The organism is Chthonobacter albigriseus, assembly GCF_013839445.1.
Lineage (GTDB): Bacteria > Pseudomonadota > Alphaproteobacteria > Rhizobiales > Pleomorphomonadaceae > Chthonobacter > Chthonobacter albigriseus.
In genome coordinates this window covers 108,127-165,797 of record NZ_JACDIT010000003.1, presented here as the reverse complement: position 1 = coordinate 165,797, position 57,671 = coordinate 108,127, and the positions used below count along the sequence as shown (strand labels likewise).

At 67.6% G+C, this 57,671-nt stretch carries 46 protein-coding genes and 1 riboswitch (2 of these 47 only partly in view); of the genes, 26 read left to right on the top strand and 20 right to left on the bottom strand.

The annotated features are described in order from the left end of the window. The 7 genes from HZ321_RS11020 to HZ321_RS10990 all read left to right on the top strand — a co-directional run. Positions 1-1,239 carry the 3' portion of an NAD(P)H-dependent oxidoreductase subunit E gene (locus HZ321_RS11020; RefSeq protein ID WP_181702375.1) on the top strand. It extends 465 nt beyond the left edge of the window, so the window shows 1,239 of its 1,704 coding nt (coding positions 466-1,704); its start codon lies off the left edge, out of view; its stop codon occupies positions 1,237-1,239. Beyond that, on the top strand, positions 1,236-4,010 hold the full coding sequence (gene fdhF, locus HZ321_RS11015) for a formate dehydrogenase subunit alpha (RefSeq protein WP_181702373.1): 2,775 nt from the start codon (positions 1,236-1,238) through the stop codon (positions 4,008-4,010). The genes HZ321_RS11020 and fdhF overlap by 4 nt, the downstream gene beginning before the upstream one ends. A 166-nt stretch (positions 4,011-4,176) precedes the next feature. Beyond that, positions 4,177-5,103: a DMT family transporter gene (locus HZ321_RS21925; RefSeq protein ID WP_342343835.1), complete on the top strand. Its 927-nt coding sequence runs from the start codon at positions 4,177-4,179 to the stop codon at positions 5,101-5,103. 44 nt (positions 5,104-5,147) lie between these two features. Next, positions 5,148-5,240: riboswitch (TPP riboswitch) on the top strand. A 51-nt stretch (positions 5,241-5,291) separates the two neighbouring features. Next, complete coding sequence (gene thiO / locus HZ321_RS11005) at positions 5,292-6,320, top strand: glycine oxidase ThiO (protein ID WP_181702371.1); 1,029 nt, start codon at positions 5,292-5,294, stop codon at positions 6,318-6,320. Then, positions 6,298-6,495: a sulfur carrier protein ThiS gene (gene thiS, locus HZ321_RS11000; RefSeq protein ID WP_181702369.1), complete on the top strand. Its 198-nt coding sequence runs from the start codon at positions 6,298-6,300 to the stop codon at positions 6,493-6,495. The genes thiO and thiS overlap by 23 nt, the downstream gene beginning before the upstream one ends. Position 6,496: 1 nt before the next feature. Beyond that, positions 6,497-7,285, top strand: a complete 789-nt coding sequence (locus HZ321_RS10995) for a thiazole synthase (RefSeq protein WP_181702367.1) — start codon at positions 6,497-6,499, stop codon at positions 7,283-7,285. A 1-nt stretch (position 7,286) separates the two neighbouring features. Beyond that, positions 7,287-7,898, top strand: a complete 612-nt coding sequence (locus HZ321_RS10990; protein WP_181702365.1) for a thiamine phosphate synthase — start codon at positions 7,287-7,289, stop codon at positions 7,896-7,898. Here HZ321_RS10990 and HZ321_RS10985 read toward each other — a convergent pair. Continuing rightward, positions 7,885-8,121, bottom strand: a complete 237-nt coding sequence (locus HZ321_RS10985) for an Lrp/AsnC ligand binding domain-containing protein (protein ID WP_181702363.1) — start codon at positions 8,119-8,121, stop codon at positions 7,885-7,887. The genes HZ321_RS10990 and HZ321_RS10985 overlap by 14 nt on opposite strands. A gap of 76 nt (positions 8,122-8,197) precedes the next feature. Here HZ321_RS10985 and thiD point away from each other — a divergent pair, with 76 nt between their 5' ends. Beyond that, positions 8,198-9,010, top strand: a complete 813-nt coding sequence (thiD, locus tag HZ321_RS10980; RefSeq protein WP_181702361.1) for a bifunctional hydroxymethylpyrimidine kinase/phosphomethylpyrimidine kinase — start codon at positions 8,198-8,200, stop codon at positions 9,008-9,010. 313 nt (positions 9,011-9,323) lie between these two features. Beyond that, positions 9,324-10,571, top strand: a complete 1,248-nt coding sequence (locus HZ321_RS10975) for an OmpP1/FadL family transporter (protein WP_181702359.1) — start codon at positions 9,324-9,326, stop codon at positions 10,569-10,571. A gap of 48 nt (positions 10,572-10,619) precedes the next feature. Here the strand turns inward: HZ321_RS10975 and HZ321_RS10970 are convergent, their stop codons facing one another. The 8 genes from HZ321_RS10970 to pgi form a co-directional block, all read right to left on the bottom strand. Further along, on the bottom strand, positions 10,620-11,801 hold the full coding sequence (locus HZ321_RS10970; protein WP_181702357.1) for a DUF1444 domain-containing protein: 1,182 nt from the start codon (positions 11,799-11,801) through the stop codon (positions 10,620-10,622). 72 nt (positions 11,802-11,873) lie between these two features. Then, on the bottom strand, positions 11,874-14,174 hold the full coding sequence (locus tag HZ321_RS10965; RefSeq protein ID WP_181702355.1) for a xanthine dehydrogenase family protein molybdopterin-binding subunit: 2,301 nt from the start codon (positions 14,172-14,174) through the stop codon (positions 11,874-11,876). Positions 14,175-14,373: 199 nt separating this feature from the next. Further along, positions 14,374-16,188, bottom strand: a complete 1,815-nt coding sequence (edd, locus tag HZ321_RS10960; RefSeq protein WP_181702353.1) for a phosphogluconate dehydratase — start codon at positions 16,186-16,188, stop codon at positions 14,374-14,376. A 14-nt stretch (positions 16,189-16,202) separates the two neighbouring features. After that, positions 16,203-16,529 (bottom strand): HigA family addiction module antitoxin, encoded by a 327-nt coding sequence (locus tag HZ321_RS10955; RefSeq protein WP_181702351.1) that lies wholly within the window; start codon positions 16,527-16,529, stop codon positions 16,203-16,205. Positions 16,530-16,793: 264 nt separating this feature from the next. After that, positions 16,794-17,552 carry a hypothetical protein gene (locus HZ321_RS10950; protein ID WP_181702350.1) on the bottom strand — a complete coding sequence of 253 codons (759 nt, stop codon included), beginning with the start codon at positions 17,550-17,552 and terminating at the stop codon, positions 16,794-16,796. A 421-nt stretch (positions 17,553-17,973) separates the two neighbouring features. Continuing rightward, on the bottom strand, positions 17,974-18,663 hold the full coding sequence (gene pgl, locus HZ321_RS10945; protein ID WP_181702348.1) for a 6-phosphogluconolactonase: 690 nt from the start codon (positions 18,661-18,663) through the stop codon (positions 17,974-17,976). A 15-nt stretch (positions 18,664-18,678) separates the two neighbouring features. Continuing rightward, positions 18,679-20,157, bottom strand: a complete 1,479-nt coding sequence (zwf, locus tag HZ321_RS10940; RefSeq protein WP_181702626.1) for a glucose-6-phosphate dehydrogenase — start codon at positions 20,155-20,157, stop codon at positions 18,679-18,681. 167 nt (positions 20,158-20,324) lie between these two features. Further along, a complete protein-coding gene (gene pgi / locus HZ321_RS10935; RefSeq protein ID WP_181702346.1) occupies positions 20,325-21,968 on the bottom strand; it encodes a glucose-6-phosphate isomerase in 1,644 nt (547 codons plus the stop codon). A 202-nt stretch (positions 21,969-22,170) separates the two neighbouring features. Here pgi and HZ321_RS10930 point away from each other — a divergent pair, with 202 nt between their 5' ends. From HZ321_RS10930 to HZ321_RS10920, 3 genes are read left to right on the top strand one after another with little or no spacing between them, the layout of a single operon-like run. Continuing rightward, positions 22,171-22,971, top strand: coding sequence for a metallophosphoesterase (locus HZ321_RS10930; RefSeq protein ID WP_181702344.1), 801 nt, complete (start codon positions 22,171-22,173; stop codon positions 22,969-22,971). Beyond that, positions 22,968-24,008, top strand: a complete 1,041-nt coding sequence (locus tag HZ321_RS10925; protein ID WP_181702342.1) for a glycosyltransferase family 4 protein — start codon at positions 22,968-22,970, stop codon at positions 24,006-24,008. Before HZ321_RS10930 ends, HZ321_RS10925 begins: the two co-directional genes overlap by 4 nt. 41 nt (positions 24,009-24,049) lie before the next feature. After that, positions 24,050-25,027: a threonine ammonia-lyase gene (locus HZ321_RS10920; RefSeq protein ID WP_181702340.1), complete on the top strand. Its 978-nt coding sequence runs from the start codon at positions 24,050-24,052 to the stop codon at positions 25,025-25,027. Here HZ321_RS10920 and HZ321_RS10915 read toward each other — a convergent pair. Then, positions 25,020-26,228, bottom strand: coding sequence for a chemotaxis protein (locus HZ321_RS10915; RefSeq protein ID WP_181702339.1), 1,209 nt, complete (start codon positions 26,226-26,228; stop codon positions 25,020-25,022). The genes HZ321_RS10920 and HZ321_RS10915 overlap by 8 nt on opposite strands. A 145-nt stretch (positions 26,229-26,373) precedes the next feature. On the opposite strand from HZ321_RS10915, the gene HZ321_RS10910 reads away from it, so the two are divergent. Further along, a complete protein-coding gene (locus tag HZ321_RS10910; RefSeq protein WP_181702337.1) occupies positions 26,374-27,558 on the top strand; it encodes an MFS transporter in 1,185 nt (394 codons plus the stop codon). Positions 27,559-27,576: 18 nt separating this feature from the next. Here HZ321_RS10910 and dgcA read toward each other — a convergent pair whose 3' ends face one another. Next, positions 27,577-28,563, bottom strand: a complete 987-nt coding sequence (gene dgcA, locus HZ321_RS10905; protein WP_181702335.1) for an N-acetyl-D-Glu racemase DgcA — start codon at positions 28,561-28,563, stop codon at positions 27,577-27,579. A 175-nt stretch (positions 28,564-28,738) separates the two neighbouring features. On the opposite strand from dgcA, the gene HZ321_RS10900 reads away from it, so the two are divergent. The 4 genes from HZ321_RS10900 to HZ321_RS10885 are packed head-to-tail and all read left to right on the top strand — an operon-like array spanning position 28,739 to position 33,024. Continuing rightward, positions 28,739-29,908: an ABC transporter permease gene (locus HZ321_RS10900; protein ID WP_181702333.1), complete on the top strand. Its 1,170-nt coding sequence runs from the start codon at positions 28,739-28,741 to the stop codon at positions 29,906-29,908. Positions 29,909-29,913: 5 nt separating this feature from the next. Beyond that, on the top strand, positions 29,914-30,717 hold the full coding sequence (locus HZ321_RS10895; protein WP_181702331.1) for an ABC transporter ATP-binding protein: 804 nt from the start codon (positions 29,914-29,916) through the stop codon (positions 30,715-30,717). Between the two features lie 13 nt (positions 30,718-30,730). Beyond that, the gene (locus tag HZ321_RS10890) at positions 30,731-32,389 is read left to right on the top strand and encodes an MlaD family protein (protein WP_181702330.1); all 1,659 of its coding nucleotides are present in this window, start codon (positions 30,731-30,733) and stop codon (positions 32,387-32,389) included. Between the two features lie 11 nt (positions 32,390-32,400). Further along, positions 32,401-33,024 carry an ABC-type transport auxiliary lipoprotein family protein gene (locus HZ321_RS10885; RefSeq protein ID WP_181702328.1) on the top strand — a complete coding sequence of 208 codons (624 nt, stop codon included), beginning with the start codon at positions 32,401-32,403 and terminating at the stop codon, positions 33,022-33,024. A 157-nt stretch (positions 33,025-33,181) separates the two neighbouring features. On the opposite strand, the gene HZ321_RS10880 is transcribed toward HZ321_RS10885, so the two are convergent. Then, positions 33,182-39,397, bottom strand: a complete 6,216-nt coding sequence (locus HZ321_RS10880) for an apolipoprotein A-IV repeat region-like domain-containing protein (protein WP_181702327.1) — start codon at positions 39,395-39,397, stop codon at positions 33,182-33,184. 713 nt (positions 39,398-40,110) lie between these two features. Between HZ321_RS10880 and HZ321_RS10875 the strand changes: the two genes are divergently transcribed. The 3 genes from HZ321_RS10875 to HZ321_RS10865 all read left to right on the top strand — a co-directional run bounded on the left by HZ321_RS10875 (position 40,111) and on the right by HZ321_RS10865 (position 42,187). After that, positions 40,111-40,461, top strand: coding sequence for an Hpt domain-containing protein (locus tag HZ321_RS10875; RefSeq protein WP_181702325.1), 351 nt, complete (start codon positions 40,111-40,113; stop codon positions 40,459-40,461). A 132-nt stretch (positions 40,462-40,593) separates the two neighbouring features. Further along, entirely contained in the window at positions 40,594-40,914 is a 321-nt protein-coding gene (locus HZ321_RS10870) for a 2Fe-2S iron-sulfur cluster-binding protein (RefSeq protein ID WP_181702324.1), read from the top strand. Between the two features lie 244 nt (positions 40,915-41,158). Further along, on the top strand, positions 41,159-42,187 hold the full coding sequence (locus HZ321_RS10865; RefSeq protein WP_181702322.1) for an NAD(P)/FAD-dependent oxidoreductase: 1,029 nt from the start codon (positions 41,159-41,161) through the stop codon (positions 42,185-42,187). Between the two features lie 480 nt (positions 42,188-42,667). Here the strand turns inward: HZ321_RS10865 and HZ321_RS10860 are convergent, their stop codons facing one another. Further along, on the bottom strand, positions 42,668-44,047 hold the full coding sequence (locus HZ321_RS10860; RefSeq protein ID WP_181702321.1) for a glutamine synthetase family protein: 1,380 nt from the start codon (positions 44,045-44,047) through the stop codon (positions 42,668-42,670). Between the two features lie 118 nt (positions 44,048-44,165). Continuing rightward, positions 44,166-45,344, bottom strand: coding sequence for a vWA domain-containing protein (locus HZ321_RS10855; protein ID WP_181702320.1), 1,179 nt, complete (start codon positions 45,342-45,344; stop codon positions 44,166-44,168). 137 nt (positions 45,345-45,481) lie between these two features. Between HZ321_RS10855 and HZ321_RS10850 the strand changes: the two genes are divergently transcribed. The 3 genes from HZ321_RS10850 (at position 45,482) to HZ321_RS10840 (ending at position 48,635) form a co-directional block, all read left to right on the top strand. Then, positions 45,482-46,033, top strand: a complete 552-nt coding sequence (locus tag HZ321_RS10850) for a SixA phosphatase family protein (RefSeq protein WP_181702319.1) — start codon at positions 45,482-45,484, stop codon at positions 46,031-46,033. 80 nt (positions 46,034-46,113) lie between these two features. Beyond that, complete coding sequence (locus HZ321_RS10845; RefSeq protein ID WP_181702318.1) at positions 46,114-47,622, top strand: YcjX family GTP-binding protein; 1,509 nt, start codon at positions 46,114-46,116, stop codon at positions 47,620-47,622. Further along, positions 47,619-48,635, top strand: a complete 1,017-nt coding sequence (locus HZ321_RS10840; RefSeq protein ID WP_181702317.1) for a YcjF family protein — start codon at positions 47,619-47,621, stop codon at positions 48,633-48,635. Before HZ321_RS10845 ends, HZ321_RS10840 begins: the two co-directional genes overlap by 4 nt. Before the next feature lie 18 nt (positions 48,636-48,653). Here HZ321_RS10840 and HZ321_RS10835 read toward each other — a convergent pair whose 3' ends face one another. Both HZ321_RS10835 and HZ321_RS10830 read right to left on the bottom strand, forming a co-directional pair. After that, the gene (locus HZ321_RS10835; protein WP_181702316.1) at positions 48,654-49,100 is read right to left on the bottom strand and encodes a GNAT family N-acetyltransferase; all 447 of its coding nucleotides are present in this window, start codon (positions 49,098-49,100) and stop codon (positions 48,654-48,656) included. Between the two features lie 2 nt (positions 49,101-49,102). Then, positions 49,103-49,948, bottom strand: coding sequence for an AAA family ATPase (locus tag HZ321_RS10830; protein WP_181702315.1), 846 nt, complete (start codon positions 49,946-49,948; stop codon positions 49,103-49,105). A gap of 289 nt (positions 49,949-50,237) precedes the next feature. Here HZ321_RS10830 and HZ321_RS10825 point away from each other — a divergent pair, with 289 nt between their 5' ends. The 3 genes from HZ321_RS10825 to HZ321_RS10815 are packed head-to-tail and all read left to right on the top strand — an operon-like array spanning position 50,238 to position 55,076. Next, positions 50,238-51,596: a flagellar hook-basal body complex protein gene (locus HZ321_RS10825; RefSeq protein ID WP_181702314.1), complete on the top strand. Its 1,359-nt coding sequence runs from the start codon at positions 50,238-50,240 to the stop codon at positions 51,594-51,596. A gap of 58 nt (positions 51,597-51,654) precedes the next feature. Further along, entirely contained in the window at positions 51,655-53,499 is a 1,845-nt protein-coding gene (gene flgK, locus HZ321_RS10820) for a flagellar hook-associated protein FlgK (RefSeq protein ID WP_181702313.1), read from the top strand. A gap of 17 nt (positions 53,500-53,516) precedes the next feature. Beyond that, positions 53,517-55,076 (top strand): hypothetical protein, encoded by a 1,560-nt coding sequence (locus tag HZ321_RS10815; protein WP_181702312.1) that lies wholly within the window; start codon positions 53,517-53,519, stop codon positions 55,074-55,076. 121 nt (positions 55,077-55,197) lie between these two features. On the opposite strand, the gene flaF is transcribed toward HZ321_RS10815, so the two are convergent. The 4 genes from flaF to HZ321_RS10795 form a co-directional block, all read right to left on the bottom strand. Then, a complete protein-coding gene (gene flaF, locus HZ321_RS10810; protein ID WP_181702311.1) occupies positions 55,198-55,569 on the bottom strand; it encodes a flagellar biosynthesis regulator FlaF in 372 nt (123 codons plus the stop codon). Next, on the bottom strand, positions 55,508-55,945 hold the full coding sequence (gene flbT / locus HZ321_RS10805) for a flagellar biosynthesis repressor FlbT (RefSeq protein ID WP_181702310.1): 438 nt from the start codon (positions 55,943-55,945) through the stop codon (positions 55,508-55,510). Before flbT ends, flaF begins: the two co-directional genes overlap by 62 nt. 37 nt (positions 55,946-55,982) lie before the next feature. Next, on the bottom strand, positions 55,983-57,176 hold the full coding sequence (locus tag HZ321_RS10800) for a flagellin N-terminal helical domain-containing protein (RefSeq protein ID WP_181702309.1): 1,194 nt from the start codon (positions 57,174-57,176) through the stop codon (positions 55,983-55,985). Positions 57,177-57,368: 192 nt separating this feature from the next. Further along, positions 57,369-57,671: the final stretch of a flagellin N-terminal helical domain-containing protein gene (locus HZ321_RS10795; protein ID WP_181702308.1), read on the bottom strand. 1,143 nt of this gene lie beyond the right edge of the window; the window shows 303 of its 1,446 coding nt (coding positions 1,144-1,446); its start codon lies off the right edge, out of view; its stop codon occupies positions 57,369-57,371.

The following is a 57,671-nucleotide window of genomic DNA, read 5'->3' as shown; positions in this document are numbered from 1 at the left end:
GCGGTCGGTCCCGTCACTGCGGAAGAGCTCCTGCAACTGGCGGCCACGCAGGCGGTCAAGCCGGTCATACCCGACTACACCGGTTTGGAGGCCTATCGGGCGGCCGGCGGCTACACGCTTCTGGAAAGCTGCCTGAAGGGCGAGCGCACGGCCGAGGAGATCATCGCGCTGCTCTCCGATTCCGGGCTTCGCGGGCTCGGCGGCGCTGGCTTCCCGACCGGGCGCAAGTGGTCGATCGTGAAGGGTTTCGCCGGTCCGCGGCTGATGACCATCAACGGTGACGAGGGCGAACCCGGCACCTTCAAGGACCGCTACCATCTGGAACGCGATCCGCACCGCATGATCGAGGGCGCGCTGATCGCAGCCTGGGCCGTCGGCTGCGAGCGCATCTACATGTACATGCGCGACGAGTATCCGACGGTGCTGGAGATCCTTGCCCGCGAGTTCGCCGCCGTGACCGCCGCCGGATTGGCCGATCACGCGCCGCTGGTGCTCCGCCGCGGGGCGGGGGCCTACATCTGCGGCGAAGAAAGCGCGATGATCGAGTCGATCGAGGGCAAGCGCGGCCTGCCGCGCCACCGCCCGCCCTACATCGCCGAGGTGGGCCTGTTCGACCGGCCGACGCTCAACCACAACGTGGAAACGCTGTTCTGGGTGCGCGACATCGTGGAGAAGGGTGTCTCCTGGTTCGCCGACCAGGGCGCGCGGGGCTCCAAGGGGTTCCGTTCGTGGTCGGTCAGCGGCCGGGTGAAGGATCCGGGCGTCAAGCTGGCGCCGGCCGGCGTCAGCGTGCGGGAGCTGATCGAGCAGTACTGCGGCGGCATGCTCGACGGTCACACCTTCAAGGCCTATCTGCCAGGCGGTGCGTCCGGCGGCATCCTGCCGGCGGCGCTCGGCGACATCCCGCTCGACTTCGGCGGCCAGCTCGCGTCCCACGGGGCGTTCGTCGGCAGCCACGCGGTGGTGATTCTGTCCGACCAGGACTCCATCAAGGACGTCGCGATCAACCTCATCAGCTTCTTCCAGCACGAGAGCTGCGGCCAGTGCACGCCGTGCCGGGCCGGCACCGAGAAGCTTACCCAACTGCTGAAGCTTCCCCATATCAACGAGGGGGCCATGAACGACGTGATGCAGGTGATGCGGGACGCATCGATCTGCGGCCTGGGGCAGGCGGCACCGAACCCGGTCAACCACCTGCTGACGTTCTTCCACGAGGATCTGACGAAGGTTTCGCCATGAGCGACACGATCAAATTCCTGCTGGACGGCCACGAAGTGGAGGCGGCGCCGGGCGAGACCATCTGGCAGGTCGCCCAACGCTGCGGCACCGAGATCCCGCACCTCTGCTATGCGCCCGCGCCCGGCTACCGGCCCGACGGCAATTGCCGGGCCTGCATGGTCGACGTGAAGGGCGAGCGGGTGCTCACCGCCTCGTGCATCCGCACACCGACGGCGGGCATGGACGTCTCCACCACCTCCAACCGGGCCGTGAAGGCGCGGGAAATGGTGTTCGAGCTGCTCGCCACCGACCAGCCGCCCAAGGACGAGGCGCCGGACCCGATGTCCAGCTTCTGGTCGTGGGCCGACGCGATGGAGATCGAGGTCGGTCGCCTGCCGCGGCGCGAGCATGCGCCGCACGACGTCTCGCATCCTGCGATGGCGGTGAACCTCGACGCCTGCATCGCCTGCGGGCTCTGCGTGCGCGCCTGCCGCGAGGTCCAGGTCAACGACGTGATCGGCATGGGATATCGCGGCATGCACGCGATGCCGGTGTTCGACTTCGACGACCCGATGGGCAACTCGTCCTGCGTCGCCTGCGGCGAATGCGTGCAGGCCTGTCCGACGGGGGCTCTGTTCGAGAAGAGCCTGATGGACGAGCAGGCCAAGAAGCGCACGGTGGTGCCCGACACCTTCGTCGACACCGTCTGCCCCTATTGCGGCGTCGGTTGCCAGACCTCCGTCGGCGTCAAGGACGGCAAGATCGTCCAGGTCGACGGTCGCGACGGCCCGGCCAATGAGAACCGGCTCTGCGTCAAGGGCCGCTTCGGCTTCGACTACATCGCCCACCCGCACCGCCTGACCAAGCCGCTGGTGCGCAAGGAGGGCGTCGCCAAGGACGCCCACATCCACATGGACCCGGGCAACCCGTGGGAGGTCTTCCGCGAGGCGACGTGGGAGGAGGCGCTCGACCGCGCCGCTGGCGGGCTCGTCACCATCCGCGATCGGGACGGGGGCGGTGCACTGGCCGGCTTTGGGTCGGCCAAGGGCTCAAACGAAGAGGCCTACCTGTTCCAGAAGCTGGTGCGGCAGGGCTTCGGCACCAACAACGTGGACCACTGCACCCGGCTCTGCCACGCTTCGTCCGTCGCGGCGCTGATCGAGGGCATCGGCTCGGGCGCGGTGACGGCGCCGTTCATGGCGGCCGAAACCTCGGACTGCATCGTGGTGATCGGCGCGCGTCCGGAGCAGAACCACCCTGTGGCGGCCACTTACCTGAAGCAGGCGGCCAAGCGCGGCGCCAAGCTGATCATCATGGACCCGCGCGGGCAGGGCCTGATGCGGCACGCGACCTACGGCCTCGTCTTCAAGCCGGGACGCGACGTGGCGCTCCTCAACGCGATGATCCACACGATCATTGCGGAGGGGCTCACCGACGAGCAGTACATCCAGGCCAACGTGGACGGCTTCGAGGCGCTGAAGGCCAAGGTCAAGGACTTCTCGCCCGAGTCCATGGAGCCGGTCTGCGGCATCCCGGCGGAAACGATCAAGGAAGTGGCGCGCACCTACGCCACCTCGGAACGGTCGATCATCTTCTGGGGCATGGGCGTGTCGCAGCACGTGCACGGCACGGACAACACGCGGTGCCTGATCGCATTGGCGCTGATCACCGGCCATGTCGGGCGTGAGGGCACCGGGCTGCATCCGCTGCGCGGCCAGAACAACGTGCAGGGTGCATCGGACGCGGGCCTGATCCCGATGATGTACCCGGACTACAAGCTGGTGACGGACGTGGACGTCCGGCTCGGCTTCGAGGATCTGTGGGGCCGCCCGCTCGACCAGAACCGTGGCCTGACGGTGGTGGAGATCATGGACGCGATCCATGACGGCGCCATCAAAGGCATGTTCGTGCAGGGCGAGAACCCGGCGATGTCCGATCCCGACCAGCACCATGCGCGGGCGGCGCTCGCCATGCTGGAGCATCTCGTCGTGCAGGACATCTTCCTCACCGAGACGGCCTGGCACGCCGACGTGGTGTTGCCGGCCTCTGCCCATGCGGAAAAGCTCGGCACCTACACCAACACCAACCGTCAGGTGCAGATCGGCCGGCCGGCGGTGCCGATGCCGGGCGATGCGCGGCAGGACCTCGACCTGATCATCGCGATCGCGAAGCGGATGGGCCTCGACTGGACCTACCAGAGCGTCGCCGACGTGTTCACCGAGATGGCGTCCGTGATGCCGTCGCTGGAGAACATCACCTGGGATCGGGTGGAGCGGGAAGGTTCGGTCACCTATCCCGTGGATGCGCCGGACAAGCCGGGCAACGAGATCATCTTCGGTGACGGCTTCCCGACCAAGGACGGCCGGGCTCGGATCGTGCCGACGGACCTCGTTCCGCCCGCCGAGCTGCCTGACGCGGAGTTCCCGCTGGTGCTCACCACGGGCCGCTTGCTGGAGCACTGGCACACAGGGGCCATGACCCGGCGCGCGGGCGTGCTCGACGGCCAGGAAGGCACCGAGATCGTCTGCATGCACCCCCGTGACATCGGCAAGATGGGCTTGACGCCCGGCGAGCGCGTGGCGGTGGAGACCCGCCGCGGCCGCATCGAACCGGTGCTCCGGGCGGACCGCGACGTGACGGAGGGGATGATCTTCATCCCGTTCTGCTTCACCGAAGCCCCGGCCAACTTCCTCACCAACCCGCAGCTCGACCCGTTCGGGAAGATCCCCGAGTTCAAGTTCTGCGCGGCAAAGGTGGAGCGGATCCCGGAGCGCCAGGTCGCGGCGGAGTAAAGCCGCAACCTGGAACATCGCGAGCCGACGGCTCCCGCCGCAGAGGTGGGGGCAGCTGTCCAGTTGCGGCGGATTTGGCCGCGCCGGAGCTTCGCTGCCTCTTTTCCCGGCTTGCCCTTGACGGGGCATCCGTGGTCTCACGGGTGTCTTTCCGGGAGCTCACCGCGTGTCGTCGAACACCGCGGGCGTCGTTCTCAAGATCCTGTCGACGCTCGTCTTTGCCCTCATGGTCACGCTCATCAAGCTGGTGTCGGATCGCATTCCGCCCGGTGAGGTGCTGTTCGCGCGCGCCTTCTTCGGCACCATCCCGGTGGTGGCCTTCCTGGCGTTCCGGGGCGAGATCCCGCGGGCGCTCGTCACACGCCAGCCGCTCGGCCATGCCAAGCGGGCGGTGGTCGGCACGATCTCGATGTTCTGCTGGTTCGCCTCGATCAGCTATCTGCCGCTCGCCGACGCGACAGCCATCAACTATTCCGGCCCGCTGTTCGGCGTCATCTTCGCCGCGCTGCTGCTGCACGAAACCGTCCGGGTCTATCGGTGGTCGGCGGTGGCGGTCGGCTTCGTCGGCGTGCTGATCGTGCTGTCCGAACAGACCTCCGGCTTCAGCGGCTCCGGCGCGACGGGCGGGCTGATCGGCAGCCTGTTCGCGCTCTCCTCCGCCGTGTTCGCCGCGCTCGCAATGGTCACCGTGCGCGAACTCACCGCGACCGAGAGCACCGGGGCGATCGTGTTCTACTTCTCCGCCTCGGCGTCGGCGATGGCGCTGCTCAGCATCCCCTTCGGGTGGGTGGTGCCGACGGGCATGGAAGCCTTCATTCTCATCCTCGCCGGGCTTTGCGGCGGCGTCGGGCAGGTGCTTATGACGGAGGCCTACCGCCATGCGGAGGCTTCCGTGATTGCCCCGTTCGACTACGCCAACATGATCTGGATCGTGATCATCGCCTACCTCGTGTTCGGCGACGTGCCGACCGGCCCGGTCGTGCTCGGCTCGCTGATCGTCATCGGCTCCGGCGTGTTCGTGATCTGGCGGGAGCGGCAACTCGGCCTGCTCAAGCGCAAGGCCGAGGCGCGCAAGGCGAACACGCCGGTCTGATCCTCGCGTCCTTGACACCCCGGCGTGCCGGCCGCATATGTCCGGGCAGTGACGAGGGGCGCCCCGCCTGGGGCTGAGACGAACCCTTAGAACCTGATCCGGGTCATGCCGGCGGAGGGACGTCACCCGGGTGAGTCTCTTCGATCGCCCGCGCCCTCCGCCGCCGTATGGCCGCCATGGGCGAAACGATGGACCTTCCGCACCGACGGCCAGTTCCGCACCGTCCCGACGTCGCCGTGCTCGGTGCCGGCGCGATGGGTCTGGTCGCGGCCGTGACGCTGTGCCGGGCCGGGCTGTCGGTTGCGGTGTACGAACGCGCTCCGGATTTCGCGCAGAGTGCAGCTTGGCGCTCCGGCGGCATGCTTGCACCGGAGTGCGAGGCCGACGGCTCGGAACCTGTGGTGGTAGAGCTCGGACGCCGGTCGATGGCGCTGTGGCCGGAACTCCTCCCGGACGTCAGCCTTCAGGGCACGTTGGTGGTCGCGCCGCCGCGCGATCCGGCGGCTCTCGCCCGCTTCGCCCGCCAGACGACGCATCACCAGGCGCTCGACGCGGCCGGCATCGCCGCGCTGGAGCCGCTGCTTGCCGACCGCTTCCGTCAGGGCCTGTTTTTCGCCAGCGAAGGCCACCTGGACCCACGGCGCGTGATGCCCGCGCTGCTCGCCGAACTTCGTGACGGCGGGGTGCCGGTCACCTTCGACTGGAGCGGCGATCCGGCCGCCCTGACCGCTTCCCGCATTGTCGACGCCCGTGGGCTCGGCGCCCGCGACCGGTTCCCGGATCTCAGGGGCGTCAAGGGCGAGATGGCGCTGGTCCGCAACCCGGAGATCACGCTCGCCCGGCCGGTGCGCCTGCTGCACCACCGCTACCCGCTCTATGTGGTGCCGCGGGCCGACGGCGTATTCATGATCGGCGCGACCACGGTGGAGAGTGACACCGCCGCGACGGTCACGCTGCGGTCGGCGGGCGAACTCCTCACCCAGGCCTACACGCTGCACCCGGCTTTCGGCGAAGCGGAGGTGCTTGAGTTCAACGCCGGGCTTCGGCCCGCCTTTCCCGACAATAATCCGAGGATCGAGGTCGACGGCCGCACGGTTGCGGTGAACGGCCTCTATCGGCACGGCTGGCTGATCGCGCCGGCCCTGGCGGCGGACGTCGCGGCCATGATCCTCGCCGACCGGACGGAGGACGCCCATGCGCATCACGATCAACGGTGAGGAGCGCCACACGGAAGCCGCGACCCTCGCCTCGCTTATCGAGGAGCAGGATTTCGAGCCGACGGTGGTTGCCACCGCGCTCAACGGCGATTTCGTGCCGCGTGCCGAGCGCGCCGCCACGCCGCTCGTCGACGGCGACAGCGTCGAGGTCTTCAGCCCACGGCAGGGAGGTTGAGATGGTCAGCTTCTACGGCCGGTCTTTCGAGAGCCGGTTCCTGCTCGGCACGGCGCGGTACCCCTCGCCGGAGAGCCTGCGCCAGTCCGTGCTGCGCTCCGGCGCGGGCATCGTCACGGTGTCACTCCGGCGCGAGTCGGTCGGCGGCGCCAAGGCCGGGCACGCGTTCTGGGACCTGGTGAAATCGCTTGATGTCGCGGTGCTGCCGAACACGGCGGGTTGCCACACCGCGCGGGAGGCGATCCGCACGGCGGAGATGGCCCGGGAGGTGTTCGGCACGCCCTGGGTCAAGCTGGAGGTGATCGGCAACGACGAGACGCTGCAGCCGGACCCGTTCGGCCTCGTCGACGCGGCGCGCACTCTGTCGGCCGACGGCTTCGAGGTGTTTCCCTACATGACCGACGACCTGGTGCTTGCCGACCGGCTGGTGGAGGCGGGCTGCCGCGTCCTGATGCCGTGGGGCGCGCCGATCGGGACGGGCAGGGGGCTCAACAACCCCTACGCACTCCGGCTGCTCCGCCGTCACTTCCCGGAGATCCCGCTCGTGGTCGACGCCGGTCTCGGTGCACCCAGCCACGCCGCGGCGGCGATGGAGATGGGCTACGACGCGATCCTGCTCAACACCGCCGTTGCAACCGCTGGCGACCCGCCGGCGATGGCCGAGGCCTTCGCGGAGGCGATCCGGGCCGGACGGCGCGCCTTCGAGGCCGGGATCATGGACGAGACCGACCTCGCCGTCGCCTCCACGCCGGTGTTCGGCACGCCGTTCACGCCCTTTGCCGGAGGCTGAGATGCTGCCCCGATTCTATCTCGTGATCGATCGCGCGCGCTGGCTGCCCCGGCTGCTGCCGGTGGGGCTGAAACTGGTTCAGCTCCGCGCCAAGGGGCTGGAGCCGGCCGATCTCGCTACCGAGATTCGGGACGCGCTCGCCGCAACGCGGTCGGCCGGGGCGACGCTGGTCGTCAACGACTTCTGGCGGGAGGCGATCGATATCGGCGCGGAGTGGGTTCACCTCGGCCAGGAGGATCTCTCCATCGCTGACGTGGCCGCGATCCGGCGTGCCGGCATTCGCATCGGCGTCTCCACGCACAGCCACGAGGAGCTCGGCACCGCGCTTTCGATCGATCCCGACTACGTGGCGCTGGGGCCGATCTATCCGACGACGCTGAAAGTGATGCCATGGGCGCCCCAGGGTCTCGCGCGGATCGGCGAATGGAAGCGGCTGATCGGCGAACGTCCGCTGGTCGCGATCGGCGGGATCACGCTGGAGCGGGCGCCCGGGGTCTATGCGGCCGGGGCCGATTCGATCGCGGTCGTCTCCGACGTGCTGTCGCACACGGATCCGGAGGGCCGGCTCGCGGACTGGCTCAATATCGCGGGCGAGGGCGTCAGAACGCCTTGAAGGTGATGATCGTCTTGGTATCCACGATGCCCGGGATCGGGTGGACCTTTTCGTTGACGAAGTGGCCGATGTCGGCCCCCGTCTCGACGTAGAACTTGGTGAGGAGGTCGTAGTCGCCGGCGGTGGAGTAGATCTCCGAGGCGATCTCGGCTTCAGCCAGCTTGGCGGCCACCTCGTAGGCGCGGCCGAGCTGGCATTTGATGAGGACAAAGAACGGCGTCATCGGTTCCTCGCGGCCCGGACATTCGGTCGGGCGCAGTCGACCAGAACAGGACGCCGGAGGCAAGGGAGAGCACGTCATGACCGCGATCGCCGTCACCATCGCAGGCTCCGATTCCGGAGGAGGGGCCGGCATCCAGGCCGACCTGAAGACCTTCTCGGCCCTCGGCGTCTACGGGGCGAGCGTGATCACCGCGCTGACGGCGCAGAACACCCGCGGCGTCACCGGCATCCACGAGACTCCGCCGGATTTCGTGCGGGCACAGATGGACGCCGTGTTCTCCGACCTCGCCGTCAACGCGGTGAAGATTGGCATGCTCGCCAATCCGGAAGTTATTCGCGCCGTCGCGGACGGCCTGGAGGCTTGGCGGCAGACCGTCGTGGTGCTCGATCCCGTGATGATCGCGGCGAGCGGCGACCCGCTGCTGCGCGAGGAGGCAGTCGCGACGCTGCGCGAGGTGCTGATCCCCCGCGCGCTGGTGCTGACGCCCAACTTGCCGGAGGCGGCGCGGCTGCTGGAGACTGGACCGGCCGACGGCAAGGACGCGATGCTCGCGCAAGCCAAGGCGCTGATGGATCTCGGCGCCCATTCGGTGCTCCTTAAGGGCGGCCATGCGGATGGGCCGGAGAGCGTCGATCTGTTCCTGTCGAATGCCGGTCCGTTGTGGCTGACCGCGCGCCGACACCCGACTCAGAACACCCACGGTACCGGCTGTACGCTGTCCTCCGCGATTGCCGCCGGACTCGCCAAGGGGTTGCACCTGGAGGAGGCGGTCGCTGAAGCCAAGCGCTACGTCACCGACGCAATCGTCGCAGCGGACGGGCTGAAGATCGGCCATGGACACGGACCCGTGCACCATTTTCATTCGCTCTGGAAAGGGCTGCACGCCTGAGACCTGTGGCGACGATGCAACAACGCTCGGTCAACTGAAGCGATCACATCGAGATGGCGTCAAGCAGTTGAGTGGCGGGTGCCGGAGCAGGGGCAGTTCAGAACATTTTCTTTTTCAACTACTTAACAAGTATCCGGGGGCGAACTGACGCCACGGCATCTCCTAACGTCATGTTAAGTAACCTTGCCCCTCCTCGTTATTTCTTCCCGGGTTGCCGCAAACGTAAGGCCCGGACACTGTTTGCCCGAACGCCGCAGGCCCTTGCGCCTGGACCGAAGACGGCGGGGTTGCAAATGAGTTCGAGGGAAGAAACATGGCTGGACGGGCTTACCTCTCCGGGGTTGCGGTTTCGACGCTGCTGATGTCGATCACGGCTGCCCAGGCAGGTGGATTTGCGTTGCGCGAGCAGTCGGCTACGTCGCAGGGCGCCTCCTTCGCCGGTGCCGCTGCGCCCGGCGACAGCATCTCCGCGATGTTCTGGAATCCCTCCGCGATCACCACGGCCACGGGCCTCGTGGTGGAAAGCCATGGCACCATCATCAGCCCCTCGTCGGAGCTGAAGGACGCAACCGGCACGCTGAACGGCTTCGGCATCACCGGCAACGGCGGTGACGTGGGCATCGACGGTTTCGTGCCGTCCAGCTACATCGCCTACCAGGTGAACGATCAGCTCTACCTCGGCCTCTCGATCAACGCGCCCTTCGGTCTCGCCACCAAGTCGGACCCGGCCTGGGTCGGCCAGTTCGACCACTACCGCGCCAAGGTGTTCTCGGTGAACGTTCAGCCGACGGTCGCCTACAAGATCAACGACATGCTCAGCGTCGGCGTCGGGGCGCAGATCCAATACTTCGACGTCAATATTCAGACCGCGCTCGATGCCACCAGCGCCCCGGACGTTCAGCGCCTGGTGGGCGACGACGTGGCCTTCGGCTTCACCGCCGGTCTCACGTTCACGCCCCTGGACGGCACCGTGATCGGCCTCGGCTACCGTTCGCAGCTCGCGCACGCCCTGGAGGGAAACCAGACGTTCGAAGGCGGCCTCTTCGCCGGACGCTACGACATCGGCGCGGACGTCGACCTGCCGCAAAGCGTGACGCTCGGCCTGCGCCAGAAGGTCACCGAGGACTTCACGCTGCTCGGCGGCATCGAGTGGACCGACTGGAGCTCGCTCGGCACGATCCCGATCGAAGGCTCGCCGGTGCCGGGCGCCGCGCTCACCTTCGAGTATGAGGACGGCTGGTTCTTCTCGCTCGGCGGCGAATACGCCTGGAACGAGAACCTGACGCTCCGCGCCGGCCTCGGCTACGAGCTGTCGCCCATCGAGGACGAATACCGCTCCATGCGCCTGCCGGACTCCGACCGCCTCTGGGCCTCGATCGGCGCCAGCTACAAGGTCAACGACCGCCTCTCCTTCGACGCCGCCTACACCCACCTCTTCGTCAAGGACGCCAGCATCGACGTCGACACCCCCACCACCGGCCCCACCATCAGCTACTCCGGCACCGCCGAAGGCGACGTCGACATCTTCGCCGTGTCGCTGCGCTACAAGCTGGGCGGGTGAGGGGCGCCGCACCGGCTGAGTTAGCCGACTAGCAACGCAGCCGTATGATTAAGCCTGCACGAAATGCGCATCCTTGCCTTCTGATCTGAGGGTCTCAATGAGATCGTCGTAGTTGCCGTCCAGTTTGTAATAGGGCGGGTCAGTACGGGGGACTTGAACAAGTTCCCCGACCAGCCTGACCACGTCGTCCCAATAAGCTTGGAGGACTATGGCATCTTCTCTGACGAAGATGACAGCATCAGATTTCGGAATATAAGCATTTACACCACAAGTCCATGTTGTAAACGTCGTGTAACTGTCGTCTTTCTTGCTTCTAAAGACGAAAAGATTAGCCACAAAGACATCGCTCCCTTCAGCGTCGCGGATAGCCTCCAAAGCGCGTTTCTGGAGTTCGTGCTGCTCGATTCTCTCAAGCACAATCAACTCGTTCAGCGGCTTGAGTCCGGGGCGCGTGGTGTCTGCAACGTCCCAACCATTGCCGCTCCAGATCAATGGCAGACGCGAGAGAAGATGGTTCTCGGTCGCATAGAGCTCCAAAGAAATCCGAACAAGTTCAGCTGATTCGACGTCAGTGGCCGGCCGCGCTGCGACGACCATAGAACGCGACACAGGTACGATGATTAAACTGCCGTTGCCCGGAATGCTGTCAAATACTTCGGGTATCAAGAGCCATGAAGACGTGAAATCGTCTAACTCGCATGGTATTGCTATCCTACCAGCTTTGAACGTAAATTCTGGGGGTGAAATGGCTCTCAGGTTTGCCATAGCTGTTTCAAGAGCTTCCTCGAAAGTGACGCCCCATTTCTCCAGTGTCGATGAATTTGAGACAATTTGAATAAATCCGTTTCCGTCTATGGCAAGACAAACCTTTAAATCGTTGCGGAACGGCATGCACGGCGCTGTCGGCTCGTCTGTTTCTAAACTATAGGTTAGGAGCCACCTCGATCTGATCACGGGTAAAAGTAGCGGAGCGGCTTCAGCAAAGTCTAAATGGTTCAGTCGTGTAGCTTCTAATGCCATCGCTGCCATTTGGCCGATGCTGAATTGTCTCCTCAACCAGGATTTCTTAAGCCATCGTCGGTAGATGTTATCCAGGAATACACGTTTATTGATACCGACCGTTATCGAAAAGTCATCTGAATCATACACGAGATCTTCGGACGTTGAATGCCGCATCGATGTAACAATTCTTCGCGCAAAACGATTTTTTGCGGCATCAGAACTCGACATCGTTTCCGCACCACCTGAGAGAATGCCCCATGATACTTTTTATGGGGTCGTTCAGCAACTCAAGGTTCACCTTCACCCCCCGTGGATCGCCGCCCAGATGCGGGCGGGGGTGGCGGGCATGTCGATGTGGCGGATGCCGGCGCCGAAGTCGAGGGCGTCGACCACGGCGTTCATGACGGCGGGGGTCGCGCCGATGGTGCCGGCCTCGCCGGCTCCCTTGATGCCGAGCATGTTGGTGGTCGAGGGCACGTTGCGGGTTTCGAAGTGCAGCTCCGGGAAGTTGTCGGCGCGGGGCATGCAGTAGTCGAGGAAGGTGGCGGTCAGCAGCTGGCCGCTGTCGTCGTAGACGGTGTGCTCCATCAGCGCCTGGCCGATCGCCTGCACCACGCCGCCGTGCACCTGGCCTGCCAGCAGTACCGGATTCACCGTCACGCCGAAGTCGTCGACGATGAAGTAGCGGTCGAGGGTGGTGACGCCGGTGTCGGGGTCCACCTCCACTTCGCAGATGTGCGTGCCGTTGGGGTAGGTGCACTCCTCCTGGGTGAACTCGCCCTGCGCCTTCAGCTTCTCCGCATCCGCGGCGCCGGCGATGTCGGCGAGCGTCAGCGACCGGTCGGTGCCGACCACGCGGGCGGTGCCGTCCTTCAGCTCGATGTCGCCGGCAGACGCTTCCAGCTTGTCGGCGGCCAGTTCCTTGATCTGCTCGACAAGCTTCCTGGAGGCGATGTCGACCGAGGCGGCGCCGAGCGGGATGGAGCGCGAGCCGCCGGTGCCCTCGCCGCGGCGGACGCGGTCGGTGTCGCCCTGCACGGTCTCCACCTTCTCCACGTCGATACCAAGGTAGGCGGCGATGATCTGGCCGTAGGCGGTGGCGTGGCCCTGGCCGTTGGTCTGGGTGCCGATGAAGAGCGTCACCGTGCCGTTCGGATTGAGCACCATGTTGGCCTCCTCCGAACCGGGGAAGGCGCAGGCCTCCACATAGGTGGCGATGCCGCGACCGCGCCACTTGCCGGCCGCGCGCGAGGCCTCCCGTCGGGCGGAAAAGCCTGCCCAGTCCGAGACTTCCACGCCGCGGCGCATGTGCGCCTCGAACTCGCCGGTGTCGTAGAGACGGCCGCTGGCGGTGCGGTAGGGCAGCTGCTCCGGGCGGATCAGGTTGCGGGCGCGCAGCTCGATCGGGTCGATGCCGGTCTCGCGGGCGGTGAGATCGACCAGGCGCTCCAGCACGAAGGCGGCCTCGGGCCGGCCGGCGCCGCGGTAGGCGTCCACCGGGGCGGTGTTGGTGAATACGCCGCGCACGCGCACGTCCATGACCGGGATGTCATAGAGGCCGGTCGACATGGAGACGCCGCCCTGGGGGATGTAGGGGCCGAATTGGTGGAGGTAGGCGCCCATGGCGGCGATCAGGTCCACCCGCAGGCCGAGGAAGCGGCCGTCGGCGTCCATCGCCAACCGGGCGGTGGTGACGTTGTCACGGCCGTGGGCGTCGATCAGGAAGTGCTCGGTGCGGTCCGACACCCACTTCACCGGCCGGCCCAACGCCTCGGCAGCCTTCAGCACCAACGGGTACTCGCCGTAGACGAAGCTCTTGGTGCCGAAGCCGCCGCCGACGTCGGGGGTCACCACGCGGATGCGCGCCGGGTCCACCTTCATGATGTCCTTGGCGACGATGTTGCGAATGCCGTGGCCGCCTTGGGTGCCCGCGGTCAGCGTCCAGCGTCCGGTCGACGGATCGTACTCGCCCACCGCGGCGCGGGGTTCCATGTAGTTGGAGACCACGCGGTTGTTGACTACGGTCAGTTCCACGACGCGCGCGGCGGCGGCGAAGGCGGCGTCGGTAGCGGCCTTGTCGCCGGAGGCGAGCTCGAAGGCGACGTTGCTGCCGCGCTCCGGCCAAACCAGCGGGGCGGCTGGGTCGAGGGCCGCGGCGGTATCGGTGACCACGCCCAGCGGGTCGTAGTCCACCATCACCTGCTCGGCGGCGTCGCGGGCGGCGTTGAGGCTGTCGGCGACGATGAAGGCGATGGGATCGCCGACGTGGCGCACCACGCCGTCGGCCAGCAGCGGGTGGGGCGGCGGGCTCACCTTGGTGCCGTCCACCTGGCGCGGCAGCGCCTTGCATGGCAGGCCGCCGAGGCCGGTCACATCGGCCGCCGTCCAGATCAGGTGCACGCCGGGCAGGGCGCGCGCCTCCTCCAGGCCGCTCACGGCGATACGGGCGTGGGCCATCGACGAACGGAGAACGAGCGCATGCACGGTGCCGGCGGGCGTGTAATCGGTCGTGTAGTGGCCGCGGCCGGTGATGAGGTTCGCATCCTCCCGACGCCGGACGGGTGCCCCGATGCCGAACTTGTGCGTGACGATCTCGTTCATGGGCGAGTCCTGCTGCGGAAGTGATTTGGGGAGATATTGGCGACCAGTATACCCGGCCATGCTGCATTGCACAGGGGGCAAGCCCGTCCGCGTGGATCGATTCAGCGTGATCGCGGACGCGCCAGAATAACCACGCGGGCGCAGTCCGGATCCGCATCGGGTCATCAGGCGCGCTGCTGGACCTGTGGCGCGCCTGGTCTCAGAACACGCTCGCACCGTCCTCGGCGCGGCCCACCACGCGGCGGAAAGAGGCGAAGAGGTCGCGGCCGATGCCCCACTCGTTGGCCGAGAGATCCTCGGTGACCGGCGTGCGAGCAGCCCACTCGGTCGCGTCGACGAGCACCTCCAGGGTCCCGGCGACCGCGTCGAGGCGAATCAGGTCGCCATTGCGGACCTTACCGATCGGGCCGCCGTCGCAGGCCTCCGGCGAGACGTGGATTGCCGCCGGGATCTTGCCGGACGCGCCGGACATGCGCCCGTCGGTGACAAGCGCCACCTTGAAGCCGCGGTCCTGCAGCACGCCGAGCGAGGGTGTCAGCTTGTGGAGTTCGGGCATGCCGTTCGCCTTGGGGCCCTGGAAGCGGACCACGGCGACGAAGTCGCGCTCCAGCTCGCCGCGCTTGAAGGCGGCCAGCATGTCGTCCTGGCTGTGGAACACCACCGCGGGCGCTTCCACCACCTGCCGTTCCGGCTTCACGGCGGAGGTCTTGATCACCGACTTGCCGAGGTTGCCCTTCAGCACCTTCAGGCCGCCGGTCGCCTGGAACGGGTTGGACGCGGGGCGCAGCACCTTCTCGTCGGCGCTGGTGGCGGCAGCGGGCTTCCACTCCACCGCGCCCTCGTCGGTCAGCTTCGGCTCCACCGTGTAGCCTTCCAGCGGCGTGCCCCACACGGTCTTGACGTCGTTGTGCAGCAGCTTTTCGTCGAGAAGGGTGCGGATCAGGTATCCCATGCCGCCGGCCGCCTGGAAGTGGTTCACATCGGCCATGCCGTTGGGGTAGACGCGGGCGACCAACGGCGTGACGTCTGACAGGTCGGAGAAGTCGTCCCAGGTCAGGCGGATGCCGGCGGCCTTGGCCATCGCCACCAGGTGCATGGTGTGGTTGGTCGAACCGCCCGTCGCGTGCAGGCCGATGACGCCGTTGACGATCGCCTTCTCGTCGATCACGCGGCCGACGGGCGTATACTCGTTGCCCGAGGCGCTGATCGCGAGAGCCCGCTTGGCGGCCTCCTTGGTGAGCGCGTCGCGCAGCGGCGTGTTCGGGTTGACGAAGGTGGCGCCCGGCAGGTGCAGGCCCATGATCTCCATCAGCATCTGGTTGGAATTGGCCGTGCCGTAAAAGGTGCAGGTGCCGGGGCCGTGGTATGAGGCGCTCTCCGATTCCAGAAGCTCCTTCCGGCCCACCTTGCCCTCGGCGTAGAGCTGGCGGATGCGGGCCTTTTCGTCGTTGGGCAGGCCCGTGGTCATCGGGCCGCCGGGCACGAACACGGCCGGCAGGTGGCCGAAGGAGAGGGCGGCGATCACGAGGCCGGGCACGATCTTGTCGCAGATGCCGAGGTAGACGGCCGCGTCGAACATGTCGTGGCTGAGGCCCACCGCGGCCGACATGGCGATCACGTCGCGCGAGAACAGCGAAAGCTCCATGCCGGTCTGGCCCTGGGTGACGCCGTCGCACATGGCCGGCACGCCGCCCGCCACCTGCGCCACCGCGCCCACCTCGCGCGCGGCGGCGCGGATGATCTCCGGATAGGTCTCGTAGGGCTGGTGCGCCGAAAGCATGTCGTTGTAGGCGGTGATGATCCCGAGGTTCGCCGCGACGTCGCCCTTCAGCGCCTCCTTGTCCGACGTGCCGCAGGCCGCAAATCCATGCGCCAGGTTCCCGCACGCCAGCCGGCTGCGCCGAGGTCCCTTCTCCGACAGCACCGTCAACCGGTCCAGATAGCGGCTCCGGTCGTCGTGGGAGCGCTTGGCGATGCGCTCGGTGATCTCGCCGATACGGGCATGAACGGTCATGGGGGACTCCTGGATCATTCGGTGGCTGAGGGAGCGGCGACCTTGGCTGGAGAAGTCGCGTCCTTCCGTGCCGGCAAAGATAAGTGACGATCGCCGAGTTCGGCCGCGACCAGACGAAGCTCGGATGACGATTGAAAATACAGCCAGAATAGGGCCGAGGTGCCGAACCAACGGCCAAGCCGCAGGCCCCTGTCGTCTGTGATCGCGCGCTTGCCGTTGACGATCTGGCTGATCCGGTTAGCCCGCACGTTGATCTGCCGCGCACACTCGGTGGGCGTCACCTGAACTTCCGCCAATTCCTCTGCCAGGATCTTGCCTGGGCGGATCAGTTGACCCGACATGATCTTAATTCCTCAATGACAGTCGACGATCTTGTCGCTTTCGTTTCGTTCGCCAGATGACAAGAGCGAACAGAGGTATGATTCCAACGCCAACTGTGGGACCCGGCACAGGAACGACTTGCCCATTTTCGGCCCACTGGAAACGACCCAGTTCTACCGCGACCGATAAATTGTTGTGCAACAAGAACGTACTTTTTGTCGTCAGTATCCCAGTCGGATCATTTATGTCCTGATACGTAAACGTCGTACCGCGAAACACTCCAATCAATGCGAAAGGCTCAAAAGAGACGATCTGGCTTCGGAGAAATTCAATCCAAATCGCTCCAACACCAGAGATGTATGCCGCGCCGCCAGAATTGCCGGAGTCAGACCCACCGCCAATCGATCCACCATTAGTCCCTCCAGTCCCACCACCATTGTCTGTCGCTCCGCCTCCGCTACCGCCTGAATCTCCTCCCCAGGAATCAGTAGATCCGCCCCCATCTGATCCGCCGCCGGAGTTCGACCCGCCGCTACCGCCGTCTGATCCTCCGCCCCAACTGCCGCCCGAATCTCCTCCCCCGGAGCCAGGAGATCCGCTCCCGTCTGATCCGCCGCCGTTAGACCCGCCACTGTCCGATCCACCACTACTGCCGCCAGACCCGCCACCGCTATCTGATCCACCGCCCCAACCGCCTGAATCTCCTCCCCCGGAGCCAGGAGATCCGCTCCCGTCTGATCCGCCGCCGTTAGACCCGCCACTGTCCGATCCACCACTACTGCCGCCAGACCCGCCACCGCTATCTGATCCACCGCCCCAACCGCCTGAATCTCCTCCCCCGGAGCCAGAAGACCCGCCACTGTCCGATCCCCCGCCCCAACCGCCCGAATCTCCTCCCCAGGAGTCAGTAGATCCGCCCCCATCTGATCCGCCGCCGCCGGAATCAGACCCACTGCTACCGCCGTCTGATCCACCGCCCCAGCTGCCGCCCAAGTCTCCTCCCCCGGAACCCGAAGATCCGCTGCCGCTATCTGATCCGCCACCGCTGCCGCTAGATCCACTACCTCCACTAGACCCACCGAAGTACTGTGAGTGCTCGGCGAGTTTAAGTTCAACATGAGGTAGTGGGACGGCAAACCACGGCTTGGTATCGAACTTCTGGATAGGTCCGGCTGACTTCTGAAACAATTCAAAGGCCGCTCTTGCGTTGTTTTTGAATTGTGTGGCGCTCCAACCATCTAATTCGAGCATATTGTCGCACTGAATACTGTCCAGTTTGGCGTTGCAAGCGGCCTGAACCTCCATGCCTACCAAACAAGAAAACCCTAGACCTAATATGGCGGTTGCAATTTTAGGGTATCGCATGATGATCGAACTTCCGGTCGAGTTGGCACAGGTTTTTCAACATATGCGAGTTGGGCAGCGACCTTGCTAGTTCTTTCGGTTGTTCCACAACTATCGACATCAACCCGTCCAGAACACCACCGCCGCCTTGGCGGATTTCAGCACGGCGCGGACGGGCATCTCCGTGGCGTCGTCGCCGTCCAGCGCCTTGTCCAGCACTGCCCGTTTGCCTGCGCCCTCGATGTGGAGGGCGAGGTGGTCGGCGGCAAGCAGGACCGGGAGGGTGAGGGTGACGCGGGGTTCGCCGGCGCCGGCGGCGCGCATGGGGAGGACGAGAGCGGAGCCGGCGGGGTCGATGGCCTCGGCGAGGCGGTCGCCTCCGGGGAAGAAGGAGGCGGTGTGGCCGTCGTCGCCCATGCCGAGCACCACGGCGGCGAAGGGCAGGGGCAGGTCGGCGATCGCCTTGGCGACGGAGCCGAGGCCGTCCTCCGGCGTCGAGGTCGGACGCCAGAGCGGCACGAACCCGGCGGCCGCCGCCTTGTTGCGGATCAGGTGGCGGCGGACCAGGGCCGCGTTGGAGCGCTCGGAGGTCTCGTCCACCCAGCGTTCGTCGACCAGCGTCACGATCACGTCGGACCAGGGCAGGCGCTCGGCCGACAGCGCCTCGAAGAAGCGCGTCGGCGTGCGGCCGCCGGATACGGCGAGCGCGGCCTTGCCGTCGCGCCGAATGCGCACCGACAGCGCCTCCGCGACGAAGCGGGCGAGGCCGGCGGCGAGATCCTCAGGCGATGCGAAGCTCCTGAAATCCATGCGCTCGTTCCCTGCTCAGACCGCGTCCTCGTGCCAGTTGCGGCCGTCGCGCTCGATCAGCGCGATGGCGGCCGAGGGGCCCCAGGTGCCGGACGTGTAGGACTTGGGCGCGTCGCGGCTCTCGTCCCAGGCTTCGCGGATCGGGTCGATCCAGGCCCAGGCCGCCTCCACCTCGTCGCGGCGCATGAACAGCGTGGCGTTGCCGCGCACGACGTCGAGCAGCAGGCGCTCGTAGGCGTCGGGGTTGCGCACCTTGAAGGCCGAGGCGAAGCTCATGTCGAGCGGCACGCGGGTGAGCCGCATGCCGCCGGGGCCGGGATCCTTGATCATCAGCTGCAGCTTGACGCCTTCGTCGGGCTGCAGCCGGATGACCAGTTCGTTGGCCGACAGCGCGCCGGCCGTGTCGTCAAAGATGGAGTGCGGCACCGGCTTGAAGCGCACCACGATCTCGGACAGGCGCTGGGCCAGCCGCTTGCCGGTGCGCAGGTAGAAGGGCACGCCCGCCCAGCGCCAGTTGGACACCTCGGCCTTGATCGCGACGAAGGTTTCCGTGCGCGTCTGCTTGTTGGTGACCTCGTCCAGGTAGGCCGGCACGGCGCCGGTGGCGGAGGCGCCGGCGCGGTACTGGCCGCGCACGGTGCATCCCTCGGCGTTCAGCGCCGTGATCGGCTTCAAGGCCTTCAAGACCTTCAGCTTTTCGCCGCGCACGGAGCTCGCGTCCATGTTGGCGGGCGCTTCCATGGCGACGAGGCAGAGAAGCTGCAGCAGGTGGTTCTGCACCATGTCGCGCAGCGCGCCCGAGGTGTCGTAGTAGTCGCCGCGGCCTTCGACACCGACCGTCTCGGCCACGGTGATCTGGACGTGGTCGATGTGGGCGGAGTTCCACTGCGGCTCGAAGAGGGCGTTGGCGAAGCGCAGCGCCATTAGGTTCTGCACCGTCTCCTTACCGAGGTAGTGGTCGATGCGGTAGATCTGCTCCTCCGGAAACACCCGGCCGACGGCGTCGTTGGTGGCGCGCGCCGATTCCAGGTTCTTGCCGAGCGGCTTTTCCACCACCACGCGCGTCTTGTCGGTGATCAGCCCGTGCGCGCCGATCTGCTCGCAGATCGGGCCGAAGAGATCCGGTCCGGTGGCGAGATAGAAGGCGCGGACCCGGTGCTCGCCGGTCTTCAGCAGCGCCGCGAGGTCCGCCCAGCCTTCCGTGGAGGTGGCGTCGGCGGCCACGTAGTGGATGCGCGACAGGAACGCTTCGATCACGGCCGGCTTCAGCTCGTCGAAGGCGACGTGCTTTTCGAGCGCGGCCTTGACGTCGCTGCGGTACTCCGCGTCGGAGCGCGGCCGGCGGGAGACGCCGATGATCCGTGCCTCGGCCGGCAGCTGGCCGTCGAGCTCGCGATGGTAGAGCGCCGGCAGCAGCTTGCGGCGGGCAAGGTCGCCGGTGCCGCCGAACACGACATAATCGAAGGGGTCGACCACGATGATGCGGCTGGTCATGCTGCGTCCAAGCTCCACGTTCATCACCACCTCCGAGAGAGTCGGGTCGAGGGCGCACCTGAGCGCCCGGAACATTCGCCACGATGAGCCGGAGGGGGAAGCCGTCTCGTGGTTTTTCCATACACCACTTATTTCGCGCGTCGAACGAATTTGTTCGGCGGCGGCGCTCAGGATGCCGAAAGCGCTTTGAATGTTGCAGCGAGGCCGCGGGTCGACGCGTCCTGGTCGGGGGAGGGCTCCGCTTCGCCCTTCAGCACGGGAAGCAGGCGGGTCGCCAGTTCCTTGCCGAGCTCTACGCCCCACTGGTCGTAGGAGTTGATGTTCCAGATCGTGCCCTGGACGAAGACCTTGTGCTCGTAGAGCGCGATCAGCCGGCCAAGCGTCCTCGGGTCGAGCGTGCGGTACATCAGGGTGTTGGTGGGCCGGTTTCCGGGGAACACCTTGTGCGGGGCGAGGGCGGCGATGTCGGCGTCCGACTTGCCGGCCTTGCGCAGTTCGCCGATCGCCTCGTCCAGCGTCTTGCCGCGCATCAGCGCCTCGGTCTGGGCGAGGGCGTTGGCGACCAGCTTGGCGTGGTGGTCGGAGAGCTGCTCGTGCGGCACGGCGGCGACCAGGAAGTCGGCCGGGATGACGTCCGTGCCTTGGTGGATCAGCTGATAGAAGGCGTGCTGGCCGTTGGTGCCGGGCTCGCCCCAGACGATCGGCCCGGTGGCGCGCGGCACGGGCTTGCCCTCGACTGTCACGCCCTTGCCGTTCGACTCCATGTCGAGCTGCTGCAGGTAGGCGGCGAAGCGGGCGAGGCGCTGGTCGTAGGGCAGCACCGCGTGGGTGGAGAAGCCCCAGGCGTTGCGGTACCAGACGCCGAGCAGCGCCATGATGACGGGCAGGTTCTGCTCCAGCGGAGCCTCGGCGAAGTGGCGGTCCATCTCGTGGGCGCCGGAAAGGAAGTCCTCGAAGTTCTCGAAGCCGACCGCGATCGCCACCGGCAGGCCGATCGCCGACCAGACGGAGTATCGGCCGCCCACCCAGTCCCAGAAGCCGAAGGCGCGCGACACATCGATGCCGAAGGCGGCGACCTTGTCGAGGGCGGTGGAGACCGCGCAGAAGTGCGCGCCGACCGCCGCCTCGCCGAGGTGCTGCTTCACCCAGGCACGTGCCGTCTCGGCGTTGGTCATCGTCTCCGACGTGGTGAAGGTCTTCGAGGCGATAATGAAGAGCGTCGTCGCGGGGTCCAGCAGCGCCAGCGTATCGGCGATGTGGGCGCCGTCCACGTTGGAGACGTAGTGCAGGCGCGGGCCGCCGCCGGAATAGGGCGAGAGCGCCAGCGTCACCATCGCCGGGCCGAGGTCGGAGCCGCCGATGCCGATGTTGACGACGTCGGTGAAGCGCGCGCCGTTGGCCGCTGCGATGCGGCCGGAGCGGACGCCCTCGGCGAAGTCCTTGATGCGGGCCAGCACGTCGTTGACGTCGGGCATCACGTCTTTGCCGTCGACCAATACCGGCGTGTTGGCGCGGTTGCGCAGCGCCACGTGGAGCACGGAGCGCTTCTCCGTGACGTTGATCACCGCGCCGCCGAACATGGCGTCGCGGCGCTCTTCCACGCCGGCCGCGCGCGCGAGGTCGACGAGGAGGCGCATGGTCTCCTCCGTCACGCGGTTCTTGGAATAGTCGAGCAGGAGGTCGCCGAGGCGGGCCTGGAAGCGGTCGAAGCGCGCCGGGTCCTCCGCGAAGAGCGCCCGCATCGGCCGACCCTCCAGGTCGTGGCGATGCTTGCCGAGCTTCTCGAACAGGGCGTCTACGGCTTGGGTCATGACTTGGCTCCCGGGAGGGGGGTGCGCGGGCGCGCGGATCATATGAGTCGAAAGGCGTAGTGGCTAGGGGAAATGAGGCAAAGTCCGGTGCGATCGGGCCTTAACCGCAATCCGTCACAATCCTGAGACCTGAATCGCCTATTCCACGCCTGATCTTCAGCAGAAGGCGGGTGGTGATCGCAGCCGCTCGACGTTTCCAGCGGTGACCGACACGTCCGATACTCGCCATTTCAGATCGCTGTTCCTGTCCGACGTGCATCTGGGTACGCGCGGATGCCAGGCGGATCTCTTGCTCGACTTCATCCGCGTGCATGACGCGGAGACGATCTACCTTGTGGGCGACATCGTCGATGGGTGGAGACTGAAGAAGTCCTGGTACTGGAGCCAGACGCACAACGACGTGGTGCAGAAGCTGCTGCGCAAGGGTCGCAAGGGCGCCCGGATCGTTTATCTCCCCGGCAACCACGACGAATTCCTGCGCGGCTACCTCGGCACCCACTTCGGCGGCATCGAGGTGACGGACACCGCCATCCACGAGACCGCCGACGGCCGGCGGTTTCTGGTGATCCACGGCGATCAGTTCGACGTGGTGGTGCGCCATGCCAAGTGGCTCGCCCACTTCGGCGACTGGGCCTACGTCTTCGCGCTCAACCTCAACACGGTGCTGAACAAGATCCGCCGATTCCTCGGCTTTCCCTACTGGTCGCTGTCGGCGTGGGCGAAGCTCAGGGTCAAGAACGCGGTGAACTTCATCGGCGCCTTCGAGCAGGCGCTGACCGGTGAGGCCCGGCGGCACGGGGTGGACGGGGTGATCTGCGGCCACATCCACCACGCCGCGATGCACGATCGGTTCGGCCTCACCTACGTCAACACGGGCGATTGGGTTGAAAGCTGCACCGCCGTCGCCGAACACCACGACGGGCGGCTGGAAATCCTGCGCTGGACGCGACTCTCCACCGAGGTGCTGCCGCTGCCGGCGCCGATCGCCCAGGCGGCCGAATGACCCGGATCACCATCGTCACGGATGCCTGGCACCCACAGGTCAACGGCGTCGTACGCTCGATCGAGCGGACCAACCAGGAACTCGTCGCCATGGGCGCGTCGGTCTTCATGGTGACGCCGGAGCTGTTCCGCACCATCCCGTGCCCGACCTATCCGGAGATCCGGCTGGCGCTTGCAAGCTACCGGACGGTGTCGAAGGCGATCGAGAAGAGCCAGCCGTCCTACGTGCACATCGCCACGGAAGGCCCGCTCGGCATCCGGGCCCGGCGCTGGTGCATGGAACGGGGCATGCCGTTCACGACCAGCTATCACACGCGGTTTCCGGAGTATGTCTCCGCGCGCGTGCCAGTGCCGGAAAGCTGGCTCTACGGCCTTGTTCGCACGTTCCACAACGCCGGCGCGGGCTGCATGGTGGCGACCGACACGCTTGCCCGCGAGCTCACCGACCGCGGCTTCCGCAACCTGATGCGCTGGTCGCGCGGCATCGATGCCGACCTCTACCGCCCGCGTCCCTTGTCGCAGTCGGTACTCGACCTGCCGCGACCCATCTTCATGAACGTCGGTCGGGTCTCGGTGGAGAAGAACCTGGAGGCCTTCCTGGCGCTGGACCTGCCTGGCACCAAGGTCATCGTCGGCGACGGGCCGCAGCGGGAAAGCCTGCAGCGGCGGTTTCCCGATGCCGTGTTCACCGGGGCGAAGTTCGGCGAGGATCTCGCTCGCCACTATGCGTCCGCCGACGTCTTCGTGTTTCCGAGCCGCACCGACACCTTCGGCAACGTGATCCTGGAGGCGCTCGCCTCTGGCGTGCCGGTCGCGGCCTATCCGGTGATGGGCCCGCTCGACATCATCGGCGATGCGCCCTGCGGCGCGCTCGACGAGGACCTACGCGCCGCCAGCATGAAGGCGCTGACGCTGTCGCGGGTGGCGGCGCGGGCGCATGCGCTCGACTACACCTGGGCGCGGAGCGCGTCCCAGTTTCTCCGCAACGTGCGGATCGCCAACGGGGAACGGCTGGAGGAAAGCGCGGCGGCGGAGTAGGAAGGGTCTCCGTACTCCGCAGCCCCTTCGAGTCCCCGCCCATGGATTTCACCCAACCGCCGACCAACGCCGACGTTTGCGCCGCCGCCGACCGCATTCGCGGTCAGGCCGTGCACACGCCGCTCGTCGCGATCACCCTGCCCAACGGCGACCGGGCGTTCCTGAAGCCGGAGAACCTGCAGCGAACCGGCTCGTTCAAGTTCCGGGGCGCGTACAACCGGCTGTCGCAGATCCCCGCTGACGAGCGGCGGTTCGGCGTGGTGGCCTGCTCGTCGGGCAACCACGCGCAAGGCGTCGCCGAGGCGGCACGGATTCTCGGCATGTCGGCCACCATCGTGATGCCGGCTGACGCCCCGGCGATGAAGATCGCCCGCACCCGGGCTTTCGGCGCGGAAGTAGTGCTCTACAACCGTGCCACGGAAGACCGCGACGCCATCGCTCTCTCGATCTGCCAGAGGACCGGGGCGACCTTCGTCCACCCCTACAACGACGCGGGTGTGATCGCCGGACAGGGCACCATCGGCCTGGAGATCGTAGGCGACCTCCACCGCATGGGCCTCAAGGCCGACGACGTGCTCGTCTGCGTGTCCGGTGGCGGGTTGATCGCCGGCATCGCGGCGGCGCTAGAGGAAGCCTCGCCGGCAACACGGATCCATGCGGTCGAGCCGGCGGAGTTCGACGACTATGCCCGATCGCTCGCCGCCGGTCATCCCGTGACGAACGAGCGGCTGTCCGGCTCGCTCTGCGACGCGCTGATGGCGAATTCGCCGGGTTCGATCGGCTTTGCGATCGGCAGCCGCCGGGTTGCCGATGGTTTCGCCGTCACCGACGAGGAGGCGCTGCGGGCCGTTGCTTTCGCCGCGCGCGAGGCCAAGCTGGTGGCGGAGCCGGGCGGGGCTGTCGCGCTGGCTGCGCTGCTGGCGGGCCGTGTGGAGACTCGGGGGCGGACCGTGGTCGCGCTGCTCTCCGGCGGCAACGTGGATGACGCGGTGCTCGCCCGCGCCTTGACGCTCAGCTGAACAGGGCCTGCCGTTCGGCGCGCGACATGGTGGCGAGCGGATCGGCCGCATCAGAAGCGGGTGCCGGTTCCGGCCTTACCGCTTCGCTCACCTTCTGCAGCGTCTCGATCGCCTCTTCCATCGCCTCGGTCGCGCGGCTGATCACCTCGGCCTCGGAGGGGTCGGCGGATTCTTCAGCTTCAACAGAGTCAGCGATGTCCGGCTCGTCCATGTCGGTGACGACTTCGGCAGCGTCGAGCGGCGCTTCTTCCAACTCCGCCTCGGTGGCGGCGACTTCCGCGAGCAGGTCGGCATCGGCCTCCTCGAAGGCGGCCGCGTCGTCCGACAGGTCGATCGGGTCGAAGCCGGAGAAGGCGTCCGCATCCGAGACGGACCCGGTGTCCTCTTCGGCTTCGGCCTCCGCATCGTCGATGGAATCGAACATCAGGTGGTCGACTTCGCTCTGGTCGACCCCTTCACCTTCCAGCGCGGGGCCGTTCAGCAGGTGGGCGTCCGGACGGGAGTCCAGGCCGTCGGCCACCCGGCGCGATACCACACCGGCCTCATCGCCCTGCTCGGAGCGGGAGATCTCCATCAGCGGGCCGGCGGCCGGGGCATCGGCCTTTTCAGCCTCCGCGTCGGCGTCCATGCCCCAGATCTCGATCATCGCGTCGATACGCGTCTCCAGGTAGCGCAGCACATGCACGACCTTCTGGGTGCGCTGGCCGGTCAGGTCCTGGAACGAGCAGGACATGTAGATCGTGGTGGTCAGGCCTTCCAGCGCGTCGCAGATCTCCGGCTCGATGCCGCCCTCGCGCATGGTCCAGGCGATCTCCTGGATCTTCTCGGCGGAGGTCAGGATCTCCGAGGTCGCCGCCTCGGTCTGGCTGACGATGGCGTCGAGTTCGTTGGAGGCGCGATCGAAGCGGCTGGAATCGTTCTGGTCGTGCTTGATCTGGGCGATTTCGTTCTTGGTGCGCTCGATCGCGTCCTTCATCTCGCCGATGTCGAGGCGGATGCGGTCGATGTCCGGACGGGCGGTGCGCCGCAGCTTCTTCTCGAGGCCAGCGATGGCATCAAGGACCAACGTCGTGTCGGCAGCGCGATGACGGCGCGCATACTCGGCCAGGAACCAACGGCCCTTGGCCGTCTCCATGACGGCCAGTTCGATCGCCTCGTAGTCCGATTCTAGGCTCACCGGTACTTGATCGGAGTCGCTCATGGTTTCGCCGCAAACCCCATGATATTCAGTTTGGCGCGCCCGCCGAGACCGGATGAGTTATTAACCCGCCCGCGCTTCTATGGACGCAAGAGGCCCCAAACTACCAGTGATTCCTTCTAGATTCAGTTTATAGCGGGTCGCGTCCGTGACAATCGGTTCTGCGCGCCTGTCGCCAGCGCTTTTGATGGCGACCTATTTCGCCGTGAGCTTTTTCGTCAACGGCATCGTCCTTCCCTATTTCCCCGTGTTCCTGCGGGACCGCGGCCTCAGCGGCGAGGAGATCGCGCTGGTGGTCGGGCTGCCGTTCATGCTGCGCGTGTTCTCCATGCCGGTGATCACCGCGTTCGCCGACCGGATGCCGGACCGGCGGGTGCTGATGCTGGTGCTGATGCTGCTGATCACCTCGGCGGTGGTGGCGCTCGGGCCGCTGACCGATCCGACGGCCATCGTCGCCGTTTCGCTCGTCATCCTGATCCTCAGCTATTCGCACGGCCCGCTCACCGACACGATCGCCATGTCGCTGGAGCGCCGGGGGCAGGGCGACTACGGCAAGATGCGGCTCTGGGGCTCGGTGAGCTTCATCGGCGGCAACCTGATCGGCGGCGCTGCGCTCGACCATTTCGGCGTCCCGGCGATCTACACGCTGATGATGATCGGTTTCTCCGCCGCCGCCTTCGCCACCTTTCTGCTGCCGCGGCCGGGCCCGATGCCCACGGTCCAGGATGCCGCCTCACTGACGATCCTGCGCAAGCCGGCGTTCCTGGCGGTTCTGCTCGCGGGCGGCTTCGTCCAGTCGAGCCACGCGGCGCTCTACGGCTTCGCCACCATCACCTGGCAGCTGCGCGGCTATGACGAGTTCCTGATCGGCTGCTTCTGGGCGGTCGGCGTCGTCGCCGAGATCATCCTGTTCGCCTATGCCAGCCGTCTTCCCCAGGCCATCAAGCCGACCACGCTGATCTTCATCGGCGGGCTGATCGGCGTGGTGCGATGGGGGCTCTTCACCGTCGATGCGGGCGCGATCCCGACGCTTCTGATCCAGATCGGCCACGCCGGCTCGTTCGCCATCGGCCATATCGGCATCATGCGCTTCATCAAGGAGACGGTGCCGGAGCAGCGCGCGGCGTCCGCGCAGGGCACCTACGTCATCCTGCTCGGCTTCGCCATGGCTGCGGCCACCGCCGTCAGCGGCCGGCTCTGGGAGCGGATCGGCGACGACGCCTTCGGCGCGATGTCGGTGTTCGCCGCCATCGGCGTGGTGATCCTGGCGATCACCCGCAGCGGCGCCTCGCGGCTTCCGACCCTCGCCGGATCGGAAGCCCGGGCGGCGTGACGTCGACCGCGCCGACACTCACCCCCAGACCTCCGCGCCCGGCGGATAGACCGTGCTGCCCTCGTAGTGCAGCCCCGGCTCGCGGTCGCGGGCCAGCAGAAGCGGGCCGTCGAGGTCCACCCACTTCGCGGTCTGGGCCAGCAGCATGGCCGGCGCCATGGCAAGCGACGTCGCCACCATGCAGCCGACCATGACGGCGAGGCCAGCGTCGTCGGCGGCTTTGGCCATCCGGAGCGCCTCGGTCAGCCCGCCGGTCTTGTCGAGCTTGATGTTGACGGCCTGATAGCGCCGCGCCAGCCGCGGCACATCGGGGGTCAGATGGGCGCTCTCGTCGGCGCAGAGCGGCACAGGAAATCGCTTGCCCTCCAGCCAGCCGTCGTCGCCGGCGGGCAGGGGCTGCTCGATCAGCGTCACGCCGGCCGCGGCGCAGGCCTCCATCGCGGCAGGGAAGGTCTCCACCGTCCAGCCCTCGTTGGCGTCGACGACGATCTCCGCATCCGGCGCCCCGGCGCGCACCGCCTGCAGCCGGGCGATGTCCTCCGGCCCGCCGCCGAGCTTGATCTTCAGGATCGGCCGGTCACTGGCGGCTTCGGCGGCCGCGCGCATGACGTCCGGCGTTCCGAGCGACAGCGTGAAGGCGGTGATGCGCGGTTCGGGCGCTGCGAGGCCGACCAGCGTCGCGGCCGGCATGCCGCTCGCCTTGGCCTCCAGGTCGATCAGCGCGCAGTCGATCGCATTGCGGGCGGCGCCGGCCGGCATCAGCGCCAGCAGTTCCTGGCGGCTCGCGCCGGCCATGATCATCGGCCGCACCTGGTCGATGGCGGCCAGGACGCCGTCGACCGTCTCGCCGTAGCGGGCGTAGGGCACGCACTCGCCGCGGCCGGTGTGGCTGCTGTCGGTGATCGTGGCGACGACCACCACGGCCTCGGTCTTCGATCCGCGCGCGATGGTGAAGGTGCCGGCGATCGGCCAGCGCTCCACGGTTGCGGTCAGCCGTCGTAGCATCGTCGAACTCCCGAGTGCAGCCTTTCCGCCACGTCGGCGGGATAATGCGCCGAGCCGGCGCCGTTCGGCGAGGCGGATGAACGGCTTGTGATCGACACGGACGCGAACCACGCTATACGAAGAGGGCGAGCGGGCGACAAGACGGGGGACTTGAGCGCACGCCGATAGGGACGCCATGGCGGAGACGACCCTCGACCAGACCGCACCGTCCGCGGATGCCCAGACCCCGATCGACGTCCAGTCGGAGCGGGCGGGTCTGCGCGTGCGGCTGTCCGGCGAATGGTCGGTGGAAACCGCGGCGGACCTGGAAGACCGGCTCGATGCGGAGACCGCGCAGGCCCCCTCCGGCCCGGTCGTCATCGACGGTTCCGGCCTCGAGAAATTCGATACCGCGGGCGCTTGGCTGGTGGAGCGCACCCGGCGGCGGCTGACCGAGAGCGGTGCCGCCGTCGAGCTCGCCGGCTTCTCGGAAGGCCAGCGATCGCTGATCGCGGCGGTGGAGAAGACCCAGCGCACCGCCCCGCCGGAGCCCGCGCCGGTCAACCCGGTAATCCAGTTCCTGTCCCTGGTGGGACGCGGCGCGGCGCTCGTGCTCGCGGATCTGCGCGCCGTCACGACCATGCTCGGCGAATTCCTGGTCGCCTTCTCCGGCACGCTGATGTGGAAGCGGCGGATGCGCTGGCCGGCGTTCGTCAACCACATCGACCGCGCCGGCTTCCAGGCGGTGCCGATCATCGCTCTGATGAGCTTCCTGATCGGCATGATCATCGCCCAGCAGGGGGCCTTCTACTTCCGTTCGTTCGGTGCCGAGCTGTTCGTCGTCGACCTCGTCGCCGTGCTGGTCTGCCGCGAGATCGGCGTGCTGCTGACCGCGATCATGGTCGCGGGCCGGTCCGGGTCCGCGTTCACGGCCGAGATCGGCTCGATGAAGATGCGCGAGGAGATCGACGCGCTGACCGTGCTCGGGGTATCGCCGGTGGACGTGCTGGTGGTGCCGCGCATCCTGGCGCTGGTGATCTCGCTGCCCATCCTGGCGCTGGTGGCCGACCTCGCCGCGCTCGCCGGTGCCTGGGTGGTCGTGCTCTTCTACATCGGCATCCCGACCGACACATTCCTCCTGCGCATCAAGGAGGCGCTCGACGTCTCCTATGTGCTGGTCGGCATCGTCAAGGCGCCGTTCATGGCGATGGTGATCGGCTTCATGGCCTGCGTGGAGGGCATGAAGGTCAAGGGATCGGCGGAGAGCCTCGGCGAGCACACCACCGCCTCGGTGGTGAAGGCGATCTTCATGGTGGTCGTCATGGACGGCATGTTCGCCATGTTCTTTGCGGCGCTGGGGATCTGACCGGCATGGAGACGGTGCTCGACAGTCCCGCCGCCGAACGCCGCACCGACCGCGAGGTGGTGATCCGCGGCCGCGGCCTCACGGTGGGTTTCGGCGACAAGCTGATCCTGGAGGACCTCGACATCGACGTCTACCGCGGCGAGATCCTCGGCGTGGTCGGCGGGTCGGGCACCGGCAAGTCGGTGCTGATGCGCACCATCATCGGCCTCAACGCCCGCCGTGCCGGCACGGTGGAGGTGTTCGGGCAGGACCTCGACGCCGCGAGCCCGGCCGAGCGCAACCGGATCGGCCGGCGCTGGGGCGTGCTGTTCCAGCAGGGCGCGCTGTTCTCCTCGCTGACAGTGGCGCAGAACGTCGGCGTTCCGATGCGCGAGCACCTGAAGCTGACGCCCGCCCTCGTCGACGAGTTGTCGCGGCTCAAGATCGAGCTGGTCGGGCTGCCGCCGGACGCTGCAGACAAGTATCCCTCCGAACTCTCGGGCGGCATGATCAAGCGCGCCTCGCTGGCGCGTGCCCTGGCGCTCGACCCGGACATCGTGTTCCTGGACGAGCCCACCGCCGGCCTCGATCCGATCGGCGCCGCCGATTTCGACACCCTGATCGAGAGCCTGCGCGACACGCTCGGGCTCACGGTCTTCATGGTGACGCACGATCTCGACAGCCTCCTGGAGGTGACAGACCGCATCGCCGTGCTCGGCAACAAGCGGGTGCTGGTGGACGGCACCTTCGCGGAGCTGAAGACGGTCGACCACCCCTGGGTGGACGCGTATTTCAACGGGACGCGCGCCGAGCGCCTCAAGATCGAGTAGGTTTTCAGAAGCGATGGAATCACGGGCGAACTACGCGGCGATCGGTCTTTTCGTCCTCGTCATGCTGATGGCGGGGCTCGGATTCCTGTTCTGGCTCACCAACGCCGGCGAGCGTGCGCGCCAGGCCGAGATCCGCGTCGTCTTCAGCGAAGCGGTGACCGGGCTCAACACCGGGTCGGCGGTGCTCTTCAACGGCATCAAGATCGGCGAGGTGGCCGATCTCTCGCTCGACCAGAACGACCCGAACACGGTGATCGCGATCATCCGGGTGGACCGCACCAAGCCGATCCGCACCGACACCCGCGCGACGCTCTCCTACCAGGGCCTCACCGGGGTCGCGAACCTGCAGCTGGCCGGCGGGTCGAAGAACGCGCCGCTGCTGGTCGATTCGGCCGGTCCTGAGGGGATCCCGACCATCGAGGCGGAGGTGTCGCCGTTCCAGGACATCCTGGAAAGCGCGCGCAACGTGCTCACCAAGGCCGACAGCGCAATGACGGCCATCGACGAGTTCGTCACGGAGAACCGTCCGTCGGTGAGCCAGACCGTGCGCAACGTGCAGAGCTTCACCAAGGCGCTCTCGGACAACTCCGACCAGGTTTCCGGCACGCTGGAGAACGTGTCCAAGGCGGCTGCCGCCCTCGGCGACATCTCCGGCGAGATCAAGGGTTCCGCCCAGCGTGTCGAGGAGATCCTCAACGCGGTCGACCCGGCCAAGGTGGCGCAGGTGGTCGACCAGCTGACCCAGTCGGCGGAACGGCTCGACCGCGTCATGGCGCGGGCGGAGACGGTGGCCGACGGCATCGATCCGAACACCATCAATGAGGCCGTCCGCAACGTCTCGGATGCGGCGCGCACCCTCAACGAAACCGTCGCCAAGGCGAACGGCGTGATCGAGGCGCTCGATCCGGAGGAGGTCCGCACGCTGGTCGCCAACCTCCGGCAGACCTCCGCCGACATCGGCTCGGCGTCTCGGCGGGCCGACGAACTTCTCGCCTCGGTCGATCCGAAGCGGGTGGAGGAGATCGTCGCCTCCGTCGACGTCGCAACGCAGAACCTCTCCGACGTGTCGACGACGGTCGGCAACGTGGTCTCCTCCGTGCAGGACACCTTCACCAAGGCCGGCGAGCTGATCGGGGTGGTCGACACCGCCAAGGTCCAGTCCACCGTTGACGACGTGGCGGCCTTCGCCGATCGACTCGACGCCTACGGGCCGCAGGTGGACGCCATCCTCGGCGACGTGAAGTCGGCGTCGGAAAGCCTGCGCCGGCTGGGCGCCACCATCGACGAGCGCAACGGCGACGTGAACCGCACGATCACCGAGGCTCGCGATCTCGTCGCCCAGCTGAACGGCATCGCGGCGCGGGCAGATGGCGTGCTCCAGAAAATCGACGCCTATGTGGAGGGTGACGGCAGCGGCCTGATCGCCGAGGCGACCGAGACGCTGAAGTCGATCCGCTCGGTCGCCGACACGCTCAACGCACAGGTCGGTCCGATCACCAGCAACGTCGCCCGCTTCTCCGACCGCGGCCTCAACGGCATCGTGCAGCTGGCCGAGGACGGCCGTCGCGCGCTTGGCCGCCTGGACCGGGTGCTGTCGGGCATCGAGCAGAACCCCCAGCAGTTCATCTTCGGCGGCGAGGGCGTTCCCGAATACTCGCCGCGCCGCAGATGAGGAGATCCCGCGTGACCGTCAGAGTTGCCTCTCTCCGCCCGTCCGGGCTCCTGCGCGCTGCGGCGGCGCTGACCGCGGCCGCGTTCCTGTCGGCTTGCGCCTCGCTCGGCGGGGGATCGCCGGCCGACATCTTCGACATCCGCGCGCCGGAAACCTTCAACGGCATCGGCGGGCGAACGTCGGCACAGCTGCTGGTGCCGACGCCGTCGGCGCTCGAGGCGCTGGCGACCAACCGCGTGGTGGTCCGTCCGACGCCGGCGCAGATCGCCTACTACCCGAAGTCCACCTGGAGCGACGACCTGCCGGCGCTGGTGCAGACCAAGCTTGTCCGCGCCTTCGAGAACTCCGGCAAGGCGAAGGCGGTCGGCACGCCCGGCCAGAGTCTGGCGATCGACTACCAGGTGATCGTCGACATCCGCGCCTTCGAGCTCGACGTCGCGGGCGGCCGCTCCGCCCATGTCGCGCTCGGCGTCAAGCTGCTCGACGACCGCACCGGCAAGGTGCGTGCGACCAAGCTCTTCGAGGCCCGCGTTCCTGCCCGCACCGACACCGCGACCGACGCCATCGCCGCGCTCGACCAGGCCGCCGGCGAGGCTTTCACCGATATCGTGGAGTGGACCGCCGGGGTTATCTGACGGGGACGGGTTCGGCCCTTCCGAGGAGGGGAAGCTCTGCCCTCTATCGCCGAGAACCTCCGACTGATCGACCTCGGGACTCCCACCGTCCCGGCACGCCACAACGAAAAAGGGCGCCCCGCGAGGCGCCCTTTTTGCTTGTTCGTCAACGCCGTCCTCAGCCGAGCTTGCCGCTGGCGTGGGCCAGCATGGTGTAGACCTTGCCGGTGTCGGAGTTGAGGTAGTTCTGCGCCAGCGAGCCGTCGGGATCCTTGCGCACCGCGTCGTCGTAGAGGGCGCGGAAGTGCTCGATGTAGCGGTCCACCGCGATGCGGAACTCCTGGTCGCGCTGGTACTTGCGACGGATCTCGTCGAAGGTCTGCTGGCCCTGCAGGTTGTAGAGCCGGCGGGTGAAGACATTCGTCTCGCCGCGGCGGTAGCGGTTCCACAGGTCCACGAAGGCGTCGTGGTCGATCGCCCGGGCGATGTCCACGGAGAGCGAATTCAGGCTCTCGATGGTGTGTCCGGGGTTGCGCGAGGGATCCGCGGGGCGGTTGCCCGCCGGCGCGGCAGTGTCGCCCTCGTCCTGCACGCGGCGCAGGAGGTCGGCGATCCAGCCGCGCTCGCGCGGCGCGTCGGCCGGGCGGGGCTCGGCGGGACGGCGCGGTTCACCGCCGTTGCCGGCCGCGAGAGCCTCCGGCTGCGGCGCCGGGCGCTCGGGGGCAGGGGCCGGTGCCTGTCGCTCCGGGGCGCGGGCCGTCGGCGCCGGGCGGGGCGCTTCGAGCACGGCAGCGGGGGCCGAAGCCGCGGCGCGCTGCTGGACAGGGCGGGCGACGTCCGTGTTGGCGGCCTGCCGGGCGACGATCTGCGACAGCTCGTTGAGCGCGGCGATCTGCTCGCTCACCACGCGGCGCATGGCGTTGGCCTGCTGGCTCGTCTCGTGCGGCAGGTCGAGCACGCCGCGGGAGAGGTCGGCGCGGATCTGCTCCAGTTCCCGGCCAACGGCACGGGCGGCCTTGCGCATCTCGTCGGTCGCGCCGGCGAACTGGTCGACGGCCGATCCGATCGAGCTGTTGATCTCGCCGATCAGCTGTTCGCGAATGGCGCGGACGGCTTCCCGGGTGCGTTCGCCCTCGGTCTCGGCGGCGCTGCCCAGCGTGCGGAGCTGGTCGGCGACGGAGGCGGTGGCGGTCTCGGCGTTGCGGGTCAGCGCCATGCCGACGTCGCGCAGGCGCTTCTCGGCGGCGGCCAGCGTGCCCTGCATCAGGCTCGCGAAGCCGGCGGTCGACTTGTCCACCGCGGCGCTCTTCTCGGCGATCTCGCCGACCAGGCGCTCGATGGCGGCGCTGCGTTCCTCGATGCTGCCCTCGAAGCCGCGGCTGTGCGTCTCCAGGCTTTCCGCCGCCGCGAGCAGCGCGCTGGCGTGCTCGGTGAAGCGGCCGGAGATCAGGCCGATCTCGCCCAGCACCCGGTCGGAGAGTTCGCGGATGCCGAAGACGGTCTCGTTGATCTCGCGGCTGGAGGTGCCGGCGGCAGCGGCCACGCGATCGATCGTCTCGCGCAGGTCGGCAGTCTGCTCGGACAGCGAGCGCTCCATGCGGGCGAGGTTTTCGCCGGTGTTGTCGAGCAGCGAGCGCAGGTGGTCGTTGGCGACGCCCAGCTGGGTGAGCACCGACGACATGTCGGAGCGGATCAGTTCGTTGGTGCCGTCGAGGGCGGCGACGAGGTCGCGGCCCTGGCGCTCCAGCGTGTCGAGCATCAGGCGCGTCGCCTCGGAGAAGGACCGGGCGGCGCCCAGGCTGATCTCGTCGATGCGGGTGCCGATCTCGGCGCTGCTGGCGTCGAGCGTGGAAAGCACGGTCTCGCCGGCGGCGCGAACGCGGGCGGCGGCATCGCGTCCCTGCTCGTCGATCACCAGCGCGAAGCGGTCGGTGCCGGCCTTCATGCTGTCGACGATCTGGGTGCCCTGGCCGTCGAACAGGGCGTCGAACTCGGTCATGCGCTCGCGCAGGAGGTCGGCGAGGGCGCGGGTGCGCTCGTCCAGGCTGCCGGTGACCGTCTCCAGGCGGCCGGCGAGCAGGCCCTCGATTGCCTCGGCCAGCGAAGCGAGCCGGGTCGCAGCGCCGCCGATGGCCAGGTTGAGGGCCTCGGTGGAGCGCTCCGTCTCGCCGGTGAGGCGGGTGGAGATCTCCTGCACGGAGCCGAGCAGGTTGGAGCGAACGCGGGCGCTCTCGCCGGACAGGCGGTCGGTGACCTCGTCCACCGAGCTCGCCAGGATATCGCGTGCCTTGGTGCTCTCGTCGACGATGCGGATCGCGACCGCTTCCAGCTGGTCGGTGACGCTGATGCGGGCGCGGTCGGTTTCGCGCTCCAGCACGTGGGCCGCCTCGATCATCGCCCGGGCGAGGTTTTCGCGGGCGACCTCGGCTTCGCTGGTGAGAGCGCCGGAGATCGCCTGCAGGCGCTCGGTCAGCTCCTGCTGCAGCGTCGCGGTGCGGCTGTCCAGCGTCTCGGCCACTTCGAACACGCGGCTTCCGAGCGAGATGTTGATCTCCGAGACCTTGTCGGCCAGCGTCTCGGCAAACTCGTCCGTGCGGGCCTGAAGCGCCTTGGCGACGGTTTCCAGACGGCCCTGCATGGCGTCGACGATGTCGGTCTGGCCGGCGTTGAAGGTCTGCGCGAGGTCGCGGGTGCGGGCGGCCAGCGTCTCGGTGATCTGGCGGGCGCGGGTGTCGAGCACCTGGTCGATGCGCAGGGCGCGTTCGTCCAAGGCCTGGGTCAGCGCGTCGGAGCGGGTCGACAGGCTGGTGGTCGCCGTCTCCAGGCGGCCGCCGACGCGGGCGTCGAAGGCCTCCACTTCGTTCGCCAGCGCTGCGGCGAGGCCGTTGGAGCGTTCGTCGAGGCCGGACACCAGGGTGCCGGTGCGCTCGTCGATGGCGGCCGTGATCGTCCCGGTACGCTCGTCGATGGCGGCGGTGATCTTTCCGGTACGCTCGTCGATGGCCGAAACGAAGACTTCGGTGCGGCCTTCCAGCAGGTCGACGAGGCGTCCGAGACGCTCGTCCAGCGCCGCGGAGATGTCTCCGGTGCGGCCGGACAGGGTGTTCTCGATGCTCTCGGTGCCGGCGGCCACGGCGCCCTGGAGGGCGGCGGTGCGGGCGGCGAGGGCCGTCTCGAAGGACTGGATGCGGTCGGCGAGCGTGCCGTCGAGCGAGCCGGTGCGGTCGACCAGGGTCTCGACCAGCGCCGCGGCGCGGCCGTTGACGATCTCGTCCAGGCTGCGGATGCGGGCTTCAAAGCTGGCGCTGAGGGCGTCGCCGCGGTCATCGAGCAGATCGCCGAGGCGCGAGCCGACGGTGGTGATCGTTTCGGCGAGACGTTCGGTGCGGGCGGCCAGCGCGGCCGTGATCTCGCCGCCGATGCTGGCGAGACGTTCGGCGAACTGCGTCTTGGAGCCCTGCAGGGAGGCCTCCATGGAGGCGGTGACCTCCTCGACGAGGTCGCGGATGACGTTGGCGCGGTCTTCCAGGATGCGCGCCATGCCGTTGCTGGTGTTGTCGAGGCGGGCGGTGAGCTCGGCCGCCTGGACGACGGTGCGGGTGAGCGAGGCCTGGGCGGATTCCGACTGGGTGCGGAGCGCGTCGATGATCTCGGCGATGCGGCCGTTGAGGCTCTGCTGCAGCGTCTCGGTGCGGGTGTCGAAGGTGTCGGCGACCTCCAGGACCTTGGAAGAGAGCAGGGCGTTAACGTCGCCGAGGCGGCCGGCGAGCTGGTCGGCGATCTCGTCCGTCTTGCGCACCAGGGTGCCGGAGACGGCCTCGACGCGCTGCTCGAGGGCGGTCACCGCCTCGTTCTGGCCGGCGGTGAAGGTCTGCGCGAGATCGCGGGTGCGGGCCATCAGCGTCTCGGTGATCTGGCGGGCGCGCGCGTCCAGCGTGCGGTCCAGGTCCGAGGTGCGGGTGATCAGGCTGTCGACCAGCTGCGAACCGCGGCCGTTGACGATGTCGTCCAGCGCCTGGACGCGGCCGTCGAGCGCCACGGAAAGACCCTCGGCGCGCTCGTCGAGCACGGTGGTGATCCGGTTGCCGGCGACGGCGACCGTCTCGGCGATCTGGTCGCCGCGGGCGTTGATGGTGCGGGCGATCTCGGCGCCGATCATTGACAGGCGGCCGGAGAAGTCCTCGCCGGTGCCGGAGAGGGTGGTCTCCACGGCGGCGGTCGCGTGGTCGATCAGGCCGCGGATGCGTGCGGTGCGGTCGTCGATAACACGGGCCACCTCGCCGCCGGTCTCCGACAGACGGTCGGCCAACTCGGTGCCGTTGACGGTGATGACCGTGCGGATGTCCTCGCCAGTGCGGGCGAGGCGGTTGACCAGCTCGGTGCCGCGGTTGGCGATCTCGCCGGTGATGCGGTTGCCGGTCTCGTCGAGGCGTTCGGTGATCTCGCCGCCACGGATCGCGAGGTCGACGATCACGGACTCGCCCGTCGAACGCAGGTTGCCGGCGATCTCGTCCATGCGGGCGGTGATGGCCTCCGCCACATCGGTGCCGGCGCGGGTGACCGTATCGTTGATCTCGCCGGCGCGGGCAGCGAACTCGTCGGCGAAGCCGCGGCCGGTGCGGGCCAGGGTCTCGCTCGCCTCGGCGGCGCGGGCCTCCATGGTGGATCCGATGTCGACGACGGTGCGCTGCAGGGTGGCGTCGAGCGCCTGGGTCTGCTGGTCGAGCGTGGTCTCCAGGTTGCGGGCCTGCTGGACGAGCGTCGTTTCCAGCACGTTGGAGCGTTCGGCCAGCGCCGCCTCGAGGGCGTCGGAGCGCTGGGCGAGGGTGGTCTCCAGCACGCGCGAGCGGTCGGCGAGAGTGGATTCCAGGAAGTTTGTGCGGTCGTCGAGGGCGACGACAATGGCGTTGGAGCGGTCGGCGAGGATGCGCTCCAGCTCGCCGGTGCGGCTGGCGAGGGCTCCGCCGAGTTCGGCCGAGCGATCGGCCAGCATGCCGCCGATCTCCTCGGAGCGGTGGGCCAGGATGCCGCCGAGTTCCTCGGACCGGTGGGCGAGCGTCGTTTCCAGCCGCTCGGTGTGGGCGGCCAGAGTGGAGCCCAGAGCGGCCGCCTGCTCGCCGACGGTGCTGGCGAGGCGCTGGCCTTCCACGCTCAGCGTGGTGTTCAGCTCGTCGGCACGGGCGACGAGGGTGGCGGTCACGGCGGAGCCGGTCTCGGCAAGGCGGGTGTTGATCGACTCGCTCTCGCGGCCGAGGGCGGTGATGATCTCCAGCCCGCGGGCGGCCAGCTGGTCGCCAACGGTGTTGCCGGTGGCGGCGAAGCGTTCGGTGAAGCCGACGGTCTCGTTCTCCAGGCGGGTGGAGATCTCGCGCCCGGCGTATTCCAGGCGGCTGGCGAACTCCTGGCCGCGCTCGGTGACGACGGTGACCATGGTGCGGCCGGCGTCGTCGAAGGAGGAGGTCAGCTCGCCGGCTTTCTCGCTGATCGAGCGGGTCAGCTCCCGCGCCGTGTTCTCCAGGCGGGTGGTGATCAGATCGCCGGCGGTGCGGATCTCCTCGGCGAGGCCCTGATGGGCGCCGGCGATGGAGGCGCGGACGCGCTCGGCGTTGGTGACGACGGCCTCGCGCTGCGTGATCAGTTCCTCGATCAGGCTGCGGACGCGGATCTCGTTCTCCGAATAGGAGCGCTCCAGCGCGGCGACCTCGTTGTGGACCAGAACCTCCAACTCGCTGGCGCGGGCGAGGGCGCGCTCCACGCCGTCACCCATGGCGGCGACTTCGCGGCGGATCGCCTGGCCGACGGTGACGACGTTCTCCTTGGCGACGGTCTCCGGCTCGGCGAGGCGGACGGCCACCTCGGCCAGCGAACGGGCGGCGATACGCATGTCCTGCGCCCGCCAGACCATCACCGAGATCGCCCAGAAGAAGAGAACGGGGAGGATGACGGCGAGGCCGATCAGCAGCGTCTCGGGACGGCGCAGCAGGTCGGCAGTGGTCGCCGTGCCGGCGACCGGGGCGAGGATCTCGTTGGCCAGCCAGACGCCGCCCGCGATCCAGGCGAGCGAGGCGAGCAGGGCGATCCAGAACGGTGCGGGAGAGGGCCGGCGCTGGATGTGGTAGAGCACGTTGGCGACCGAGCGCCGGTCGTCGTTGGCGGCGGGGCGGGGGCGGCCAAGCGCCGGGCGGACCGCATCGGGCTCCGCCGCGGTCTCGGACGCGTCGCGGCGCGATCCGGCGGGCTGCTCCTGCAGCGCCTCCTGGACGATCTCGCCGAACAGGTCCTTGTCCATCGTAGCCTTGTCGGTCTCGGTGGTGCCGAAATCGATCTTCAGCGCCTCCTCGACTGCCGAAAGGGCCGCTTCGGCCGGATCCGTCACCTTGGTGCTTTTTGCCATGACCCCTGGTCCTCTCGCGTCCGTACTCAACTACAGACCGGCCGCTTCTCCCGAAGCCGGAACGTGCCTTCGGATCGATCCGCCCTTCGCGCCATGGCCCTGGCGCTCGATGCGGATGGGCGGGGCTCGCCCTGAACTTCATCCCCCGGACGTAAGGTCTTCCGGGGACAAGGTTCGGACAGCTTCCACCGTCTCGATGTAATGGCACAACGGGTGCCCTCGAACAAGAAAGGCGCCGTTTCCGAGCGTCCTTGTTAACATCCCTTTAACCCTCCGCAACGATGATCCGCGGTCGCATACGGGTTTTGCCGGTGCCGGCCATCCACCCCCGTCGGATGCTCTGCTATCCTCCGCAAAGGGTCCGGAGCGAGGGGCGACGAGGCGTCCGGCGGCTCTCGGAGCAACCGTCCGACAGGCTCCAAGTTCCTGCTTTTTATTTGTTTTTCATTTTCAGCGAATGCCCTGCACGCCGGATCGCGAGTCGACCGGGGATCGTGCGGTCCGCTGCAGGCGGGGTCTCCAGCGCGCTGCCGCTGCGGGTGGAACAGCGCGCCTTAACGGCGGTTAACCATATCCGGAGAATCTCCGGCGGGCGGTGTCCGGATCGGCCCGCGGGACGGTCCGTTCAGCGAACTGAAACGCTTGTGGCCGCATGCTGGCCCTTCGTTTCGGACCGATTCAAAGAGCCTGTATTTTCATAGGAGTAGGTATTCATGTCCGTCTCCGTTCGGGCCCAGGCGACCGCCGATTCCAGACCGGTCGACCTTGCCCATCTCGCCAAGCAGACGATGGGGAATCGGGATCTGGAGCGGGAGGTGCTGCACCTCTTCCTCAAGCAATCGGTCCGCACGCTCGCCAAGCTCGCCGAGCCTGGGGCCGACCGGGCAGGGCTCGCCCATGTGATCGTCGGTTCCGCCCGCGGCATCGGCGCGTGGGAAGTCGCCAAGGCAGCCGAAGCCCTGGAATCCGCCACGCGGCAGGATCCGGCCTCGGGGGATGGGCTGATCGCCGATGTCCAGGCGGCGGTGGAGCGCGCCAACGGCTTCATCCGCACGGTCGTCTGAGCCTCCACGGCCGCCTTACTTCGACACGGGCAGGCCGGAGAACGGCCTTTCACGGCGGTTTTGCTTGACGTGGCCGCTGCAACGGCTATGCCCCTTTCCCAGCGAAAACCCCCTGTTGCCGAGGCAGTCCGGATGCCCAAGATCACCTACATCGCGTTCGACGGTACCCCCTACGAGGTGGAGGCCCCGCTCGGCTCCACGGTCATGGAGAACGCGGTCAAGCATATGGTCCCCGGCATCGAAGCCGAATGCGGCGGCGCCTGCGCCTGCGCCACCTGCCACGTCTATGTCGATGATGCCTGGACCGCCGTCACCGGCTCGCCGGAGCCGATGGAAGAGGACATGCTCGACTTCGCCTACGACGTGCGGCCCACGTCGCGGCTCAGCTGCCAGCTCAAGGTGAAGCCGGAGTACGACGGTCTCGTCGTCCGGATCCCTGAGCGCCAGGCCTGATCCACCCACGCTTTGCCAGACGCCTGAATGCCCGCCGCCGGCACCCCCGACGGCGGGTCGTGCTTCGCGCGCCGGGTCCGACGACCCGACGAAGCGGCACTTCCGCGGTGGGGATCGCGCGCGGCGTAGACGACGGTCAGCAACTTCGTTCCACGCCAGCGGCGTATGCGAGAAAAGTCTTTCTTTTACCCGCTTGTCAGATGGTTTAGTGACCTGCCCGAGCATTCAACCGCCGCGAGGATCCATGACCGCCCCCATCGAAACCGATGTCGTGATCGTCGGCGCCGGCCCCGTCGGGCTGTTCGCCGTGTTCGAACTCGGACTTCTGGATCTCAAAGCGCATGTGATCGACATCCTGGACCGGCCCGGCGGGCAGTGCACGGAGCTCTATCCGGAAAAGCCGATCTACGACATTCCAGGCTTTCCGATCGTGACGGGGCAGGGCCTCGTCGAGAACCTGATGGAGCAGATCAAGCCGTTCCATCCCACCTTCCACCTGTCGCAGCAGGTTGAAAGCCTGACCCGGCTCGACGACGGCCGCGTCCAGCTGACGACGGACGCCGAGCAGGCCTTCATCGCCAAGGTGGTGGTCATCGCTGCCGGCGGCGGCTCGTTCCAACCGAAGCGTCCGCCGGTGCCGGGCATCGAAGCCTACGAGGGCACGTCCGTCTTCTACGCGGTCCGCAAGATGGAAGCCTTCCGCGGCGAGGAGATCGTGATCGTCGGTGGCGGCGACAGCGCGCTCGACTGGACCCTCAACCTGCAGCCGATCGCCAAGCGGGTCACGCTCATCCACCGCCGCGACGACTTCCGTGCCGCGCCGCATTCCGTGGAGCAGATGCGCAAGCTTGTGGCCGAAGGCGCGATGGACCTCGTGATCGGCCAGGTCACGGGCCTGGAAGGCGCAGACGGCAAGCTGTCGGCCGCCACCGTCAAGCTCTCCGACAACTCCCTGACCACCATCCCGGCGACGCGCCTGCTGCCCTTCTTCGGGCTGACGATGAAGCTCGGCCCGATCGCCAACTGGGGCCTGAACCTCCACGAGAACCTCGTACCGGTCGACACCGAGAAGTTCGAGACCAGCGAAGCCGGCATCTTCGCCATCGGCGACATCAACTGGTATCCCGGCAAGCTGAAGCTGATCCTCTCCGGCTTCCACGAGGGCGCCCTGATGGCCCAAGCCGCCAAGCGCATCGTCGCCCCCGGCGAACGCATCATCTTCCAGTACACGACCAGTTCCACCAACCTGCAGAAGAAGCTCGGGGTGGTGTGAGAGGGTAGCTGGGTTCCTGCCTAGGGCAAGAACCAACAGAGGCGGGTGGGGATCGGGAAGTGGAGTGTGCGGCGCGCAATCACACCCCGCCACAAGCCCGTCGCGCCTCTCTGCTCTCCTTTACCGTTGTCATGGTCCGAGCGGGGGGAAGCCGGTCCGATCCCCTTCTCCTCCCTCCTTCCCTCCTCCCACATCGTCATGGTCCGCGAAGGCGGACCACCGACGTCCCACATCGTCATGGTCCGCGAAGGCGGACCACCCACGCATTTTTGCCCGTCGACCCACGCGCCCACAGGCAACGTCCCGCCACTCGAATTCGTGGGTGGTCCGCCTTCGCGGACCATGACGGCTGAAGGATGCAGATCGGTAAGTTAACCGCGCCCGATTTCGGCCCTCTCACCGCACCCGCTCCCGCGCACCCCCTTCTATCTCCTCGCCTTTTCCGCCGTCGTGGCCCGCCTCCGCAAGGACACTCGGGCCTCACACGTTCAGCAGCAGGTACTCCCGCTCCCAGCTCGAGATGACGCGGTTGTAGAGGCGCCACTCCAGCCGTTTCACGTCGATGTAGGCTTCCACGAAGCGCGGGCCGAGGACGTCTTTCAGCGGGCCGCACGAGGACAGGTCGGCCAGGGCGTCGGACAGGTGGGAGGGCAGGGAGACGCCGAGGGTATGGGCGTCGATCTCGACCACGGGCTCCGGATCGACCTGCTCGACAAGCCCGAGATAACCGCAGGCGAGGGTGGCGGCCATGGCGATGTAGGGGTTGCTGTCGGCGCCGATCACCCGGTTTTCCACCCGGCGAGACTTGGCGTCGCTGTCCGGCACCCGGAGGCCGCAGGTGCGGTTGTCGCGGCCCCAGTGCACGTTGATCGGCGCGTCGCTTTCCAGGCGGATGCGACGGTAGCTGTTCACGTTGGGGCAGAACAGGCTCATCGCCTTCGGCACGTAGCGCTGCAGGCCGCCGATGTAGTGGAGGAGCGCCGGGGCGTCGCTGCCGTCCGGGTTGGCGAAGATGTTGCGGCCGCCGTCGATCTCCACGATCGACTGGTGGATGTGGGTAGCGCTGCCGGGCATGTCCTGGTGCGGCATGGCCATGAAGGTCGCCACCATGTTGTGGCGGCGGGCGGCGAGGCGGGCGGTGCGCTTGAAGAGGAAAGTCTGGTCCGCCCGCTCGATCGGGTCGCCGTGGCGGAAGTTCATCTCCAACTGCGCCGGCCCGGCCTCGTGCGCCATGGTCGCGATCTCGATGCGGGAGGCCTCGCAGTAGTCGTACATCAGGTTGACGACGTGATCGAACTCGTTGGCGTGCTCGATGCCGTAGGCCTGGCGCCCGCTCTCCTTGCGGCCGGAGAGGCCGATCGGCACCTCGATCGGCAGGTCCGGATCGAGGTTGTTGGCGGTCAGGTAAAACTCCAGCTCCGGTGCCACCACGGGGCGCAGGCCCTTGGCTTCGTAGAGCTCCACCACCCGGCGCAGCACCGAGCGCGGGGCGAAGTCCACGGGACGGCCGTCGGCGAAGAAGCAGTCGCAGATCACCTGCGCCGTCGGCTCCTCGTACCAGGGCACCAGACGCAGCGTGGTCAGGTCGGGCACGCAGCGCACATCGCGGTCGAGCGGATTCACCACCTCGCTGTCGTCGGCGCTGTCGCCGGTCACGGCCTGGAAGAAGACGAATTCGGGAAGCCGGACGCCGGCGCCGATGATGCCGATGAAGTCCTCGCGCGGGACGATCTTGCCGCGCATGATCCCGTTCATGTCGGGAACGATGCACTCCACCTCGTCGATGCGCCGGTCGCGCAGCCAGCGGATGGCATCCTGGGGATTGGTCAGTCGGGGAGCTAGGGTCTCGTCATGCACCATGACACGGGCGATTCTCCATTGCCGGACTCAGCCGGTCCGGGTGGAGCGATGCTAGCAGGCGGGAGCGGGGGCTGGGGAGGGGAGGCGTAGCGATTTCGAGCAGGAACGGCCGAAGAACTCACCGTCCCAGCGCCCGCGTCGCCCGCTCCAGCCCTTCCAGCGTCAGCGGGTACATGCGCTCGCCGACGATCGCCCGCAGGATGCGGGTGGAGTGGGTGAAGTCCCACTGGCGCTCGTCCACCGGGTTGATCCAGGCGAGCTTGGGCCAGGCGGCGACGGCGCGGGCGAGCCAGACGGCGCCGGGCTCCTCGTTCCAGTGCTCCACCGAGCCGCCGGCGTGGGTGATCTCGTAGGGGCTCATGGCGGCGTCGCCGACGAAGACGACTCGGGTGTCCTGAGGGAAGGTGCGCAACAGTTCCGCGGTGGGGATGCGTTCGCCGTGGCGGCGGGCGTTGGCCTGCCAGACGCCCTCATAGAGGCAGTTGTGGAAATAGTAGTGGTGGAGCGACTTGAACTCGCTCTTCACCGCCGAGAACAGCTCGCTGGTGATCCGGACGTGGTCGTCCATCGAGCCGCCGATGTCGAGGAAGAGCACCAGGCGGATGGCGTTGCGGCGCTCGGGGCGGAGCTTGACGTCGAGCCAGCCCTGGCGGGCGGTGGCGTCGATGGTGGAGGAGAGGTCAAGCTCCTCCGGTGCGCCGTGCCGGGCGAAGCGGCGCAGGCGCTTCAGCGCCACCTTCATCTGCCGCGTGCCGATCTCCACGGTGTCGTCGAGGTCCTTGAACTCGCGGCGGTCCCACACCTTGACGGCGCGGCGGTGGCGGCTCTCGTCCTGCCCGATGCGAACGCCTTCCGGGTTGTAGCCATAGGCGCCGAACGGCGAAGTGCCCGCCGTGCCGATCCATTTCGACCCGCCCTGGTGACGGCCCTTCTGCTCGGCGAGGCGCTGTTTCAGCGTCTCCATCAGCTTGTCGAAGCCACCGAGCGCCTCCACCCGCCGCTTCTCCTCCTCGGTCAGGTGCTTCTCGGCGAGCTTCATCAGCCAGTCCGTCGGCAGCGTCGCCACGTCGACGGCGTCCGACATGAGGTCCAGGCCCTTGAACAGGCGGACGAAAACCCGGTCGAAGCGGTCGATGTGCGCCTCGTCCTTGACCAGCACGGTGCGGGCGAGGTGGTAGAAGTCCTCCACCCGCCGCTCGGCGAGGTCGGCTTCCATGGCGCCCATCAGGTCCAGGTATTCGCGCAACGTCACGGGGACGCCGGCGGTCCGGAGATCGGTGAAAAAGGTCAGGAACATCGGTCGCCCGGGCTTATCGTGTCGGATCCAGGCTAGCACGGGCGCGCGGCGGGAGCAGCCGCGTCATCCCATCCGCGGCGGACGGGAGTATGATCGTCCTCCCGTCCGATTCCCGGTCTCCATCGCTCGAGTATCCCATGGCGCGCCTTTTCCTCCTCCGCCACGCCAAGTCGTCCTGGGACGGCTCGGGCGTTCCCGACTTCGACCGGCCGCTCAACATCCGCGGCCGCGCGTCGGCGCCGCTGATGGGGCGGCACATGGTCGACCATGCGCTGGTGCCGGAGAAGATCCTCTGCTCCAGCGCCCGCCGCACGCGGGAAACCCTGGCGGGCCTCCTGCCGCATTTCCCCGGCGACATGTCCATCGACGTGATGCGGTCGATCTACACCGCGTCGGAGGGCACCTACGTCCCGATCCTGCGCAAGCACGGCGGCACCGCGCGTTCGCTGCTGCTGGTCGGGCACAACCCGTCGATCCAAGACACCGCGCTTGCCGTGATCGGCCACGGCAACCCGGAGTTCATCGAGCAGATCCGCGAGAAGTTCCCGACCGCGGGCCTGGCGGTGATCGACCTGCCCACCGACGACTGGGCGGATCTAAAACCCGGCAGCGGCCGGATCATCGCCTTCTTCCGCCCGCGCGAGCTGGAACTGGTGGGCGAAGCTGGCCCGGGCGACGGCGACGACTGACGGCGGCGCGGGAAAGCGTTTTGCGTTCCCCGCCATTCGTTCCTACATGGGGAAAGACCCACCGGCGACGCGAGACCCCCTTGAGACTGACTTCCCTGACCGACGAGGCGCGGATCGCGCTGGAGAACGCGGCCGAGTTCGCCACCAGCCTCGGATCGCCGTCGCTCCGGCTCGGCGTCACGGGGCTCGCCCGGGCCGGCAAGACGGTGTTCATCACCGCGCTCGTCCACAATCTCATCCACGGCGGCCGGCTGCCGCTGTTCGAGCCGTGGCGGGCGCGCCGGCTGGAAAGCGCCGAGCTTCGGCCGCAGCTGCACGACGACGTACCCACCTTCGACTACCGTGGCCACGTCAAGAAGCTGGTCGACGCGCGGGTCTGGCCGGAATCCACCCGCATGATCTCGGAGATGCGGCTCACCATCGCCTACGAGAGCGCGAGCTTTTTCTCCCGCACCCTCGGGCGCGGACGGCTCAACCTCGACATCGTCGACTACCCCGGCGAGTGGCTGCTCGACCTGCCGCTGCTCGCCAAGGACTTCCGCGCCTGGAGCCTTGAAGCCATCGAGCGGGCGCGGATGCCGGGCCGCGCCGCGATCGCCGGGGAATGGCTTGCGCACCTCGACCGGCTCGACCCCGCCGCACCCGCCGACGACGAGCGCGCGGAGGAGGCGCACCGCCTGTTCACCGCCTATCTCGCCGCCGCCCGTGCGGACGGGCACGCGCTCTCCATGGTGCCGCCCGGCCGCTTCCTGATGCCGGGCGACCTCGCCGGCTCGCCCGCGCTCACCTTCGCCCCGCTCGCCATCCCAGCTGAGGGATCCGCTCCGCGCGGCAGCCTCTGGGAGCTGATGGAGCGGCGGTTCGACGCCTACAAGGACATCGTCGTGCGGCCGTTCTTCCGCACCCACTTCGCCCGGCTCGACCGGCAGGTGGTGCTCGTCGACGTGCTCGCCGCGCTCAACGCCGGTCCGGCGGCCGTCACCGACCTTGAAGTCGCGCTCGCGGAGATCCTCGGCTCCTTCCGGCCCGGCCGGTCGTCCTGGCTCTCCTCGGTGCTGACCCGCCGGATCGACCGGATCCTGTTCGCCGCCACCAAGGCCGACCACCTGCACCAGACCAGCCACGACCGGCTGGAGGCGATCCTGAAGCGCCTGCTCGACAAGGCCATCGCTCGCGCCTCTTTTGCCGGCGCCACCGTTGACGTCCGCGCCATCGCCGCCGTCCGCGCCACGCGCGAGGCGATGATGCGGGTCGACGGCGAGGACCTGCCAAGCATCCAGGGCACGCCGCAGGCCGGCGAGACCATCGACGGTCGGACCTACCACGGCGGCGAGACGATCACCCTCTTTCCGGGCGACCTGCCGGAGAACCCGGACGTGCTGTTCGAGGCCGTGCAGCGCGCCATGCCGGAAGGCGCGCCGGTGGACGCCCGCTCGCCCGCGGCCACCGAGACGCTCATTCCAGACATGCGCTTCCTCCGCTTCCGGCCGCCCCGGCTGGAGACGACGGCGGAGGGCGTCACGCTGTCGCTTCCGCACATCCGGCTCGACCGCGCGCTCGACTTCCTGATCGGAGACCGCCTCGCATGACCCGCGCCCCCCGCAAGCCGGTCGCCTTCGAGGTGAACGAGGAGGGCGTCGCCATCGTCCGCGAGGGCGAGGCAACGCCCGCCGGCGCCCGCATCGTGGTCACGCCGGAGCCAGAGCTGGAGCCGGACGCGCCACTTCCCGTCGTGCCGCGCCGGCGTGGCCTGCCGCTGGGGCGGATCTTCTGGACCGCGCTCGGCGGCCTCGTCTCGCTCGGGGTTGGTCTCTCGATCGACGCGCTTGTGCGCGACCTGTTCGCCCGCAACGACTGGCTCGGCTGGACCGGCCTGGTGCTCGCCGTCCTCGCTCTGGTCGCGGCCGTCGCCATCATCGTCCGGGAGGTCGTCGGCGTCGCCCGCGTCCGCCGGATCGACGTCCTGCGCGAGCGGGCGGTGCTCGCCGCCGCCAAGGACGAACCGGACGAGGCGCTCGCCGTCTCCAAGGAACTCGTCACGCTCTACCGAGACCGGGCCGATACCGCCCGCGGCCGGCGCGCACTCGCGGGGCATCTGCGGGAGGTGATCGACGGGCGCGACCTGCTGGTCCTCACCGAGCACGAACTGATGCGCCCGCTCGACGCCGCGGCCCGTACACTGGTCGCCGACGCCGCGAAGCGGGTCTCCGTCGTCACCGCCGTATCGCCGCGCGCGGTGGTCGACGTGCTCTTCGTGCTCGTGGCGGTGCTCGGCCTGATCCGCAAGCTCGCCGACCTCTATGGGGGGCGTCCGGGCTTCTTCGGCTTCCTGTCGCTCACCCGGCAGGTGATCGGTCACCTCGCCGTCACCGGTGGCATGGCCGTCGGCGACAGCCTGATCCAGCAGATCGTCGGGCATGGCGTCGCCGCACGCCTATCCGCTCGGCTCGGCGAGGGGGTCATCAACGGCCTCCTCACCGCCCGCATCGGTCTCGCCGCCATCGACGTCTGCCGCCCGCTGCCCTTCCTCGCCCAGCCGCGCCCTGGCGTCGGCGACGTGATGAGCGGCGTGATGGGGAAGGGCGCGAAGGTCGAGGAGTAGGACCCGCGCGGGTCTGACTCAGACGGCCTTGACGTAGAACACCCGGTCGTAGCCCTCGTCATGGGCGCGGTGGGTCTCGCGGTAGCCGAGGCGGGGATACATCGCCACGTTCTCGGTCATCCGGGCGTTGGTGTAGAGCCGCACCTCCGGCAGGCCTGCCGCCCGCGCCGCCGCCTCAACATGCTCGATCAGCGCCTTTCCATAGCCCTTGCCGCGGGCGCTTTCGGCGACCGCGACGGCGTCGAGGTACATGTGGTCGGCCTTCTCCCAGAAGGTGACAACCCCGGCGACGCCGCTCTCGTCCTCCAGCACCGCGGCGCGGCCGGTTTCGACGAGGCCGGCGTAGTCGGCCTTCATCGGCGCCGGCTCCTTGCCGATCCGCGGCACGTAGATCGCGTAGGCCTCACGCACGATCGCCTCGATCGCCTGGAGGTCGACGGCGCGGGCGGGGCGGATGGCGGCCATGTTCAGCGCCCTTCGCGCCGCGCCATGAAGGCCAGGCGCTCGAACAGGTGGACGTCCTGCTCGTTCTTCAGGAGGGCGCCGTGAAGCGGCGGGATTGCCGACCGGGCATCCTTGGCGCGCAGCACCTCCGGGTCGATGTCCTCGTTGACCAGCAGCTTGATCCAGTCGAGGAGTTCGGAGGTGGACGGCCGCTTCTTCAGGCCCTGGACCTCGCGGATCTCGAAGAACACCGTCAGCGCCTCCGACAACAGGCGCTTCTTCAGGCCGGGGTAGTGCACCTCGACGATGGCCTCCATCGTCTCCCGGTCGGGGAAGCGGATGTAGTGGAAGAAGCACCGGCGCAGGAAGGCGTCCGGAAGCTCCTTCTCGTTGTTGGAGGTGATGATCACCACCGGCCGGCGTCGGGCCCGGATCGTCTCGCCGGTCTCGTAGACGAAGAACTCCATCCGGTCGAGTTCGAGCAGCAGGTCGTTGGGGAACTCGATGTCGGCTTTGTCGATCTCGTCGATCAGCAGCACCGGGCGCACGTCGGCCTCGAAGGCCTCCCAGAGCTTGCCCTTGCGGATGTAGTGGGCGATGTCGGCGACGCGCGGGTCGCCCAGTTGGCTGTCCCGCAGGCGGGAGACGGCGTCGTATTCGTAGAGCCCCTGGGCCGCCTTGGTGGTGGACTTGACATGCCATTCGATCAAGGGCGCGCCCAGCGCCTCGGCCACCTCGCGGGCGAGCACGGTCTTGCCGGTGCCCGGCTCCCCCTTCACCAGCAGCGGCCGCTCCAGTGTGACGGCGGCGTTGACCGCGATCGTCAGATCCGGCGTGGCGACATAGTCGGCGGTTCCCTCAAAGCGCATGGTCTCTCCTCAGCGTCCATTCGAGGGTAGGGGGCGCATCCGGCGGCGACAAGGCGGGCGAAGGTCGCCCCTTCAGGCTCCTCTTGCCGGGGACAGGAGGCAAAAGCTGCCGGGCGGAAACCGGTTCTTGCCGGGATGTTCATCATTCATCAACGAACAACCCGGGACATCCGACTGATTTCGCTCAACTTTTTGCACAGACGATGCTGGCACGCGGCTTGCCGATGAAGACCGACGTTCCCGTCCGGGAACCCGGTCATCGAGCGGCTCTATTCCAGGAGAAAATGCCGTGGGCATCCTTTCAGCCATGAACAAGTCCGTCAGCGGACTGACAGCCCAGTCGTTCGCGCTGGAGAACATCTCCGGCAATATCGCGAACTCGCAGACCACGGCCTTCAAGCGCACGGACACCAGCTTCCAGGACCTGATCCAGAGCGGCACCTCCAAGGTGGAGCAGATGGCGGCCGGCAACGTGCTCGCCTCCTCGCGCTCCACGATCGGCCTGCAGGGCTCGGTGGAGGCCTCGCAGACCAAGACCTTCATGGCGGTGCAGGGCAACGGCTTCTTCGTCGTCCAGAAGAAGACCGGCGAGATCGACGGCGAGGCGGTGTTTTCGCCGACGACGATGTACAGCCGCCGCGGCGATTTCAAGCTCGACCAGGAAGGCTATCTCGTCAACGGCGCCGGCTACTACCTCTCCGGCCTCGAAGTGGACAGCTCGACCGGCAACGCGGTCGGCGACAAGCCTGGCGTCATCAAGATCAAGAACGACGTCTACCCGGCCGCGCCGACCACCCGCATCGACTACAAGCTGAACCTGCCGAACTACCCGAAGACGGTGAACGCCGACAGCACCATTGCCGGCTCCGAGCTGTGGTCGACGCCGGTGACGTCCGTCACATCCGCCGAGCTCGACGACTTCAAGGAGAACTCGATCTCCGGCGGCACGGTGACGGTCTACGACCCGATGGGCACGCCGATCCCGGTGCAGCTGCGCTGGGCGAAGACCGTGAAGGCCGACTCCACCGTCCCGGTGGAGGATACCTGGCGGCTGTTCTACCAGACCGACGAGAATGCCTCCGGCACCGATCCGATCTGGCTCGACACCGGACAGGCCTACACCTTCGACAGCTCCGGCGCGATGACGGCGCCTGCCACCGGCAGCATCTCGATCGCCAACTTCACCGCGGGCGGCACCAACCTCGGCACGATCACGCTCGACCACGGCACCACCGGCATCACGCAGACCTACGACCAGAACGGCAGCGCCCGCGTTCGCCAGCTGACGCAGGACGGCGTGCCGACCGGCAACTTCGTCGACGTGTCGATCTCCACCGGCGGCCGCATCACCGCCAACTACTCCAACGGCAAGACGCTCGACATCTACGAGATCCCGCTGAAGTCCTTCGCCGGCGAGTCGTGGCTGCGGCCGCAGGACGGCGGGGCCTACATGGAAACCCGGGAATCCGGTCCTCCGGTCACCTCGTCCACGGGCGAGATCCAGGGCTCGGCGCTGGAGGCGTCCAACGTCGACATCTCCGAGGAGTTCACCAAGCTAATCGTCACGCAGCAGGCCTTCTCGGCCAACTCGCGCGTCATCACCACCGCCGACAGCATGATGAACGACGTCCTCAACATCATCCGCTGACGGACACTGACCGGGCGCCGGATCATCCGGCGCCCGCGATCCACCGGGATCCCGCGTCATGGGTATCAGTACCGCGCTCAACATCTCGCTCACGGGGCTCAAGGCCACCCAGACGGGCCTCGAGGTCGCGTCGAACAACATCGCCAACTCCGGCTCGGTCGGCTACAGCCGGCAGTCGGTCACCAACTCCGCCCGCTACATCGCGGAGCGGACCGTCGGCGTTGCGACCGATACGATCACGCGCGAGATCGACGTCTACGTGCAGCGGCAGTGGCGCACCAGCGCGGCGAGCCAGGAGTACGCCACCGTCATGGCGGATGCCCTGGAGCGGCTCGATTCCATGTTCGGCGGGCCAACCGATCCCAGTTCCCTCGACAACGTCTTCAACAATTTCAAGTCCAAGCTCGAAGCGCTCGCCAACGCGCCGGAGGACCGCACCAAGCGGCTGGAGGCGGTATCGGCGGCCGAGACGATCTCGCTCAGGATCCGCAGCCTCTCCGACGACATCCAGCAACTGCGCCAGGAGGCGGAGACCTCCATCGGCGACATGGTCACCAAGGCCAACACGCTCCTGGAACGCATCGCCAAGCTGGATGCGCAGGTGGTCACCTACCAGGCGGGCGGCCAGACCGCGGCCGGCGCGCTCGACGAGCGCGACAAGGCGATCGACGAGCTCTCCAAGCTGATGGACGTGCGCGTCGAGGAGCAGAAGTTCGGCGCCGTGGCGATCTACACGTCGTCGGGCACGCTGCTCTACGACGACACCGTCGCCACGCTGGCCTTCGACACCCGCGGCACCGTCGGACCGGGCTCGGAGTGGACGGACGACGACGCCACGCGCTCGCTCGGCACCGTCACCATCTCCGGCCTCGGCGCCAACGGCGTCGACCTCTTCGCTGAAGGCGCGTTCCGCACCGGCGGCATCGCGGCCTACAAGGCGCTGCGCGACGAGACGCTGGTCGAGGCGCAGGCGCAGCTCGACGAACTCGCTGCGGCGATCACGCTCGGCGTGTCCAACCGCGTCGACAAGGGCACCAAGCCCGCCGGCGTCGACGGCTTCGACGTGGACCTGACGGGTCTGCGCGAAGGCAACACGATCTCGCTGACCGTGGGCACCGGGGCGAGCGCGCAGAAGCTCACCTTCGTCGCCACCAAGAGCGCGACGTCGCCGGGCAACGACTACACGTCCGACCCGAACGACACCGTACACGCCATCGACATCAGCTCCGGCGCGATCGGGGACATCGTCACCCAGATCAACGCGGTGCTCGGCGGCGCGCAGACCGCGTCGAACCCGTCCGGGCAGCTCTTGCGGATCGAGACCGGCGGCGGCGCGCAGGTGACCGCACTCACCGCGTCGGTCTCCTCCGCCGGCCTGCAGGCGGGCGATCCGGCGTTCAACCTCTTCATCGACGCGGCGACGGGCTCCAATCCCTTTACCGGCCTCGTGGACGGCAACGATCAGAAGCGCGGGTTCGCCCAGCGCATGATGGTCAACGCCACGGTGAAGGCGGATCCGGCCCACCTGGTCAACTACTCCACCACCAACCCGGTCAGCGACAACACCCGCCCGCGGGCAATCCTCGACGCGCTGACCGCAACCACGCTCACCTTCTCGCCGGAGATCGGCATCGGCTCGTCCACCGCGCCCTACACGGGAACGGTTCAGCAATTCCTGAAGCAGATCATCTCCACGCAGGGCGCGCAGGCCGAAAACGCCGCCGCCGTGAAGGAGGGGCAGGACATCGTCACCAACAACCTGCAGGAACGCTACGAGAAGAGCCGCGAAGTGGACGTTGACACGGAACTTGCCCAACTGATCGAGCTGCAGACGGCCTACCAGGCCAACGCCCGCGTTCTCACGGCCGCCCGTGAGATGCTCGACGTCCTCATGAACATCTGACCTGACGGGAGCATCGCATGGCCATCACCACCGTCGCTCTCGGGCCCAGCGTCGGCCTTCTCGTGAAGATGCGCACGCAGCTCGATGACCTGCAGCGCCAGCTCGGCACCGGCCAGAAGTCGGAGACCTACGGCGGGCTCGGCACCAAGCGCACCGTCTCGGTGTCGTTCCGCGCGCAGATCACCGACCTTGAATCCTACACCTCCAGCGTCGAGCAGATGGCGCTGCGCGTGAAGCTGATGGACACCGCGATGACGCGGCTCGGCAACATCCCGAGCGACATGCGTGCCGCGATCGACCCCAACGTCTACACGCTGCGCCAGGACGGCCGCACGGACGCCCAGAAGGCTGCGACCGTCGCGCTCGACGAGGTGATCGGCCTGCTCAACGCGGAGGCCGACGGGCGCTACCTCTTCGCCGGCGCGGCGACGGAAACACAGCCGGTCGTCGACATCCAGACCATGCTGCAAGGTGCCGGCGGACGCGACGGCCTTTCGCAGGTCACCGCCGACCGGCTGGTCGCGGACATGGGCACCGCGGGAACCGGACGCGTGGAAACCGCCGTCGCCGGCAGCACGGTCACCGTCGCCCGGCAGACGCCGCTGTCCGCCGTATTCGGCTTCAAGATCGCCGATGCGGAATCGACGCTCTCCAATGTCACGGTGACGCCCACCAACGATCCGGATCCGGATCCGGCGACCAACCAGGGCATCCTCGACTTCTCCGTCGACTTCACCGGCCAGCCGACGACGGGCCAGACCTTCTCGATGGAGCTGAAGAACCCGGACGGCACGCTGTCGAAGATCACGCTGACCGCCACGGCGGCCTCCACGCCGGGCAAGGGCGAGTTCTCGATCGGCGCCACGCCGGCCGACACGGCAGCCAATTTCCATACGCTGCTTTCCTCGGAGATCCAGCGCGTCGCCAACACGGACCTGAAGGCGGCCTCGGCGGTGCAGGCGTCGGAGGAGTTCTTCGACACCTTCGGCGGACAGGCGCCCCGGCGCGCCGACGACACCTCGGGCGGCGGCACGCTGGCGACCGCCACGACGCTGCGCGACGGCACCGAGACCGACACCGTGTTCTGGTACCGCGGCACCAACGACGCGGTCGATCCGGCCGATCCGTCGACGCTGCCGCGCAACGACGTGTCGAGCCGTGTCGACAAGACCGTCGACGTCGCCTACGGCGCCCGCGCCAACGAGGACGGGCTCCGGCAGGTCGTCCAGTCGCTCGCCGCCATGGCAAACGCGACCTTCTCCAACGACGTGGCCGACGACAAGGACCGCTACCGGGCGCTGGCCGAGCGCACCCGCACCGAGCTCACCTTCCCGGATGGCGCCGAGAAGCCGCAGGACATCCACGCCGAAATCGCCATGGCCGGCAAGGTCGCCAACGACGCCAAGGAGCGTCACCAGGCGAACCGCTCGGCCATGCTGCAGATGGTGGATGATGTTGAGGGGGTGAAGTACGAGGACGTGGCGGCCCAGATCCTGACGCTGAAGACGCGCATGCAGGCGAGCTACCAGACGACGTCGCTGCTCTCGGAACTGTCGCTCGTCAACTACATCCGCTGATCGATGCTTGAGTGGGGGCAGGGCGCCACGGCGTCCTGCCGGTTCCCTTGGCCTCAAACGAAACGAGGGCGCGGTGCCTCGCCGCGCCCTCGTCTACTTCAGGCCGTTCGACCTTCGGGTTTCAACCCGCCGATCCGCGCAGGCCCGCCGCGATATTGGCATTGATGGTGATCAGAGACGTCAGACGCTCCGGAGCCGGATTGGTGAGGATCCGCATCGACTGGGAGAAGATGAAGACCGCGAGATTGCCGATGTTCTGCTTCACTTCGATCGGCAGCGGGTTTTCCGCGTCGGTGGCGGAGGTCGCCAGAATGGTCCAGAGCTTGCGGTTAAACGTGATGGCTTCGTGGAGCTGGTCCTGGGCGGTTTCCCATTCGTCCCGGACCACCTGGAGCCGGGCCGCCGCCTTGATCAGCAGCGAGGCCTCGAGCTCACGCGGGTTGGCCGTCTGCTGCTGGGTCCGCTGGTACGCCTGCGCCGCCTGATTGTACATGGCTGATCAGCTTCTTCTCGTACTCGATGAGTGCACGTGCTTCCTTCAATGCCTTATAAAGCGAATCGCTTAATATATAGTTACTTATAGTGCTCACGATATCTAATGTGCTGGGTGCCGCTTCAATAATATCCTTGACAAACTCGAAGTATTCTTTCTGAAACTTGGCTACATCTTGTGATAGATACATCAGCTGGACGCACAGATAAATGCGCTTTGCTGGTGTATTTGCCGTCTTGGCGGTGAGGATGTCCTTCTCGCGCAGGATCGGTGCGCTTCCCTCGATGAAGAGGCGGGTCCTCTGATTGTCGTTCGTGATCACCGATTCGCCGATGATGATCCGCTCACCGGGCTTCAATTCCACTTTCAAAGCCATCCGTCTTCTCCCCTTTCTGGGGTGCGGGCCCGCGGCTTCAGCCGCCGAGCATCCTGAGGACGCCCTGGTCTGCTTCCGTCGTGAAGGACAGGGCATTGGAGGCGAACTGCTGCCGCACGTTGAGAGCCAGGAGGTTAGCTGCCTCCTCGTCCCGGTCCGCTGCGACGGCCTGTTCGGCGCCACTCAGAAGCGTACCGGCGAAACCTTTCATGAAGCTTTCGCGGCTCTGCAGCATCGCGAAGCTCGTGCCGAAGGAGGAGGCCATGTCCCGCGTGGTGAGGATCGCCGCGCGCACGCGCGTCAGCATGTCGGGCAGGTCCAGGCGGTTGTCGTCCTCCGGCGTCAGCGGATCGTCGATGTCCACGCGGCCCAGCCATTCGCTCGGGATGGCATCGATCGTCGCGTTCTCGAAGGCGCCGCCTGCCGTGCCGCCGGTGATGGTCATTGTGTCCGCGGTCTCGATGGTCAGCTTGCTGTCCTCGAAGCTCGCGCGAAGGCCGAGGTTGGGCTGGCGGAACGCCTTCAGAAGATCGCTGACGCGGGTCTGGTCGGTGATCTCCAGCAACGCCACCGTTTCGCCGGCCGCATTCTTGACGGTGATCACGTCGCCGTCGGTGAAGTTGGAGGCGTCGCCGATCAGCCGGGTGTCGGCGGAGGCGACCGAGCCAAGGGCGAGGTCCACCTCGAGAGTGCCGAAGTGGCCGACCTCAACCGGCTCGAGGTCGAGCGAGCCCTTGATGTTGACGAGGTCGACGGCCTTGATGGTGACGGCGTTCACCAGCTGGTCGGAGAAGTAGAGCTTCAGGTCGTTGCCGTCGCCACCGAGGAGATTGCGGCCCTGGTATCCGGAATCGGCGGCGGTCTCGGAGACCTGCTTCAGCACGGCGTTGAAATCGCGTGCGATGTCGGCCCGCTCGAAGGCGCTCAGACTGGCCTGGGCGCGCTCGACGTTGGCGCGGGCGACCTGCAGAAGATCCTCGATGGAGGTGAGGCCCTGGTCCGCGGCGCGCACGACCTGGATGCCCTGGCCGATCTTTTCGAGGATCCGGTTGAGGTCAGCCGCTTGCTCGCCGAGTGCCTGCGAGGAGAAGTAGGAGGAGGGCTGGTCGAGCGCCGTTTGAACCTTGACGCCGGTCGCCATGCGATTGCCGGCCTTGCCGGCCTGCTCGATGGCAGTGCGCAGCGCGGTCAGGTTCTCGCGCGTGGCGCGGGTGAGATTCACTTCGCTCATGGGTACCCGACGGGCGTAACGATCCGGTAACCACGATAGGGTCGGTGCCGGTTAACAAAGGGTTAACGCGGCGCGCCGGGCGTCGGGAAATCCACCGGCTGCCCGTTTCGCAGGGCGGGGGGCACCTTGCAGAATGCGAAAGGGCCGGCGGAAACCGCCGGCCCTTCCTTGTCTTCGGAATGTCCGTCTGGATCAGAACAGACGGAGAGCCGCCTGGTCGGCCTGCGAGGCGAGCGACAGAGCCGTCGAGGACAGCTGCTGGCGGGTCTGCAGCGAGAGCATGTTCGCTGCTTCCTCGTTGGTGTCGGCGAGGACGAGCGAGTCGGCGCCGGTCTGCAGGGTGTTCATCATCGACTTGGTGAAGTCGGTGCGGTTCTGCACGATCGACAGGTTCGAACCGAACGCGGACGACTGCGAGCGGATCGAGTTCAGGGCGCTGGAGACGTTGGTCAGCAGCGTGTCGATGTCGGCGTCCTTGTCGAGCTCGCTGGCATC

What these genes read in the sequence shown, in the direction of transcription:
- fdhF (WP_181702373.1), top strand. Translation starts at nt 1,236, where the DNA reads ATGAGCGACACGATCAAATTCCTGCTGGACGGCCACGAAGTGGAGGCG.
- thiO (WP_181702371.1), top strand. Translation starts at nt 5,292, where the DNA reads ATGGACCTTCCGCACCGACGGCCAGTTCCGCACCGTCCCGACGTCGCC.
- thiS (WP_181702369.1), top strand. Translation starts at nt 6,298, where the DNA reads ATGCGCATCACGATCAACGGTGAGGAGCGCCACACGGAAGCCGCGACC.
- HZ321_RS10995 (WP_181702367.1), top strand. Translation starts at nt 6,497, where the DNA reads ATGGTCAGCTTCTACGGCCGGTCTTTCGAGAGCCGGTTCCTGCTCGGC.
- HZ321_RS10990 (WP_181702365.1), top strand. Translation starts at nt 7,287, where the DNA reads ATGCTGCCCCGATTCTATCTCGTGATCGATCGCGCGCGCTGGCTGCCC.
- HZ321_RS10985 (WP_181702363.1), bottom strand. Translation starts at nt 8,121, where the DNA reads ATGACGCCGTTCTTTGTCCTCATCAAATGCCAGCTCGGCCGCGCCTAC.
- thiD (WP_181702361.1), top strand. Translation starts at nt 8,198, where the DNA reads ATGACCGCGATCGCCGTCACCATCGCAGGCTCCGATTCCGGAGGAGGG.
- HZ321_RS10975 (WP_181702359.1), top strand. Translation starts at nt 9,324, where the DNA reads ATGGCTGGACGGGCTTACCTCTCCGGGGTTGCGGTTTCGACGCTGCTG.
- HZ321_RS10970 (WP_181702357.1), bottom strand. Translation starts at nt 11,801, where the DNA reads ATGTCGAGTTCTGATGCCGCAAAAAATCGTTTTGCGCGAAGAATTGTT.
- HZ321_RS10965 (WP_181702355.1), bottom strand. Translation starts at nt 14,174, where the DNA reads ATGAACGAGATCGTCACGCACAAGTTCGGCATCGGGGCACCCGTCCGG.
- edd (WP_181702353.1), bottom strand. Translation starts at nt 16,188, where the DNA reads ATGACCGTTCATGCCCGTATCGGCGAGATCACCGAGCGCATCGCCAAG.
- HZ321_RS10955 (WP_181702351.1), bottom strand. Translation starts at nt 16,529, where the DNA reads ATGTCGGGTCAACTGATCCGCCCAGGCAAGATCCTGGCAGAGGAATTG.
- pgl (WP_181702348.1), bottom strand. Translation starts at nt 18,663, where the DNA reads ATGGATTTCAGGAGCTTCGCATCGCCTGAGGATCTCGCCGCCGGCCTC.
- zwf (WP_181702626.1), bottom strand. Translation starts at nt 20,157, where the DNA reads ATGACCAGCCGCATCATCGTGGTCGACCCCTTCGATTATGTCGTGTTC.
- pgi (WP_181702346.1), bottom strand. Translation starts at nt 21,968, where the DNA reads ATGACCCAAGCCGTAGACGCCCTGTTCGAGAAGCTCGGCAAGCATCGC.
- HZ321_RS10925 (WP_181702342.1), top strand. Translation starts at nt 22,968, where the DNA reads ATGACCCGGATCACCATCGTCACGGATGCCTGGCACCCACAGGTCAAC.
- HZ321_RS10920 (WP_181702340.1), top strand. Translation starts at nt 24,050, where the DNA reads ATGGATTTCACCCAACCGCCGACCAACGCCGACGTTTGCGCCGCCGCC.
- HZ321_RS10915 (WP_181702339.1), bottom strand. Translation starts at nt 26,228, where the DNA reads ATGAGCGACTCCGATCAAGTACCGGTGAGCCTAGAATCGGACTACGAG.
- dgcA (WP_181702335.1), bottom strand. Translation starts at nt 28,563, where the DNA reads ATGCTACGACGGCTGACCGCAACCGTGGAGCGCTGGCCGATCGCCGGC.
- HZ321_RS10900 (WP_181702333.1), top strand. Translation starts at nt 28,739, where the DNA reads ATGGCGGAGACGACCCTCGACCAGACCGCACCGTCCGCGGATGCCCAG.
- HZ321_RS10895 (WP_181702331.1), top strand. Translation starts at nt 29,914, where the DNA reads ATGGAGACGGTGCTCGACAGTCCCGCCGCCGAACGCCGCACCGACCGC.
- HZ321_RS10890 (WP_181702330.1), top strand. Translation starts at nt 30,731, where the DNA reads ATGGAATCACGGGCGAACTACGCGGCGATCGGTCTTTTCGTCCTCGTC.
- HZ321_RS10880 (WP_181702327.1), bottom strand. Translation starts at nt 39,397, where the DNA reads ATGGCAAAAAGCACCAAGGTGACGGATCCGGCCGAAGCGGCCCTTTCG.
- HZ321_RS10875 (WP_181702325.1), top strand. Translation starts at nt 40,111, where the DNA reads ATGTCCGTCTCCGTTCGGGCCCAGGCGACCGCCGATTCCAGACCGGTC.
- HZ321_RS10870 (WP_181702324.1), top strand. Translation starts at nt 40,594, where the DNA reads ATGCCCAAGATCACCTACATCGCGTTCGACGGTACCCCCTACGAGGTG.
- HZ321_RS10865 (WP_181702322.1), top strand. Translation starts at nt 41,159, where the DNA reads ATGACCGCCCCCATCGAAACCGATGTCGTGATCGTCGGCGCCGGCCCC.
- HZ321_RS10860 (WP_181702321.1), bottom strand. Translation starts at nt 44,047, where the DNA reads ATGGTGCATGACGAGACCCTAGCTCCCCGACTGACCAATCCCCAGGAT.
- HZ321_RS10855 (WP_181702320.1), bottom strand. Translation starts at nt 45,344, where the DNA reads ATGTTCCTGACCTTTTTCACCGATCTCCGGACCGCCGGCGTCCCCGTG.
- HZ321_RS10850 (WP_181702319.1), top strand. Translation starts at nt 45,482, where the DNA reads ATGGCGCGCCTTTTCCTCCTCCGCCACGCCAAGTCGTCCTGGGACGGC.
- HZ321_RS10840 (WP_181702317.1), top strand. Translation starts at nt 47,619, where the DNA reads ATGACCCGCGCCCCCCGCAAGCCGGTCGCCTTCGAGGTGAACGAGGAG.
- HZ321_RS10835 (WP_181702316.1), bottom strand. Translation starts at nt 49,100, where the DNA reads ATGGCCGCCATCCGCCCCGCCCGCGCCGTCGACCTCCAGGCGATCGAG.
- HZ321_RS10830 (WP_181702315.1), bottom strand. Translation starts at nt 49,948, where the DNA reads ATGCGCTTTGAGGGAACCGCCGACTATGTCGCCACGCCGGATCTGACG.
- flgK (WP_181702313.1), top strand. Translation starts at nt 51,655, where the DNA reads ATGGGTATCAGTACCGCGCTCAACATCTCGCTCACGGGGCTCAAGGCC.
- HZ321_RS10815 (WP_181702312.1), top strand. Translation starts at nt 53,517, where the DNA reads ATGGCCATCACCACCGTCGCTCTCGGGCCCAGCGTCGGCCTTCTCGTG.
- flaF (WP_181702311.1), bottom strand. Translation starts at nt 55,569, where the DNA reads ATGTACAATCAGGCGGCGCAGGCGTACCAGCGGACCCAGCAGCAGACG.
- flbT (WP_181702310.1), bottom strand. Translation starts at nt 55,945, where the DNA reads ATGGCTTTGAAAGTGGAATTGAAGCCCGGTGAGCGGATCATCATCGGC.
- HZ321_RS10800 (WP_181702309.1), bottom strand. Translation starts at nt 57,176, where the DNA reads ATGAGCGAAGTGAATCTCACCCGCGCCACGCGCGAGAACCTGACCGCG.